Origin of the sequence: Brevibacterium sp. XM4083, assembly GCF_006489205.2 — a bacterium.
Classification (GTDB): Bacteria; Actinomycetota; Actinomycetes; order Actinomycetales; family Brevibacteriaceae; genus Brevibacterium.
In genome coordinates, this window is sequence record NZ_VFYR02000005.1 from 1 (window position 1) to 56,896 (window position 56,896).

Here is a 56,896-nt window from a genome sequence, read left to right on the forward strand (position 1 = left end):
AAGGTGTGGAGTTGACTGGTACTAATACGCCGATCACTCACATAACCCATGAACGGGTTGGTGTGTGCGGGAGTAACGATTAAGTGTTTTTGGTGTGATCACATTGTGGTGTTCGCGTTCGCTGTGCGGTTCTTGGACCATTACCACACGCAAGTAAGTAGTGTGTGGGTGGTTGGTTGGTTTTGCGGTGGTGATAGTGGTGGGGAAACGCCCGGTTAACCGTTCCGATCCCGGTAGCTAAGCCCATGTCATGCTGATGGTACTGCAACTTGGTGGTTGTGGGAGAGTAAGTGACTGCCGCAATATTCTTTGATGGTGGGGGCACTCCTTTGTGGGGTGCCCCCACTTTCTGCATTCATGCACCGGACCGGGTGTCGCGCCGGTTGGGGTGTCTGCTGTAGTCAGCTGGGGGTGTCGAGTCCGAGGAAGCGGCGGACTGCCTCGGTGCCGGTGACCTCGACCGGCTCGGGCCCGCGAATGATGTCGGCAGCCGGCAGCATCAGCTGGTGCTCCGTGTGCGCTTTGCCGTCCTGGACGACGATGCGCTTCTGCCCGTTGGGGGAGTAGCCGAGCTTCTCGGAGACCCGGCGACTCGGATCGTTGCCGTCGATATGCGCGGTATGGAAGACCTCGACGTCGAAGTGATCGGTGAACGCGGTGACGACGGCACGACGCATCTGCGTCCCGTACCCCTGACCCTGCTCGGCCCGTGCCAGCCACGATCCTGTCGTCACCGACTTCGTGGCGAGGAAGTCCTTGCCGGTGATGCCCTGCAGGCCGATGACCCGTCCATCGACGCGGACGGTGAACTCGATGGTCCACTCCTGCCGTGAGAAGTTCGCCCGAGTGGCCCACTGGAACTGAGCGATGTTCGTCGCGATCTCCTCATCGGTTCCCGAATCCCAGTCGACGAGGAATGCCGGCGCAGTGTCACGCCGGACTCCGCCACGGGCGATCTCTGCGAGTTCGGGATAATCGGACTCCCGTGTCGGCGTGAGTTCCATCGTTCCCATCGTGATGCGCAGCCCGAAGGGCGGCCAGATCGCTGCCAAATCCATGCCCCGAGTCTAGGCCTCAGCGACCCCGAAGGGGGCTCAGCGTGCCGGAAGGGGACTCCGCGTTCCGACATCGACATGTCGCGCGCCCATCGGGTGCGGAGAGGGGCGGGTCAGCGGGGGCCGATCGTGCCGTAGGCCTTGCGCCACCGCAGCAGCGGCTGCGACTTGCCGCTGTCGGCACCGGCGCCGAGGGCGATGACCTCCCCGACGACGAGACTGTGGGTGGCGACGGTGAGGATGTCGGTGAGCCGGAGCTCGAACCAGGCGATCGCGCCGTCGAGCACGGGCTGTCCCGACCGCGGGGCAGGGAAGTTCCCGATCCCGCCGAGCGCACCGTAGAGAGGCTGACCCGAAGCGCCGAGCCGTTCGGAGAGATCCCGCTGATCAGAGGCGAGGACGGAGATCGCGAAATGGTCGCTCATCTCCAAGGTCTCCATCATCCGCGACCCCGAGTAGATGCTCACCGCCATCGTCGGCGGGTCGTAGGAGACGTCGAGGAACGAGTCGACCGTGATCGCATGCGCCGCCTGCCCGCGCCTGGCCGAGACCACGGCGACAGCGGCGGCGATGTCGTCACTGAGCTCGCGGTAGCGCTCTGTGAGCGAATACTCGTGGGACCGATCCATGGTTCCCATTCTAGGGAACTACAATGGAGCCATGACCTATCCAGCTACAGGCGGTTCGGCGACGATCGAGCGCGAGCAGAGCGAGCAGCTTGTCGAACCCGGTGACCACGAACGGTACAGCCACTACGCGCCCAAGGACAAGATCATGGAGTCCATGGTCACGGGCACCCCGCTCATCGCCCTGTGCGGAAAGGTGTGGGTGCCGAGCCGGGACCCCGAGCGCTTCCCCGTCTGCCCGAAATGCAAAGAGATCTTCGAATCGATGCCTGAAGGACCCAAGGAGTAAATGGCCGCGGAACGTCTCCCAGGGACCTCCGCCGCCGAACAGCTCCCACCGGCCTTCCCCGAGCGCGCAGCGTGGGGAACGGCCGGCAAACTGCGCGCATGGCAGGCCGAGGCCCTCGACCTCTACTTCCGGGACCAGCCCAAGGACTTCCTCGCCGTGGCGACCCCGGGCGCCGGCAAGACGACGTTCGCGCTGCGCCTGGCCGCCGAACTCCTCGCCCAGCGCGTCGTCAACCGCGTCACCGTCGTCGCACCCACCGAACACCTCAAGGTCCAGTGGGCCGACTCGGCCGCGCGCGTCGGCATCAAACTCGACCCGCACTTCAAGAACTCGCAGGGCAAGCACGCCCCCGGGTACCACGGAGTCGCCCTCACCTACGCCCAGGTCGCTGCGAAGCCCGCACTCCACCACAACCGCACCGCTGCCGGGCGAACCCTCGTCATCCTCGACGAGGTCCACCACGCCGGTGACGCCCTGTCCTGGGGCGATGCCGTGCGAGAGGCCTTCGGCCCGGCGGTGCGACGCCTGTCGCTGACCGGCACCCCGTTCCGGTCGGACACCTCGCCGATCCCGTTCGTCACCTATGCCCCCGACGCCGAGGGCATCCGCACCTCCGTCGCCGACTACTCGTACGGCTACGGCCGCGCACTCAAGGACTCCGTCGTCCGCCCCGTCCTCTTCCTCGCCTACGCCGGTGCGATGTCGTGGCGGACGAAGGCCGGAGACGAGATGTCGCACGTCCTCGGCGAGGAGACGACGAAGGACATCAACTCCCAGGCCTGGCGGACCGCGCTCGATCCCGCCGGCGACTGGATCCCCGCCGTGCTCAAAGCTGCCGACATCCGGCTGACCGAGGTCCGCCGCACCGTCCCCGACGCCGGTGGCCTCGTCATCGCCACCGACCAGGACGCCGCCCGCGCCTATGCGAAGGTGCTGCGCGAGATCACGGGGGAGAGGCCCACCGTCGTCCTCTCCGACGAAGCCGGCGCCTCCGCGCGCATCGAGGAGTTCCAGAACTCGACGGACCGGTGGATGGTCGCTGTGCGCATGGTCTCCGAAGGCGTCGACGTCCCGCGTCTGTGCGTCGGCGTCTACGCGACCTCGTCGTCGACCCCGCTCTTCTTCGCACAGGCCATCGGCCGCTTCGTGCGCGCCCGCAAGCGCGGGGAGACCGCCTCGGTGTTCCTGCCCTCGGTGCCGATCCTCCTCGCCCTGGCCAACACGATGGAGGTCGAACGCGACCACGCCCTCGACCGGCCCCGCAACGAGGACGAGAACGACGTCGTCGTCTTCGACGATCAGGCCCTCGAACAGGCCAACCGCAACGAGGGCGCGTCCGACCAGCTCGGGTCGTTCGAAGCCCTCGGCGCTGAGGCGCTCTTCGACCGGGTGCTCTTCGACGGCGGTGAGTTCGGCACCGGTGGCGCGATCGGCTCCGAGGACGAACTCGACTTCATCGGCATACCCGGCCTCCTCGAACCCGAACAGGTCCATGAGCTGCTGCGCACCCAGCAGGCCAGGCAGGCGCAGCGGAAGACCGCGGCGGCACCGCCCGCGGCAGAGGTCCACACCAGCGAACTCGAGCACCGGGCGATGAAGGAGGAGCGCGACCAGCTCCAGAGCCTCGTCGGCGCGTGGTCGCGGCGGACCGGCACCCCGCACAAGAACGTCCACGTCGAACTCCGCAGAGCGTGCGGCGGCCCGGCGGTCGCCCAGGCCACCCGTGAGCAGATCCAGGCGCGGATCAAGAAGCTTCAGGGCTGGTTCATCGGCCGGAAGTGACGCGGCCTCAGTTCGCGTAGAAGACCGTGGGAATCGCCGGTTCGCCGTCCTGGAGGCGGCGGGCCGACCGCGGCAGCTCGGCCAGCGACTCGTCGTGGCGGGCGCACGCCTTCTTCACCCCGCCGGGACCGGTGTACGATTCGTCGACCTCACCGGCGACGACGAGATCGACCGACAGGTGCCGTCCGTCGTCGAGATCGGCGGGCAGGTCGGGAATGCCGACGGCCTCCTCGACCGCGATCGCCCCGTCGATGAGGCGCCTGGCCTCCTTGTGTCCGCCGCGGGAGGGCTTGCCGCTGGAGTTCTTCGCCACCGCCGTCCACGTCCCCGCTTCGTCGGCGCGGGCCACGAGCTTGTAGACGAGCCCCGCCGCCGGCGCCCCTGACCCGGTGACGACCCGGGTGCCGACACCGTACGCGTCGACGGGGGAGGCCGCGAGCGCGGCGATCGCATACTCGTCGAGGTCGCTCGTCACCGTGATCGTCGTGTCCGTGGCCCCGAGGCGGTCGAGGCCGGCCCGCACCTCGCTGGCCTGTTCGATGAGGTCACCCGAATCGATGCGGACCCCGCCGAGGCGGTCGCCGGCGAGATCGATCGCCGTCCGCAGCGCCTCCTCGACGTCGTAGGTGTCGAGGAGCAGCGTCGTGTCGGTGCCCAGCGACGACAGCTGCGCGGCGAACGCCTCGCGTTCGGAGTCGTGGAGGAGCGTGAACGAATGGGCCGAGGTGCCGATCGTCGGCAGGCCGTACTCGAGGCCCGCGGCGAGATTCGACGTCGAGGAGAACCCGCCGATGACAGCTGCGCGGGCGGCCGCGACGGCGGCATGTTCGTTCGTCCGCCTCCCGCCCATCTCCGCGCACGGACGATCGCCGGCGGCCTGCGCCATCCGGGAGGCCGCGGAGGCGACAGCGCAGTCGTAGTTGAGCGCGGAGAGGATGAGGGTCTCGAGGATGACGCCCTCGGCGAAGCTCGCCTCGATCGTCAGCAGCGGTGAGCCCGGGAAGTAGATCTCGCCTTCGGCGTACCCGCGGATCGTGCCGGTGAACCGGTAGTTCGCGAGCCAGTCGATGGTCTCCTTGTCCACGATCTGCTCACGGCTGAGGAAGCTCAGCTGCTCATCGTCGAAGCGGAAGTCCCCGAGCATCTCGAGGATCCGACCGGTGCCGGCGACGACGCCGTAGCGGCGCCCGGCGGGAAGGCTGCGGCCGAAGACCTCGAAGAGGCTGCGGCGGTGAGCAGCTCCGGATCTCAAGGCGGCCTGCACCATCGTCAATTCGTACTGATCGGTGAAGAACGCAGTGGAACCGGTGCGTGTGAGATCACTCATAGGCGCGATCTTACGTCACGACAGCCTCGGCGATCTGCCGTATTGTGGAAACGTGAGCAATCCAACGACCCCTGTTCTCGAACCCGATGTCCGGGAGCGGACCGACCAGGACAGGGCCCGACCATGGAAGACCGTCGTCTTCAACGACCCGGTCAATCTCATGAGCTACGTCAGCTACGTCTTCCAGAGCTACTTCGGCTATTCCGCGGAGAAGGCGCACACGCTCATGCTCGAAGTCCACGAGAACGGGCGCTCCGTCGTCGCCACCGGCGGACGCGAGGAGATGGAGCGCGACACCCAAGCGATGCACGAATTCGGCCTATGGGCCGCGTGCCAACCAGATACAGGATCCGACTGACGCATGGCCGCCATAGATGCTCGAGGGGACGACGTCGTCCTCAGACTCGAGGACAACGAACGTTCCCTCATGCTCACCGTCTTCACCGACCTCGCCGCGCTCCTGAGCGAGGAGACCGAGGACGGCGAGGAGGACAGCCGCCCCGATTCGGAGAACTGGGAGGCCCGCCTCGGCCTCATCGACCGGCCCCGTCCCGACGACCCGGCCCTGCTCCGTCTCTTCCCCGACGTCGACCCGCTCGACGAGGAGCGGTCCGCGGAGTTCCGTCGCCTCACCGAATTCGATCTCGCGCAGGCGAAGGCGCACAACGTGCGGATCATCCTCATGGGCCTGCGCCGCGGAGCCGCGATCACCCTGACCCGCGACGACGTCCTCGCGTGGATGAAGGGACTCAACGACCTGCGGCTCGTCCTCGCCGTGCGCCTGGGCATCGACACCGAGGAAGCTCAGGAGGAGACGTACGCCCGGCGCGGCGAGCTCGACGAATCCGAAGAGCTCACCCTCACCCTCTACGACTTCCTCACCTGGATCCAGGACCGCCTGACGACGTCCCTGCTCGCGGAGATGCAGGGGGACGAGGACGCATGAGACTCACCGCCCTCGGCACCGCCGGGTCGTTCCCCGGACCCGGATCCGCCGCCAGCTGCTACCTCGTCGAGACCGACGAGGAGTCCCCGACGAGGATCGTGCTCGACCTCGGATCCGGGGCGCTCACCCCGCTCCAGCAGGCCGTCGACCTCGACTCCGTGTCCGCGGTCGTGCTCAGCCACCTCCATCCCGACCACTGCATGGACATGATGGGGCTCTACGTCCGGCACTGCTACGACCCGCGCTTCTTCAGCGGCGACATCACCGACACCGGTACCATCCGGACCCGCACGACCGTCCTCGCCCCGGCCGGGGCGAAGGAGCGGCTGACCCGGGCCTACCAGACGCCGCCGGGCAAGTCCCCGGTCGCCGAGGGCTGCGAGGACACCGACTTCGGTCGGCCCTTCGAGTTCGTCGACCTCGACGACCGCGCCGTGATGACCATCGGGTCGCTCACCGTCGAGGCCTTCCTCGTCGCCCATCCCGTCGAGACCTACGCGCTGCGGATCACCGATGCGAACGGCCGCGTGCTCGTCTACTCCGCCGACACCGACGAATGCGACAACCTCGTCGCCGCCGCCGCAGGCGCTGACCTCTTCCTCTGCGAAGCCGCCTTCCAGGAGGGCAGGGACACCGTGCGCGGCGTCCACCTCACCGGTCGCCGCGCCGGCCGGGTCGCCGCGACCGCCGACGTCAAGTCGCTCGTGCTCACCCACATCCCGGTGTGGACGAACTGCACGATCGTCCGCGGTGAGGCCGCAGGCGAGTACCGTGGACCCATCGAACTCGCGAAGCCCGGAGCCTGGTGGACCGTGTGAGGCCGCCTCGCCGACTCCGCCGACGACCGACCAGCCACCAGCCCTGAGCCATCGAACACCGAGCCACCACCGACCAGCCACCACCCACCGAGACTGAGGACGGACGAATCATGACGCGTGCCGACGGACGACAGGCGGACGAACTCCGCGATGTGAAGATCACCCGCAACTGGATCACCACGGCCGAGGGCTCGGCGCTCATCGAGTTCGGCAACACCCGGGTGCTGTGCGCGGCCTCCCTGACCGAGGGCGTGCCCCGCTGGCTCAAGGGCCAGGGCCGTGGCTGGGTGACCGCGGAGTACGCGATGCTCCCGCGCGCCACGGACTCCCGCAGCACCCGCGAATCCGTCAAGGGCAAGCTCGGGGGCCGCACCCATGAGATCTCCCGCCTCATCGGCCGCAGCCTGCGCGCCGTCATCGACATGACGAAGCTCGGGGAGAACACGCTCGTCCTCGACTGCGATGTCCTCCAGGCCGACGGCGGCACCCGCACCGCATCGATCACCGGCGCCTACGTCGCGATGGCCGATGCCATCGAGCGCGGACGCTCGAGCGGCATCATCCCGGCCGCGAACCGTCCGCTCACCGACTCCGTCGCCGCCATCAGCGTCGGCATCGTCGAGGGCCGGCCCGTCCTCGACCTGCCCTACGTCGAGGACTCGACGGCCGAGACGGACATGAACGTCGTCATGACCGGGTCGGGCAAGTTCGTCGAGGTCCAGGGCACCGCCGAAGGCGTCCCGTTCGATCGGGACGAACTCGGTGCCCTCCTCGATCTCGCCGCGAAAGGCTGTAAGGACCTCACCGAACTCCAGGCCGAAGTGCTCGGCCGATGACGACGTTCGTCCTCGCCACCCACAACGAGAAGAAGAAGCGCGAGCTCCTGGCCATCCTCCTGCCCGTGCTCGGGGAGGACACCACGGTGCTCACCGCCGCCGAGGCGGGTCTGCCCGATGTCGCCGAGACCGGGGTGACGTTCGAGGAGAACGCGCTCATCAAGGCTCGTGCCGCGGCCCGGGCCACCGGGAAGACGGCGATCGCCGATGACTCCGGCATCGCCGTCGACGTCCTCGGCGGGGCCCCTGGCATCTTCTCCGCCCGCTGGGCCGGTCGGCACGGAGACGACGCCGCGAACCTCGAGCTCCTCCTCGCCCAGCTGTCCGACATCGCCGCCGAGCACCGCGGCGCCCAGTTCCGCTGCGCGGCCGCCGCTGTCACCCCCGACGGACGCGAATTCGTCACCGAGGGGGTCATGCCCGGGCACCTGGCGACCGCACCGGCCGGCGACGGCGGATTCGGCTACGACCCGATCTTCATCCCCAGCGGGTCGGAGATCAGTGCCGCCGAGATGACGCCGGAGGAGAAGAACGCCCGTTCGCACCGGCGCATCGCCTTCGACGCGCTCGCCGCGATCCTCGGCGCCGAATCCGGACTCTGAGACCGCCTCGGCGACGGGGTCCCTGCCGCAGGCGGCAGTCCCGTTCCAGATCAGCCGCTCACGATGTGACCCCCGCCACGTTCACGGGGCCCGGGCTCGGATACACTGACAGAGCCGATGGGCATCCCGAACTACGAGGTGAACGATGAAGACTCCGCGCGCCACACTCCTGGTCGCGGCCGCAGCCGCTGTGACCCTGTTCCTGTCAGCGTGCTCCGCGGGAGCCTCAGACCCGGGGGAGGGGCAGAACGACTCGATGGCGATCGCGTTCACCGCCGAACCGGTCAACCTCGACTTCACCTCGACCTCCGGGGTGGCGATCCCCGAGGCGCTCATGGAGAACGTCTACGAATCCCTCGTCCGCGTCGACGAACAGGGCAAGATCCAGCCCGCCCTCGCGCAGGAATGGGACGTCTCCGATGACCGGCGGACCTACACGTTCACCCTGCGCGACGGAGTGACGTTCTCCAACGGTGCGGAGCTGACGAGCGAGGACGTGAAGTACTCGTACGAACGCGTGCAGAACGAGTGGCAGAACCCGCTGAAGTCGAAGATGGACATCGTCGAGGAGATCACGACTCCCGATGACTCCACCGTGGAGATCACCCTGGCGAAGCCGTCGAACATGTGGCTGTTCAACCTCACCACCCTCGTCGGCGCGGTCTTCGACACCGCCGGCACCGACGATCTCGCGAACCAGGCGATCGGGACGGGCCCGTATGCCGTCGACTCGTTCACGCGCGGACAGTCCATCGACTTCGTCGCCCGCGACGGCTACTGGGGTGAGCAGCCCGCGGTGGCCAACGTCGAGTTCAAGTACTTCAAGGACGCGGTGTCGGCGGCGAACGCCCTGAAGTCCGGGGAGATCGACGTCGTCTCGAACCTGCAGGCCCCGGAGCTCGCCAGCGAATTCCAGAACGACGACTACCAGATCGTGTCCGGAACGACGAACGGCGAAGTCGTCCTCTCGATGAACAACGCCGAGGGCATCTTCGCCGACAGGACCGCACGCGAGGCCGTGATGTACGCCATCGACCGCCAGGCCGTCCTCGACACCGCATGGGCCGGCTACGGGGAGCTCATCGGGTCGATGGTTCCGCCCACGGACCCGTACTACGAAGACCTCACCCAGGTGTGGCCCTACGACCCGGAGAAGGCGAAGTCGCTCGTCGACGAGGCGGGGATCAGCGGCGAGGAGTTCGCCTTCACCGTGCCGAACCTGCCGTATGCGAAGGCGATCTCCGAGATCGTGTCCTCCCAGCTCGAGGCCGTCGGGCTCAAAGCGCGAATCGAGACGCAGGAGTTCCCCGCCGTGTGGCTCGACAAGACGTTCACGAAGCACGAATACGACATGTCGGTGATCAACCACGCCGAACCCCGCGACCTGCTCACGGTGTTCTCCTCCGACTACTACACCGGCTACGACGACACGAAGATCAAGGAGCTCGCGGAGAAGGCCGACACCGGCACCGAGGAGGAGTACATCTCCGGCATGAAGGACATCGCGCGCACGATCACCGAGGATGCCGCCGCCGACTTCCTCTTCCTCTTCCCCAACCTCGTCGTCGCGAAGGCCGACGTCAGCGGGATCCCGGCCAACCGCGTCTCCGACGCCTTCCGCATCGCCGATCTCAGCTGGGCGTGAGACCCGTCGCCCATGCTCGCCTACATCCTCGGTCGGTTCGTCCAGTTCCTCCTCTCCCTCTTCGTCGCCTCGGTGATCGTCTTCGCGCTGATGAGCGTCCTGCCGGGCAACGCGGCACAGGTGGCGCTGGGAACGAACGCGACACCGGAGGCCGTCGCCGCCCTCGAAGCCCGGTACGGTCTCGATGAGCCCCCGATCGTCCGCTACCTCGACTGGGTCGGCGGCATGGTCCAGGGCGACTTCGGCACTTCGTACGTCACGGGCACGCAGATCACCCCGGTCATCGTCGACAGCGTCCAGGTCACCGCGATCATCGTCGTCACCGCGATCGTCCTCGCCGTCGCCATCGCCGTGCCGCTGGGCACCTTCGCCGCCCTCGAGCAGCGCAACTGGGTGGGCGCGACGATCTCCGCACTCAGCCAGATCGGGATCGCGATCCCCAACTTCCTCGCCGCCATCCTCCTCGTCATGGTCTTCTCCCTCACCCTGGGATGGTTCCCCTCCCAGGGGTGGACGGCGCCGATCGAGGGCTTCGGCGACTTCCTCGCAGGCCTCGTCCTCCCTGTCGTGGCCCTCGCCCTCGTCCAGGCCGCGATCCTCACCCGCTACGTCCGCTCGGCGGTCCTCGACGTCATGCGGGAGGACTTCATCCGCACCGCCCGGGCGAAGGGCCTGACTCGCACCCGGGCGCTCTTCGCCCACGGTCTGCGCAATGCCGCGATCCCCGTCATCACCGTCGCCGGCGTCCAGCTCGCGACCCTCCTCGTCGGCGCCGTCGTCATCGAGCAGATCTTCGTCCTCCCCGGCATCGGCTCGGAGCTCGTGCGGGCCGTGGCCAACCGCGACCTGCTCACCGTGCAGGGCATCGTCATGGTCCTCATCGTCCTCGTCCTCATCATCAACTTCATCGTCGACCTCCTCTATCCCGTCGTCGACCCGCGTCTGAGGAATGCCGCATGAGCGAGCCCAACCCCCGCGACACCGTCGCCACCGACCCCGCCGCAGCGGCACCTGCCGTCCCCGAGCGGAGGCGACGCCGCCTCGGTGCGCCGCTGCTCATCGGGGGCGTCCTCGTCGCCCTCATCGTCGTCCTCGCGCTCGTCTCCTTCGTCTGGACGCCCTATGATCCGGGTGCCGTCGACCCCGCCGCGCGACTCGAATCCGCGAGCCCGGCGCACCCCTTCGGCACCGACCGGTTCGGCCGCGACACCCTGACGTGGATCATGGACGGGGCGCGGATCACTCTCCTGGTCGGCGTCGTCGCCGTCGGCATCGCCCTGCTCATCGGCACCCCGATCGGCATCCTCGCCGCCGTCTTCGCCCAGTACCCGTGGGGCGGGTGGATCGGCGCGGCGATCATGCGCGCCAACGACATCCTCCTCGCCTTCCCCGCCCTGCTCCTGGCGATCATCTTCGCCGCCGTCTACCAACCCGGCACCGGACCGGCGATGGCCGCCGTCGGCATCGCCTCGATCCCCGGGTTCGCCCGCGTCGCCCGCTCCGGCACACTGCAGGTGCTCGGCTCCGACTACGTGCGCGCGGCCCGCGCCGCCAACCGCAGCCCCGGCGCTATCGCCGTCGTCCACGTCCTGCCGAACATCGCCGGCATGGTCATCGTCCAGGCGTCCGTGACGTTCGCCATCGCCGTCCTCGCCGAGGCGGGGCTGTCCTTCCTCGGTCTCGGCACCCAGGCGCCGGTGCCGTCGTGGGGACGGATGCTCCAGGAGTCCCAGCAGTTCCTCACCACCCACCCCGAACTCGCGCTGTGGCCGGGCCTGTTCATCGCGCTCGCCGTCCTCGGGTTCAACCTCCTCGGCGACGGCCTGCGGGACCGCTTCGACCCGAAGATGGAGGTGCGCTGAGATGGCCGAGACCCTCCTCGACGTCGCGGGGCTGACGATCACCCCGGCCGATTCCGGCGCCCCCGTCGTCGACGGCGTGTCCCTGACGATGGCGCCGGGGGAGCGGGTCGGACTCATCGGGGAGTCCGGATCGGGGAAGTCCCTGACCGCGCTGTCGATCATGGGGCTGCTGCCCGAGGAGCTCTCCGCCGCGGGTTCCGTGACCCTGGCGGGCTTCGACGGCAACGTCCTCGAAGCGAGCGAACGGCGACTGGCCCGGATGCGCTCGGACCTCGTGTCGATGGTGTTCCAGGAGCCGATGAGCGCGCTCAACCCGCTCATGCGCGTCGGCGACCAGATCGCCGAGGTGCTCCGCCTCCACGGCGGCGTGCCACGGGCTGAGATCCCCGCGCGGGTCCGCGACCTCCTCGTCAGCGTGCACATGCCCGACCCCGACGGAGCGCGGTTCGCCTACCCGCACCAGCTCTCCGGCGGCCAACGGCAGCGGGTCATGCTCGCCATCGCACTCGCTAACTCGCCGCGCCTGCTCATCTGCGACGAGCCGACGACCGCGCTCGACGTCACCGTGCAGAAGCACATGCTCGACCTCATCTCCGAACGCGTCGACGCTGTGGGGGCGGGACTCCTCTTCATCACCCACGACCTTGCCGTCGTCGCCGGCCTCTGCGACCGCGTCATCGTCATGCACGGGGGCCGGATCGTCGAGACCGGCAGCGTCGCGGAGGTCTTCACCGACCCCCAGCACGCGTACACGCGCGGCCTCCTCGCCTCCTCCGACCTCGAGGCCACCGACGAGAACGGACGGCTCTTCACGCTGCGCACCGCAGGGGAGTACGCGGGGCCCGGCGGAACCGAGCGGTCGGACCCGCTCTCGAGATTCGCCCCGCCGCCCCCCGGTGGGGCGACGGACAGGCCGGTGACCGCCTCGGCGCGCGCCGTCGTCCGGCGGGCACAGTCGGCACCCGAGGGGGGAGACCCGGACCCGCTCAGCGACCCGGACCCGCTCATCGAGGTCGCCGGCGTCTCGAAGCTCTACCGCTCGGGCGGACTCCTCTTCCGGCGCCGCCGGCCCGTCCAGGCCCTCGAGAGCATCGACCTCAGCGTCGCCCGCGGACAGCGGCTCGGCATCGTCGGCGAATCCGGGTCGGGGAAGTCGACGCTGCTGTCCATCCTCGCGGGCCTCGACACCCCGACGACCGGGCATGTGCGCGTCGGCGACATCACCGTCGAATCGGCGTCCGCGGCAGACCTGAAGACCCTGCGCGAGCACCTGCAGATCGTCTTCCAGGATCCGTTCGCCTCCCTCGACCCGCGCATGCGCATCGCCGACATCGTCGCCGAACCGCTCATCGCCAAGGGCATCGGACGGGAGGAGCGGGAGGCCAGGGTCGAGGAGATGCTGCGCGCCGTCGACCTCGAGCCGGCCACGATGCGCCGCTACCCGCACCAGTTCTCCGGCGGGCAGCGGCAGCGGATCTCGATCGCCCGCGCCCTCGTCTCCCGCCCGCAGATCCTCGTCGCCGACGAACCGGTCTCCGCTCTCGACGTCTCCGTGCGCGCGCAGGTGCTCAACCTGCTCAGCGACCTCGTCGACGACTACGCCCTCACCCTCGTCTTCGTCTCCCACGACCTCGGCGTCGTCCGCCACCTGTGCTCGGACGTCGTCGTCATGAAGGACGGCCGCATCGTCGAGGCCGGCACGACCGAGGGCGTCTACGCACACCCGCGTGAGGAGTACACGAGAAGTCTCATCGCGGCGACGCCCAACCTCGCCGAGGCGCTCGCCGGCGCCCGCTGACCCCGAGAAGAGAGAAGGACGACGATGACCTTGGCCGACCGCTCAGCCGCGGAGATGACGGTGGGCTTCGCCGCCGGGGACTTCGATCCGTGCGACGTGTTCGCTGCCGTGGCAGAGCGGATGGACGCATGGGAGCCGGTCATCAACGCCCTCGTCCACCGCGACGATGCGCGGTCGACCGCGGCTGCCGAGGCGAGTGCCCGGCGGTGGCGGGAGAACCGACCGCTCAGTCGCCTCGACGGGGTGCCGGTGACGATCAAGGAGAACATCGCACGCCGGGGAGTGCCGATGCCCTCGGGACATGCCTGGGTCGAGGTGCCCGTCGCCGACCATGATGCGCCGATCACCGAGCGACTTCAGGAGGCCGGTGCCGTCATCGTCGGGTCGACGACGATGCCGGACTGGGGGATGCTCTCCTCCGGGGTCTCCTCCCTCCACGGGATCACCCGCTCCCCGCTCGACCCGAGCCTGACGACCGGAGGGTCGAGTGCGGGAGCCGGAGCTGCGGCCGCTGCCGGGTACGGTCCGATCCACATCGGTTCGGACATCGGCGGGTCGATCCGCCTGCCGTGCACGTGGTTGGGGCTGGCCGGACTCAAACCGAGCTTCGGACGGGTTCCCCTCGACGTCCCCTACCTCGGACGCTGCGCGGGACCGCTCGCACGGTCGATGGCCGATGTCGCAGCGGTGATGCCCGTCATCTCCGCCCCCGATGACCGCGACTACTCCCGGCTGCCGCGGTTCGCCGCCGATGCCGAGGAAGACCTCGGGACTGTCGGACTCAACCCGGATGCGGCCTTCTCGCCGCGGGGACTGCGGATCGGTCTCCACCTCGACGCCGGCTGCGGTGAGCCGGTGGATCCGGAGGTCGCGGCGGTGATCGCCGAGGCGGGGCGGACGTTCGCCGCGGCCGGTGCCGAGGTCGTCGACGTCGACCCGTTCATCGACGACGACCTGCTGCGGGACATGGATCTGTTCTGGCGGGTGCGGTCGTGGACTGACCTGCGAGCTCTGCCGGTGTCCGAGCAGGATCTCATCCTGCCCTACATCCGGCAATGGGCGCAGGGCGGAGCCGACGTGCCGGGCACGACGCTCATGGACTGCTATCACAGCGTCCAGGAGATCCGCCGGCGCACCATCGCCGCCACCGGCGGGTTCGACCTCGTGCTCTCGCCGGTCGCCCCCGGAGCGGCCTTTCCCGCCGAGTGGCCGATGCCGTATCCGGACGCGACCGAGAAGATGGGCCACATCGGCTTCACGATGCCCTTCAACATGTCCGAGCAGCCGGCGGCGACCGCCCTCGGCGGGTACACCGGGGACGGCCGGACCGTCGGCGTGCAGATTGCGGGTCGTCGGTTCGCCGACCGGCTCGTCATGGCCGCCGGCATGTGGTTCGAGGCTGCGGCAGGCATCCCCGCCCCGCAGCGAGCCGACCTCGGGTGAGGCCGCGGTTCGGCCTCCGCCGACCGTCCTCTCGTGGTCAGCGCCTGGGCGCGCAGACGCTGAGGGCCGGGACGCCGTTGCGGGCGGTCCCGGCCCTCATCATGGGTGGCCGTCAGTGGTGGCTCAGAAGTCGAAGAATTCGACCGTGAGCTTGTCGCCTTCGATCTTCACGCTGCCGGAGACCGACAGCGGGTTGTCGTTGGAGAAGTACGAGGATCCGGCGGCCTTGCCGTCGACGCTGAAGTCGAACGAGCCGTTGGTCTCTGTGAAGAACGAACCGGTGTTCGTGTCACCCATTCCGAAGGAGGCCTTGACCTGCGGCATCTTCTTCATGGTCCACTTCGCGGTGTTGTCCTTCGCGAGGTCTTCGAGCTTGTCATCGGTGCCGCCGACGGGAATCTGCGTCGGATCGAACTTGATGAACTTGCACTTGGGCTTGATGTCCTTGTTGTCGAAGCACTTGTTCAGCTCGGCCTCGACCTGCTTCTGCACTTCCTTCTCGAAGTCAGGCGTCGGGGAGAGGGCGAGGTTGAGGGTCAGAGGCGACACCTGGTCGGTGCTCGGCTGATCGCCCGGGGCGTACGCCTGCGGGAAGTTCGCCGCGGCCGTGTCGGAGGCCTCGGAGACCCACTTGCTCGCCGGGATCGAGAAGTCGTAGTTGCCCGGGTAGACGGCGAACGCGGTCGTGCCTGCCTGCGCCGTGTAGTCGGTGCCGTTGATCTTCAGACCGTCGGCTGCGGGCACGTCGAGCGAGATGACGTGGAGCGCGGGACCGGTGAGCGTCCACTTGTCGAAGAAGAGGTTCTGCTTGCCGTCCTTCTTCGCGGGCAGGTCGACGTTGTACGTGCTGCCGTCGAGCTCGTAGGTGACAGTGACCTTGCCGGTGTCCCCGTCGACCTGTGAGGTCTCGACCTTGGCGTTCTCGATCTTCGCCGAGGAGGCGTCGGTGAAGTTCTTCGACAGCAGGTCCATGTTCGTGCCCTCGGGGCGCGGGGACGGGGCGATCTTCTCCGCCGCGGCGAAGTCGCCCTTGTTGAGGGCGGCCACGTAGTCCTCGGCGACGGTGTCGGGTCCGTAGTTGTTCTTGTTCACCGAGTTGATGACGAGGAACCCGACGAGCACGAGGACGAGGACGAGGAGAACCGAGCCGAGGGCGATGAAGAGGGGCAGCTTGCCCTTCTTCTTCGTCGGACGGGCCGCGGCCCGCGAGGTGGCTGTCGTGCCGCCGGCGAATCCGGGTGCCGGAGCCGGCTGCGGCAGCGCCTGCGACGATCCGGGTCCCGACCCGGTGCGCGGACCCGACCCGGTCTGGGGGCCCGAGGCGGTCTGGGGTCCGGAGCCCGTCGGGCTCTGGTACGGGTTCGTCTGACCGTAGGGACCGTTGTCGAACGAACTGCTGCTGTACGCGTTGCCGCCCGCCTGTCCGGGCCCGGGCTGTGCCGGTCCGGGCTGGCCGGGGCCGTTCTGTGCGGGCCCGTTCTGTGCCGGGCCGAACTGGCCGGATTGAGGCTGGCCGGGGCCGGGCTGGTAGGGGCCGGGGCCGTTCTGTGCCGGACCACCCTGACCTGGACCGCCCTGACCTGAACCGTTCTGCGCAGGACCGTTCTGCGCTGGGCCGTTCGGACGCGCGGAGCTCGCGCCGAACAGGCCGCCGGCCGCGGCGGCACCGAAGGGAGCCGCGCCACTGCCCTGACGCTCACCCTGCTGGGGACCACCGGCCTGGGGACCGCCGTTGGGGCGGCCGTCGCCCTGCGGGCTGTTGCCCTGTGGAGCGTTCCCGGGGGAACCGTGACCTGAGGCGCTGCGGTTCTGTGCGCCGAACTGCGGGGCGGACGGCTGCGCAGCGGCAGGACCGCTGGTGCCGGGGCGCTCGCCCGGTCCGGATGCCCCCTGATCCCGGGGGCCGGACTGGCCGCCGGGCGTCTGCAGCGGCGGGGCGCTGTCGCCGAAGGACGGTTCGCTGCGATCGACCGACTCCGGTCGGTTCGCGGACTCGGAACGATCGCCGGAGAAGGGGGCGGGCATCGCCACGGTGTCATCGCTCGGCGCCGGGGCCTCTGCGGGCTTCTCCGCGCCGTCTGACGTGACCGCGCTGCCGGGCTTCTCCGCGCCGTCCGACATCTTCGCATCGTCGGACGTGCCAGCGTCGGGCTTGTCAGCGGGGGCCTTGCCACCGTCGGATCTGCCGGCGTCGGGCTTGCCGACGTCACGACCGACCGACCGGCCGCCGTCCGCACCGGATTCGGCGCCCTTGGCTGACCCTGCCGGCGTGCTCGTCGCGGATTCGGCGGGGCTGCCTGCCGAGGTCGCATCTGACTTCGAGCCTGCGTTCACCGCATCTCTGTCGGCAGGTGTCGATGGGTCCTTGCTGTCTCCGGCGCCGTTGCGACCCGGGGGCTGATTGGGTGGTGGCGGAACGTTCTGTTCGTCATTCCCATTGCTCATCGCTCGCTGCTTCCTTAACTTCCGACACGCGCGTTCTGGCGCAATTGTACGTCCCTGAGATGAGTTTCGCGCGGTCAATACCGGGAAGTCGACTGTCGGTCAGCGAAAATGGAAACGATGCACACTTCTCCACATCAGAGCACCACCCGCCATCCCGTCCTCCTCGGACTGGTCGAGGCCTTCCGCCTCGACCTCATCGTCATCCCGTCGGCGTTCGTCGTCGCGACGGTCTTCTGGATCGTCGGGCTGGGCGCTCAGCTCGACTACTCGATCATTCCCGAATGGGCGTTCGCGCTGTGGGCGGTCGTCCACGGGCTGAGCGTCTCGACGATCGGGTTCGACTTCTCGCTTGCGCCCGGGCTCGTCACCCTCGGCGTGTGGCTTCTCCTCGCCGCCGGAGCGTCTCGGCTCGTCTCGACGCTCTCGGACGCCGATCCGATCCGCTCCGACGACGGAGAGGAGACTCCGTGGTGGGCGATGTGCGCGATGGCGCTCGCCGGATTCGCGCTCGCCTACGCAGGTCCGCTCGTGGCACTGTCCCTCATCGTCGGTGAGGCGACGATGACCCCGCTCGGGTTCGTCCGGCTTCTCGTGCTGCTCGTCACCGCCTTCGCCGTCGGGTATGTCCGGGCCCGCGGCGTCGTCGACATCCCGTGGTTCTCCGACCTCGATCCCGCACTGTGGCAGTCGGCCGTCGCTGTCGCCCGGCGCGTTCTCTGGGGTGCGGCATCCCTCGCCGTCGTCGTCATCGGCGCCGCCCTCGTCCTGCGCTGGTCCGACCTCGCCGAGGCGATGGGATCCTACAGCTCGCCTCTGTCGGCGGGCATCGGACTCACCGTCCTCCAGCTGCTCTTCGCCCCCGGTGCCCTGTTCGGCGCCCTGTCGTGGATCGCGGGGACCGGGGTAAGCATCGGCGCCGGCGGCGTGAGCTCCGTGTTCAGCACGGTGACCGGCCCGGTTCCGCCGGTGCCCGTCCTCGAGCTGCTCGTCGGCGAGTACCCGGTGTGGACGAAGGCCGCACCGGCTCTGCTCGTCCTCCTCGGCGTCGGCAGCGTCGTCATCGGCCGCACCCACGCACGGGCCGTTCACGCGGCGTCGTGGACGGGACTGGCGATCGCGGTCGGGATCCTCTTCGTCATCGCCGAGACCATCGCCCTGTTCTCCCGTGGAGCGATCGGACCGCTCGGCCTGGCGGCCTTCGGACCCTCACCGCTGACTGCGGCGCTCGCCGTGTGCGGATGGATCGGGGTGGGGCTCAGCCTCGGACTCGTGCTCACGAAGCTCTCGCACATGCAGTTCGACGACGCCGTCGAGACCGCGGACGCCGAGGAGTCCTGAGGCTCAGCGGCTCAGTTGGAGCCGGGAAGGTCGAGCTCCTGCCCGGTGATCTGCTGGAACCAGTCGCCGAGTCCGGTCTCGTAGTCGCTCGCGCACGTCAGCTCCGCCTGCTGGGTGATCGCATCCCGGACGCACTCCTCGTACGCGGTCTGGACGGGCCAGAGGACGACGGAGGACATCGTGGAGAAGATGAGGTAGATGCTCAGCAGGCCGCCGAGTACGCCGAGTGAGATGCTGCGACGCTGCTTCGCCCTGACCACGGCGATGATGTAGCGGATCGACCACACGATCGCGGCGATCGCGAAGCCGGCCGCGGCGAGCTTGAACGGCAGCGGGTACGTGAACGTCAGCACGGCGGCGAGGACGAGGAGGACGAGGATGAGTCCGTGCCGCGCGGGCGCTGCCTGCCTCTCCTCTTCGGGAGTGGGGGCGTTCTTCTCTTCGGTGCTGTTCGGTGACGTCACCCCCACATTTTGTCACAGTCGACTGGCAAACGCCTCGGCGCGAAGCAGTGCACCCGGGACGGGCACGGGCCGACGCGTGGATAGAATGGATCCGTGCGCATCGTTCTCCTGGCTTCCGGTTCAGGCACCCTCACCCAGGCCGTCATCGACGCCTTCGCCGGGCCCGCCCGCGCCGAGGCGGGTGTCGAGATCGTCGGCATCGGCTCCGATGCGGCAACCGCCGGTGTCCTCGCCCGCGCCGAGGCGGCGGGCATCCCGACCTTCGTCGTCCGCCCCCGGGACAGCGCGACCCGGGAGGACTGGAACCGGACGCTGCGCGACACCGTCGCGGACTTCGCCCCGGACTGGGTCGTGTCCGCGGGATTCATGCGCATCCTCGGCGAGGAATTCATCTCCGCCTTCCCCAACCGCATCATCAACACCCACCCGGCACTGCTGCCCGCATTCCCCGGCGCCCACGGCGTCCGGGACGCGCTCGCGCACGGGGTCAAGGTCACCGGGGGGACCATCCACCTCGTTGACGCCGGAGTCGACACCGGGCCGATCATCACGCAGTTCGCCGTCCCTGTCCACGACGGCGACACCGAGGAGACCGTGCACGAACGCATCAAGACCCGCGAACGCGAGGAAGTCGTCCGACTGCTGGCGTTCCTCACCGCCAACGACCTCGACATCGACGGTCGCCGAGTGCGGGGCTACCGCGCATGACCGTCCGACCCGACTCCACCCACACCGCACCCCAAGGAGGATCAGTGACAGGAACCCGCGCGATCAGGAGAGCGCTCATCAGCGTCTACGACAAGACCGGTCTCGAGGAGCTCGCCCGCGGGCTCGCCGCGGCCGGGGTCGAGATCGTCTCCACAGGATCGACGGCGGCGCGCATCGCCGACGCCGGGGTCGACGTCACGAAGGTCGAGGAGCTCACCGGCTTCCCCGAGACCCTCGAAGGCCGGGTCAAGACGCTCCACCCGCGCGTCCACGCCGGGATCCTCGCCGACTCGCGCAAACCCGATCACCTCGAGCAGCTCGACGAACTCGAGATCGCACCGTTCGACCTCGTCGTCGTCAACCTCTACCCGTTCGCCGACACCGTGGCCAGCGGCGCCGGCTTCGACGACTGCATCGAGCAGATCGACATCGGCGGACCCTCGATGGTCAGGGCGGCGGCGAAGAACCATCCCACCGTCACCGTCGTCACCGACCCGGCCGACTACTCAGCGGTCGTTGACGCGGCATCCGCCGAGGGCTTCGACGAGGGAGCCCGACGGGCCTTCGCCGCCCGCGCCTTCGCCCACACCGCGGCCTACGACTCCCAGGTCGCCGCCTGGTTCGCCGGGGAACTCGCCGCCGAGGGCGCACAGCCGGACTTCGCGGGACTGACCGGCGTCAAGCTCGCCGACCTCCGCTACGGTGAGAACCCCCATCAGGGGGCAGCCGTCTACACCGACGGCACCCGGGGGATCGCCGGTGCGAGACTGCTCGGCGGCAAGGCGATGTCGTACAACAACTACACGGACACGGATGCCGCGATCCGCGCCGCCTTCGACTTCGAGCGTCCCGCCGTGGCGATCATCAAGCACGCGAACCCGTGCGGCATCGCCGTCGCCGACACCCCCGCCGAGGCGCACCGGGCCGCGCACGCCTCCGACCCGCTCTCGGCGTACGGCGGAGTCATCGCCGTCAACCGCGAGGTCGACGCCGCGCTCGCCGAATCGATCAAGCCGATCTTCACCGAGTGCCTCGCCGCACCGTCGTTCTCGCCCGAGGCCCTCGAGATCCTCGCCGCGAAGAAGAACCTCCGCCTCATCGAACTCGGCGACGTCGACTTCCCGGCCCGCGAGTTCACGCAGATCACCGGCGGTTTCCTCGTCCAGGACCGTGACGTCTTCCAGGCCGCCGGTGACTCCGCGGAGGCGTGGACGCTGGCGGCCGGACCGGCGGCGACGCCCGAGGTCCTCGCCGACCTCGAATTCGCGTGGAAGGCCTGCCGGGCGGTGAAGTCCAATGCGATCCTGCTCGCGAAGGACGGGGCCTCGGTCGGCGTCGGCATGGGGCAGGTCAACCGCGTCGATTCCGCGAAGCTCGCCGTCGACCGCGCCGGCGCCGAACGCGCCGCCGGGTCCGTTGCCGCCTCCGACGCGTTCTTCCCGTTCGCCGACGGCCTGGAGATCCTCCTCGACGCCGGTGTCACCGCCGTCGTCCAGCCGGGCGGATCGATCCGCGACGACGAGGTCATCGCCGCCGCCGAGGCCGCGGGTGTCTCCCTCTACCTCACGGGGAGCCGCCATTTCTTCCACTGAGCGCACGCGCACCTCTCCCCGCCATGCCCGGCGGGGGAGAGGAGCGGTCGCCAAGCGCTGGATCTACTGGAAGCGCCGGTACGCCCACCCGGTGTCGAAGGACTGGGTGCTTCTGGCGTGCCTCGTCGCCATCGTCATCGCCGCGGCCTCAGCGTTCATCGACTTCCGCCTGGCGGCCATCGTGCTCGCCGCCGTCCCGGCAGGACTCGCGATGCTGCGGGCGATGCCGGCACCCTGGGGCGAGTTCTGGGTCAACAGGTCGAAGACCGTCGACATCCTCACGTGCCTGATCTTCGCCGTCCTCCTCGTCGGCCTCGCGTTCGTCGTTCCCCAGACGCGCTGATGCCGGCCGCGCGCCGTTGATGGCGAGGCCGTACAGCGCTCTGACCTCTGCCGATGCCGGGCAGTCGCCCTCCGACCGGTCAAGCTACTGTAGTTGAGATCACCGTCACTTTGTGAGGTGGCTGTGAAATCTGCCTCCCCATCTTGTCTCGGGCGCGGGAAGTGGCATCGTGGACTGCGTCAGGAGGTCCGAGAGGGCCTCTTCCGATGAAAGGAGACAGCATGGGATTTGATGACCTCACCAACAAAGCCAAGGACGCCTTGAATAGCGATAAGGGTGAAGAACTCAGCGACCAGGGCCTGGACAAGGGCGCTGACGCAGCCAACAACCTTTCCGGCGGCAAGTTCGAGGACCAGATCAACCAGGGCCGCGACGGCGCCGACGGTGCGATTGGCAACGAATGATCTTCAATCCATAGCCGCGTCCGGCATGGATGAGCGCCGAGGTGAAAGCGATTTCACCTCGGCGCTTCTTCGTGTCCGCACATCGGTGTCGCGCCCGGATGCCGCGCGCCCGGATGCCGGAGGAGTCGGCTCAGCCGAGCTTCTCGACCGGCGCGTACCGCAGCAGGAGGCGCTTCGTGCCGAGCGAGCCGAAGTCGACGACGGCAACGGTCTTGTCGCCGACGCCGTTGACCTCGGTGACGGTGCCGAGGCCGAACGATTCGTGGGAGACCTTCTCACCCACGGACACGGAGATGACTTCGCGATTGGGGCGGATGCGGTTGGGGAAGCCGCCGCCCGCCGCCGACGAGGACGACCGGCTGCTGCGCGAGGATCCGGTGCCGCGGGTCGACCCGCCGCCGTAGCTGCTGCCCGAGCTGTAGCCGCTGGAGCCGACGCCGCGTGATCCTGAGCCGAAGCCCCCGCCGCTGCCGAGCGGCGAGGAGAAGCTGCCGGTGCTCTCCCACTCGATGAGGTTCTCCGGGATCTCCGTGAGGAACCGGCTCGGCGGGTTGTACTGCGGCTGGCCCCACATGCTGCGGGTCTCGGCCCGCGTGACGATGAGCCGCTGGCGGGCCCGGGTGAGGCCGACGTAGGCGAGGCGACGCTCTTCGGAGAGCTCGCTGGGATTCTCGAAGGACCGGGCGTGCGGGAAGCCGCCGTCCTCGAGACCGGTGAGGAAGACGACGGGGAACTCGAGTCCCTTCGCCGTGTGCAGGGTCATCAGCGTGACCTGACCGAGTTCGGCGTCGGGGATCTGGTCGGTGTCCGAGGCGAGGGCGACCTGCTCGAGGAAGGCGTCGATCGAGGAGGTGCCGGCCGCCTCGGCGGGGGACTCGACGTCCGCGGACTGTGCATCGGCAGCGGATTCGGCGATCGCCTCGGCGGGGGCATCCTCCGGCCCGGGTGAAGCACTCGTGTCGTCGGCGTCGGTCGCCTCCACGGCTGCGGAGGGAACGGCGTCGGATTCCGCAGCCTCCTCGTCATCGGCGGCGGCGATCGTGCGCGTGGCGGCGAAGTCCTCGGCCACGGCGACGAGTTCGGCGAGGTTGTCGACCCGGGACTCGTCCTGCGGGTCCGTGCTCTTCTGGAGGGATTCGAGGTACCCGGACTGCTCGAGGATCGCCTCGATGACACGGGACACGGGAGCCGCCTCGGCGGTCGCGGAGAGGTCTCTCAGCAGGTCGTAGAACTTCTGCACCGCGGTCTGCGCACGCGAGGGCAGGTGGGGGATCTCCGCGAGGCGACCGAGGGCCGCGTAGAAGCTGATGCCCTCCCGGTCGGCGAAGTCGGCGATGATGCCCTCGGTGCGGTCGCCGATCGAGCGCTTGGGCACGTTGAGGATGCGCCGGAGGTTGACGTCGTCGTCGGGGTTGGCGATGACGCGGAGGTAGGCGAGGGCGTCCTTGATCTCCCGGCGCTCGTAGAAGCGCGTGCCGCCGACGACCTTGTACGGGATGCCCGAGCGGACGAGAGCGTCCTCGATCGCCCGGGACTGGGCGTTCGTGCGGTAGAAGACGGCGAAGTCGCCGTACGTGTACGTCTCGTCGTCGATGAGCTCGTCGATGCGGTCGACGACGAACCGCGCTTCGGCCTGTTCGTTCTCCGCGACCCAGCCGACGATCGGCTTGCCCCCGCCCTCGGAGGTCCACAGGCGCTTCTCCTTGCGGTCCTGATTGTTGGCGATGACGGCGTTCGCGGCGTCGAGGATGTTCTGCGTCGACCGGTAGTTCTGCTCGAGGAGGACCACCTCGGCGGCGGGGAAGTCCTTCTCGAACTCGACGATGTTGCGCACCGTCGCCCCGCGGAACGCGTAGATCGACTGGTCGGCGTCGCCGACGACGGTGAGCTCGGCACCGCCGGAGCCTCCGGCGCCGTCACCGGCCAGAGCGCGGATGAGCGCGTACTGGGCGGGGTTCGTGTCCTGGTACTCGTCGACGAGGATGTGCCGGAACCGCCGGCGGTAGTAGTCGGCGACCTCGGGGAAGGCGCCGAAGAGGTGGACGGTCTCGGCGATGAGGTCGTCGAAGTCGAAGGCGTTGGCGAGCTTGAGGCGCGCGGTGTAGCGGCGGAAGACGTCGGCGAGCACCTCGTCGGCCGGATTGTTGGGGCGGGGGACGAAGTCCTCGGCCGTCTGGAGCTCGTTCTTGAGGTTCGAGATCCGGTGGAGGATCGCCCGCGGGGCGTACTTCTTCGAATCGAGACCGAGCTCCTTGAGGATCTGCGCGACGAGGCGCTGCGCGTCCTGGGCGTCGTAGATCGTGAAGTTCGACTTCATGCCCAGCGTCTTCGCCTCGCGCCGGAGGATCCGCACGCAGGAGGAGTGGAAGGTCGAGACCCACATCGACCGCGAGGCGGGTCCGACGATCGCCGAGACGCGCTCGGCCATCTCCTTCGCGGCCTTGTTCGTGAACGTGATCGCGAGGACCTCGCCCGGGTGTGCGCGCCCGGTGGCCAGCGCGTAGGCGATGCGCCTCGTGAGCACCGTCGTCTTGCCGGAACCGGCGCCGGCGACGATGAGCAGGGGAGAGCCCGTGTGGACGACGGCTTCGCGCTGGCGGGGGTTGAGTCCCGACAGCAGTTCGTCGGCGGGCGAGGCGGCCGTGATGGAGGAGTTCTCAGTCATGTCGGAGTCCACGATACCGGTCGCCGCTGACGCGAGGGGACGCGCTCACCCTCGGCCGCTCTTCGGGCGCTGGGCAACTCGGCGCCGACTGGCTGAGCGGCTGAGCGCCCCGAAGGGGGCTGAGGACGCGGGTCAGCCGACGAAGACCGCGACGAGGACGTTGATGATCGCGAACGCGAACGTGAGATGTGCCATCGTCGCCGAGGGGTTCTTCGTCGCCACGGCTGCCCCGCCGGCACCGGATCCGGTCGTGCCGCCGGCAGCGAGTCCGCCGTTGTCGAGTCCCGCGGCGTACCGCTTCTGCTGCCGGTTGCCGATGAAGGCGAAGACCGTGACGAGGATCGCGACGACGAGCTTGATGCCGATCTTCATGTGGTTGACCTGGCCGTCACCCATCTCCGCGAGCCCGACGAGGAGGAGTCCGGTGACGAGCTGGAGGTACGAGGCATGGAGCATTCCGGGCAGCACGCGAGGGGCGCGGATGACCGTGAAATAGCCTCCCACGATGATCGCCATGCCGATAAGATGAAGGGTGAGCAGTACCTCGCGCAGAATTTCCATACCGTTCATCGTAATGGCATGATGGTGTCTCGTGAGCGCGGGCCCTGATTGACTGGCGCACGCTGTTCCGCCCTGGTGTAATGGCAGCACGCCGGCCTTTGGAGCCGTGCAGTATAGGTTCGAATCCTATGGGCGGAGCTGGCCCCATCCGACTTGCGAAGGATTCTTTTCAATGCCGCAGACCCGACCCGTAGCCGTCATCGTCCTGGCCGCCGGCCAGGGCACCCGGATGAAGTCGGCGCTGCCGAAGGTCATGCACCCCATCGGCGGTCGGTCCCTCCTCCACCACGCGATCGCCGCGGCGGCGGGGACCTCTCCCGACCACCTCGTCGTCGTCGTCCGCCACGAACGCGATCAGCTCGTCGCCCACCTCGAGGACCTCTCGATCACCTCGACGCGAACCGTCCTCGTCGCCGACCAGGATGAGGTGCCCGGCACCGGACGCGCCACCGAATGCGCGCTGACCCAGCTGCCCGCCGACCTCGACGGCACTGTCGTCGTCACCTACGGCGACGTGCCGCTGTTGACGACGGAGACGATCACCGGCCTCGTCGAGGTCCACGAAGGTGAGCGCAACGCCGTCACCGTCCTCTCCGCCGAGGTGGGCGACCCCACCGGCTACGGACGCATCGTCCGCGACGGCGCCGGCAACCTCCTGCGCATCGTCGAGCAGAAGGACGCGACCGAGGCCGAGCGCGCCATCCACGAGATCAACTCCGGCATCTACGCCTTCGACGCCGCCGCCCTGCGGACGGGCCTGTCGTCCCTGACGACCGACAACGCCCAGGGCGAGAAGTACCTCACCGACGTCGTCGCCGTCTCCCACGACGCCGGCCTGCCCGTCGCCGCGACCGCGACCGACGACCTCTGGCAGGTCGAGGGCGCGAACGACCGCGTCCAGCTCGCGCAGCTGGGCAAGGAGCTCAATCGCCGCACCTGCGAGAAGTGGATGCGCGCGGGCGTGTCGATCATCGACCCGGACACGACGTGGATCGACGTCGACGTCTCCCTCGGCCAGGACGTCACGCTCCTGCCCGGAGTCCAGCTCCTCGGCGCCACCGACATCGGGGACGGCGCAGTCGTCGGACCGGATTCGACGCTCAAGGACACCGAGGTGGGGGCCGGCGCCCAGGTCGTGCGCACGCATTCGGAACTCGCGATCGTCGGCCCCGGAGCCAGCGTCGGACCGTTCGCCTACCTGCGTCCGGGGACCAACCTCGGCGCTGACGGCAAGATCGGCACGTTCGTCGAGACGAAGAACGCGGAGATCGGACCCGGGGCGAAGGTGCCCCACCTCTCCTACGTCGGCGATGCGGAGATCGGGGAGGGCACGAACATCGGCGCCGCCTCGGTGTTCGTCAACTACGACGGCGTCGCCAAGCACCGCACGACGGTCGGCAAGCATGCACGGATGGGCTCGGACAACATGTACGTCGCCCCTGTGACGGTGGGCGACGGCGCCTACTCGGGTGCCGGCACCGTCGTGCGCAAGGATGTCCCTGCAGGGGCGCTCGCCATCAACGTGGCACCGCAGCGCAACCTGGAGGGCTGGGTTGAAGCCAATCGCCCCGGCACGCCCGCAGCGCGGGCCGCCGAGGCCGCATCCGAGGGGGAGCGGATCAGTGAATGAGATAACGACGGCGGGCGACAAGAAGCTCGTTCTGGTCAGCGGACGGGCGAACCCCGAACTCGCTGAGCAGGTCGCGGAGAACCTGGGGACGGAACTGCTCCCCACCGACATCTACAACTTCGCCAACGGCGAGATCTACGTCCGGTTCTCCGAGTCGGTGCGCGGCTGCGACGTCTTCGTCCTCCAGTCGCACAGCGCTCCCATCAACGAATGGCTGATGGAGCAGCTCATCATGGTCGACGCCCTCAAGCGCGCCTCGGCGAAGCGGATCACGGTCATCGCGCCGTTCTTCCCCTACGCCCGCCAGGACAAGAAGCACCGCGGCCGTGAGCCGATCTCCGCCCGCCTCGTCGCTGACCTCTACAAGACGGCCGGTGCGGATCGCATCATCACCGTCGACCTCCACACCGCGCAGATCCAGGGCTACTTCGACGGTCCTGTCGACCATCTCATCGCGATGCCGATCCTCGCCGGCTACGTCAAGGACAAGTACCCCGGCGACCTCGCCGTCGTCTCACCCGACGCCGGCCGCATCAAGGTCGCGGAGAACTGGTCGAACGCGCTCGGCGGGGTGCCGCTGGCCTTCATCCACAAGACCCGTGACATCACCCGGCCGAACGAGACGAAGGCCAACCGCGTCGTCGGTGAGGTCGAAGGCCGCACGTGCGTGCTCGTCGACGACATGATCGACACCGGCGGCACGATCGTCCAGGCCGCCGACGCCTGCATGGCCGCCGGTGCGAAGAACGTCATCGTCGTCTCCACCCACGCCGTCTTCTCCGGTCCCGCCGTCGAGCGCCTCGAGAACTCCGTCGCCGAGGAGGTCATCGTCACGAACACGCTGCCGCTGACCGAGGACAAGATGTTCGACAAGCTCACGGTGCTCTCGATCGCCCCGCTCATCGCCCGCGCCGTCCACGAGGTCTTCGAGGACGGGTCGGTGACGAGCCTCTTCGAGGTCTGAGCTCCCGCACCTCCGAACGCACCCCCGCCGCCGGTGGGGGTGCGTTCGCATTCACTGCCCGGTTGCTGTGGTCGGCGGGCTGCCGACGGCGCGCTGCGGTCGGCACACTGAGCTCGGCAGTGCGAGGTCGGAACAGCTGAGCGGCCGACGGTGCGCTCCGGCGTTCTACACTGAGGAGTGAGCCGAGGAAGGGAGCCGTGACGATGTCGACCCACGACTACAACCGCTACCGGGTGGATGTCGCCGGAGGCCAGCTCTCCGTCGGCGTCTGGGAGCCGATCTCCGCCGAGCCCGGGCCCGTGCCCACCGTCTGCGTCATCCACGGGATCACCTCGAACCACCTCTTCTTCGCCGGTCTCGTCCCGCTCCTGTCCGGTGTCCGCATCATCGGTCCCGACCTGCGCGGACGGGCCGACTCCCGGCTCCTCGGGGCTCCCTTCGGAATGGTCGCGCACGCCGAGGACGTGCTCGCCGCGATCACCACGTTCTCCGATTCGAGTGCCGTCACCCTCGTCGGGCATTCGATGGGAGGCTTCGTCGCGATGACCCTGGCCGGTCTGCCGGCCGCCCTGGACAGCGATGGCCGGGAGGCCGCCGAGGCGACCGTCCGCTTCCGCGGCCCCGTCCTCATCGACGGGGGACTTCCCCTCCCGCTCGCGCTGCCGGGTGCGGGGACGAGCGCGGGGTCCGCCGCTGGCTCCGACCGCGACAGCGACGACGGGCTCAACGCCGCGCTCGACACCGACGATCTCATCGCCGCGGTGCTCGGCCCGGCCGCCGAGCGGCTGTCGATGAGCTTCGACACCGTCGAGGAGTACCTCGCGTTCTTCGCCGCCCACCCCGCCTTCGCCGACGGACTCGACACGGTCGCGACGGAGAGCTTCGTCTACGACCTCGCGGCGAAGGACGACGACACGTTCCAGCCCTCGACGTCGGTCGAGGCGATGCAGGCCGACTCCGCGGACATGTACGCAGGCACGGCGTACCCCGCGGCCCTCGCGGCGGTGATGGGCGATGACGAACGTCAGGCCGACGTGACGTTCCTCTGTGCGGAACGCGACCTCGTCGCCGCCGAGCCCGGACTCTATCCGCCCGCGGTCGTCGCGAACTTCGCCGAGGAGTGGCCGCGGATGCGGATCGTCGAGGTGCCGGGCACGAACCACTACGACATCCTGCTCACCCCCGAGGGCATCGAGGCGTGTGTGAGCGCGGTGACCTCACGACTTGGAACAGCCACGGAGGGTGCCGTAGAATAGTCGGGTTGCCTCGGCGAGGGAAGCGGCTGCGCTTCCGTGATCGACGCGGTCCTGACCCACTCCTGCGGTGCCCGGCACCCGAGTGCGGCTGGCTGTTTCGCCGTGGTGCATGAGCAATCACCACGAAGGAGAGAAAATGGCTGACTTCACACTCATCGCCGAACCCCGTGACGAATTCGGCAAGGGCGCAGCACGGCGCATCCGCCGCGCCGGTCGCATCCCCGCGGTCGTCTACGGCCACGGCGGCGATCCCGTCCACGTCTCGCTCGACGGCCACGCCACGATGATGGCCCTCAAGCACGCCAACGCGCTGCTCGAGATCAAGAGCACCGACGGATCGAAGAACGTCCTCGCGATCGCCCGCGACGTCCAGATCGAGCCCGTCCGCCGCGACATCGAGCACGTCGACCTCATCATCGTCAAGCGCGGCGAGAAGATCGAGGTCGACGTTCCCGTCCACGTCATCGGCGAAGCCGCGCCCGGCACCATGGTCTCGCAGGTCGAGTCGACGCTCGCCGTCCTCGCCGACGCGACCAAGCTGCCCGAGCTCTTCGAGGTCAACGTCGAAGGCCGCCCGGCCGGTGAGCACATCCTCGCCGAGCAGGTCGAGCTGCCCGCCGGCGTCGAGCTCGTCGCCGACCCCGAGCTGCTCATCGTCAACGTCTCCGAAGAGGTCGAGATGGACACCGAGTCCGACGCCGACGAGACCACCGACGAGGAGACCACGGACGAGGAGTCGACCGACGAGGCTGCCTCCGAGGAGGAGTCCTCCGACGAGGAGTGACCCCACTGGTCTGACCGGCCGGTCTGACCGCGCTGGTCTGAGACGGACCACCGTCCCGTGAGTCGCTGATTCGGCGGGCCGCCACCGTGGCGGCCCGCCGAACTGCATAGTGTGGGACGTGTCGAGGAGAGCGGCGACGACTCCACCGTTGTGTTGACGTGAGCGCAGCTGCCGGCGCCCGGTTCGCCGAGGCGGCGGAAACGTATGAGGAGAGGACTGCGATGAGCAGCGAACCATGGCTGGTCTTCGGACTCGGCAACCCGGGGCCGGAGTACGCGGCGACCCGGCACAACATCGGTCAGATGGTCGTCGCCGACCTCGCCCGGCGGTGCGGGATCACCCTCAAGCGGACGAAGATGGCCGCGAACGCAGGCACCGGGCGGCTGCCGCACGGACGCGTGCCCGGCGTCCCCGGCCCGCGCGTCGTGCTGGCCACCTCGACGGGGTACATGAACAACTCCGGCGGCCCGGTCCGCCAGCTCGCCGACTTCTACTGCATCGACCCCGACCACATCATCGCCGTCCATGACGACGTCGACCTGCCCTTCGACACGATCAAGGCGAAGATCGGCGGGGGAGAGGGCGGCCACAACGGCCTGCGGTCGATGACCTCGGCGCTGGGCACGAAGGACTACGTGCGCATCCGCGCGGGCGTCGGCCGCCCGCCCGGACGCCAGGACACCGCCGACTACGTGCTCCGTCCCTTCTCGAAGGACGAACGCACCACGCTGCCGATCTTCGTCTCCGATGTCGCTGACGCCGTCGAGATGCTCATCATCGACGGTCTGCTGCCCGTCCAGGAGAAGTTCCACGCCCGCAGCTGAACCGGGGCTGCGCAACGGACGGACCGCCTCGGCGAGGTCGGTTCGGGTCCGCGCAGACGCCGCGCTCACGTCTCCTCGACTGCTCATGCCAGCCGGACCGTTCACGCCAGTCGGACCGCTCATGCCGTCGTGCGCGAGCCCTGCCTGCGGTGGATGAGCCACGCGGCGAGGACGCCGCCGATGAAGCCGAAGAGATGACCCTGCCAGGAGACGCCGTTGGCCTGCGGGAGCATGCCGAAGACGAGGGAGGCCCCGTAGGTGATGAAGATGAAGAACCCGATCGTGAAGTAGATGATCTTGCGGAGGACGTCGTCGGTGAACCACGTCCGCACCGCGAGGTAGCCGAAGTAGCCGAAGACGATCCCCGAGGCGCCGACGATGTACGTCCCCGGTGTCGTCGTCAGCCACGCCCCGACCCCGGCGACGACCGCGGTGATCGCGGTGACGAGCCAGAAGCGGCGGGCGCCCTCGGCAGCGATGAAGAGGCCGAGGACGAGGAACGGGAACGTGTTGGCGAGCAGATGACCGAACCCGGCGTGGAGGAGCGGGGAGGTGATGACGCCGTAGAGCGAGATCGGATTCCAGGCCTGGAGACCGAGGAGGTCGAGGTCGGCGGGCAGGATCGCATCGACGATCTCGATGATCCACATGAGCGCGAGGAGGACGAAGACCGGGGCGAATCGCGAGAGTCCGCCGCCTCGGCCGACCGCCGATCTCATGCGGTCGCGCAGGGACGGCTGGGCTCCCGCCCGGGGCTGGCCGGGGGTGGGTGAGTCGGTGCCGAAGAGGAGGCGGGACTCCTCGGCGGTGAAGCGGGGGGATTCGTCGGAGCTCATGACCCGATTATCCAAGACGAAGTTTGGAGAACACCCAGAGACACCCGTGTGCGCAGGCAATCGTGACCGTTCCGTCACTGACCGTCCAGGGTCCGGCGGCGAGGTCAGCGCCTGACCTCGCCGAGGCGGTTCGCCGGGAGCAGTGACCCTGACCTGGGCGCGGAGTGCGAGCCCGGGGTCCGACCGGCGGTGCCGCTGTGCGCCGCCGGCGAACAGCAGGGTCCCGTGTCCGTCCCGTGGCCTAGAATTGTGGGGTGCTCACCGGACTCGATCTCACGCTGCAGAACCCCGCCGTCACAGAACTCGTCGAAGCCATGGGCGACCCGGCGACGACGCACGGCACCATCGACGCGATCCGCGGACTGTGGCCCTCGATCCTGCGCCGGACGGTGACCGCGGGTGAGGCCACCTCCCCGCAGCTCATCGTCACCGCCACGACGCGTGAAGCCGAGGACCTCGCGCGGTCCCTGGCCGACTGGGTGCCCGCGGAGTCGATCGCCGTCTTCCCCAGCTGGGAGACGCTGCCGCATGAGAAGCTCTCACCCCGGTCGGACACCGTGGGCCAGCGCCTCGAGATCCTCCGCCGCCTCGCCCACCCGAAGCCCGGCCGCGGTCTCACCTTCGTCATCGCCCCCGTGCGCGCGTTCCTCCAGCCCCTGGCCAAGGGCCTCGGCGAGATCCCGCCGATCGAGGTCGCCGTCGGCGACGAGACCGACATCGAGGAGCTCTCCGCCCGCCTCACCGAACTCGCATACACGCGCGTCGACATGGTCTCCCGGCGCGGCGAATACGCGGTGCGCGGCGGCATCGTCGACATCTTCCCGCCGACGGCCGATCATGCCCTGCGCATCGAGTTCTTCGGCGACGAGGTCGATGAGATCCGCGAGTTCGCCGTCACCGATCAGCGGTCGATCCCCGCCGAGGCCGACGCCGAACCCCTGCGCCTCTCGGCACCCCCGGTTCGCGAACTCCTCCTCACCGACTCCGTGCGGGCACGGGCGGCCGAACTCGCCCCGACCCTGCCGGCGGCTGCCGACATGCTCGAGAAGATCGCCGCCGGCATCGCCGTCGAGGGCATGGAATCGCTCACCGCGGTCCTCGCCGACGGCATGGAGCCGCTCATCGCGCTCCTGCCGGCGGGCACGAAGATCATCATCGCCGAACCCGAGCGCGTGCAGGCGCGCGCCGCCGACCTCGTCGTGACGACGAATGAGTTCCTCGAAGCCGCGTGGTCGGGGGCAGCCGGCGGCGGCGAGACGCCCATCGACCTCTCCGCGGCGACGTTCCGCACGGTCGACGAGATGCGCGAGGGCGCCGCACTCATCGGACTCGCGTGGTGGGAGATCGGGGGCTTCGCCGCCGACGCCGAGATCGCGGCGCCGGGTGACAACATCTTCTCCCTCCCGGCCCGGCCCCCGAAGGGCTACGCCGGGGACGTCGAGGCGATCCTCGCCGATGTCAGGGGACTCATCCACGACCAGTGGCGGATCCTCGTCCTCACCGAGGGCCAGGGACCGGGCAAGCGCATGGTCGAGGTGTTCTCCGAGGCCGGCATCCCCGCGACCTTCGTCGACGACCCCACCGACGTGCCCCCGGCGCTGGTGACCGTGACGACGGCAGCGCCCTTCGGCGGCTTCGTCTTCGACGACCTCAAGCTCGCCGTCCTCACCGAGGCCGACGTCCTCGGGCGCGCCGCCGCCACCTCGACGCGGGACATGCGCCGGCTGCCGACCCGCCGCAAGCGCAACCAGGTCGACCCGCTCAACCTCGCACCCGGCGACTTCGTCGTCCACGAACAGCACGGGGTCGGGAAGTTCGTCGAGATGACCCAGCGGACGACGGGCAAGGGCGCGGCGAAGCACACCCGCGAATACCTCATCATCGAATACGCACCCGCTAAACGCGGGCAGCCCGGTGACCGCCTCTTCGTCCCCAGCGATGCCCTCGACCAGGTCAGCCGCTACGTCGGCGGGGAGAACCCGAGCCTGAACAAGATGGGCGGCGCCGACTGGCAGACGACGAAGGCGAAGGCGCGCAAGGCCGTCAAGGAGATCGCCGGAGAGCTCGTGCGCCTCTACTCGGCGCGCCAGGCCACCGTCGGCCACGCGTACGGGCCCGACACCCCGTGGCAGCGCGAACTCGAGGACGCCTTCCACTACGTCGAGACCGGCGATCAGCTCACGACGATCGACGAGGTCAAGGCCGACATGGAGAAGTCCATGCCGATGGACCGCCTGATCTGCGGCGACGTCGGCTACGGCAAGACGGAGATCGCCGTGCGCGCAGCCTTCAAGGCGATCCAGGACGGCAAGCAGGTCGCCGTCCTCGTCCCGACGACCCTGCTCGTCCAACAGCACTTCGAGACCTTCGCCGAGCGCTATGCAGGATTCCCCGTCACCGTCGGGGCGCTCTCCCGCTTCCAGACGAAGGCGGAATCGGAGAAGGTCGTGTCCGACCTCGCCGACGGCAAGCTCGACCTCGTCATCGGCACCCACCGCCTGCTCAGCGGCGAGGTGCGGTTCAAGAACCTCGGTCTCGTCATCATCGACGAGGAGCAGCGCTTCGGCGTCGAGCACAAGGAGACTCTCAAGGCGATGCGGACCAACGTCGACGTCCTCGCGATGTCGGCGACCCCGATCCCGCGCACCCTGGAGATGGCGGTCACCGGCATCCGGGAGATGTCGACGCTTGCGACCCCGCCGGAGGAGCGCCACCCCGTCCTCACCTATGTCGGGAAGTACGAGGACCAGCAGGTCAAAGCCGCGATCCGCCGTGAGCTCATGCGCGAGGGCCAGGTCTTCTTCATCCACAACCGGGTCAAGGACATCGAGGCCGTCGCCGCGCACCTCGCCGAACTCGTGCCCGAGGCTCGCATCGCGATCGCCCACGGCAAGATGAACGAGCACCGGCTCGAGCAGGTCATCGTCGACTTCTGGGAGAAGAAGTACGACGTCCTCGTGTGCACGACGATCGTCGAGACCGGCATCGACATCGCGAACGCGAACACGCTCATCATCGACCACGCCGACCGGTTCGGCCTCTCCCAGCTCCATCAGCTGCGCGGACGGGTCGGCCGCGGCCGCGAACGCGCGTACGCGTACTTCCTCTACCCGCCCGACACGCAGCTCACCGAGACCGCGCTCGACCGCCTCACGACACTGGCCGCGCACACCGAGCTCGGTGCGGGCATGCAGGTGGCGATGAAGGACCTCGAGATCCGCGGAGCCGGCAACCTCCTCGGCGGTCAGCAGTCAGGCCACATCGAAGGGGTCGGCTTCGACCTCTACGTCCGCCTCGTCGGGGAGGCCGTCGCGAACTTCCGCGGCGAGGACACCGAACCGGAAGCGGACATGCGCATCGAACTGCCCGTCGACGCGCACCTGCCGGCCGACTACGTCGACCACGAACGGCTGCGCCTCGAGGCGTACCGGAAGCTCGCGGCCGCGGCGAACGAGGACGAGCTCCAGGAGGTCCTCGACGAACTCGTCGACCGCTACGGTCCCTACCCCGAGGCGGTCGGCGTGCTCGCCGACGTCGCCCGACTGCGCATCCGCGCCCGGGCCTCCGGGGTCAGCGACATCGTCGTCCAGGGCAACTTCGTCCGCTTCGGGCCCGTCGAACTCGAGGACTCCCAGCTCGTGCGGCTCAAGCGCCTCTACCCGAAGTCCCTGCTCAAACCCGCCATCCGCTCGGTCCTCGTGCCCAAGCCGATGGCCGGCGACGGGTTCGGGGCCAAGGAGATGACGGACTCGGACATCCTCCGCTGGGCCCACCAGTTCCTCGACGCGATCGTGCCCGCCGCACCCGCCGAGGTGGTCCCCTCCGTCGTCGTCGACGCGGGGGTGTGAGGCGGCCGTGGACGAGAACGCGAGTGTCATGGCCGAGCGCTTGGAGGGGGCCGTCGAGGCGATGGCGGTGCTGCGCGCGCGGTGCCCGTGGTCGTCCGAGCAGGACCATCGGAGCCTCATCCGGTATGCCCGCGAGGAGACCGAGGAGCTCATCGACGCCCTCGAGGAGCTCACCGCCGACCCCTCGCCGGGCAACCGCGACCACGTCGTCGAGGAGCTCGGCGACGTCCTCTACCAGGTCCTCTTCCACGCAGCCCTCCTCGATGAGAGCGGCGGATCGGAGTACGGGACGACACTCGGGCAGGTCATCGACGCGCTCGAGGCCAAACTCATCCGTCGCCATCCGCTCGCCTTCGACGGACACGGGCGTGAGGGGCCGATGCCGTCACTGGCCGACGTCGAGAGGGAGTACCGTCGGATCAAGGCCGCAGAGCGCGCGCAGAGAGCCGCCGAGCGCGCACAGACCGGGACATCCGCGGAAGCGGCACCAGCAGAGAGGGACGCAGAGTGAGCTTGGACAGGATCGACATCGAGGGCACGTTCAACTTCCGCGACCTCGGCGGGGCCCCGGTGACCGGGGGAGCAGCCACAGGCGGGACGGCCGACGCATCGTCGGTGGCGACCGGTCGGGTGTTCCGCGCCGACGGTCTCGCCCAGCTCACCGACCGGTCCCGGGAGGAGCTCGCCCGGCTGGGGATCACGGCGGTGGTCGACCTCCGCGACATCGGCGAGCGGGACAAGCACCCCGATGCGCTCGAGGGCCTCGACATCGACTACATCGCCCTGCCGATCTTCGAGGACAAGTTCTTCCCAGCCGCCCCGCTGTCGCAGGAGGAGATGATCGAATTCGCCGAGACCACGGGAATCGACCTCAGCGACCGGTCCCTGCGCCGCATCTACGACTACCTCATCGCCCACTTCGGCCCTCGGCTCGCCCTCGCCGTCGACACCGTCGCCGACCGCTGCGAGACCGGCGTCGTCTTCCACTGCTCAGCCGGCAAGGATCGCACCGGGCTCGTCGCGGCCTTCGTCCTCGCCCTCCTCGGGGTCGACCGGGACGACATCCTCGACGACTACACGGTCACGGAGGACCACCTCGGCGGATCCTTCCTCGAGAGCATCCGGCGCAACTATTCCGATGCCGGCATCTCCGGCAACCTCGCCGAGGCGGCGACCTCGGCCCCGCGCGAACTGCTGGCGGGAATACTCACCTCCCTCGATCGGACGTACGGCAACGATGCGGTGGAGAAGTACCTGCTCGAGAACGGGATGGACCCGCAGACTCCGGCGCGGCTGCGTGAACGGCTCCTGCAGGTCAGCGACGGGCAGGCGGCGTAGCCCGGGTTCCGCGCATCGAGCGGGGCCGGGCGGTGCCCGGTTGTGCACTAAGCTTGCGGGCAGGCACATGTTTCCCATGTGACACCGACTGCTAAGGAGTAATCAGTGGCTGAGATCGTTGCCGCAAACGCCCGTGAAATCTTGGATTCCCGGGGCAACCCCACCGTCGAGGTGGAAGTGCTCTTGGCCGACGAGTCCGTCGGTCGCGCGGGAGTGCCCTCCGGCGCCTCCACCGGTGAGTTCGAGGCCGTCGAGCTGCGTGACGGCGATCCCGAGCGTTACCTCGGCAAGGGTGTGACGAACGCCGTCGAAGCCGTCATCGATGAGATCCACGAGGCCATCGTCGGCCTCGAGAGCGATGATCAGCGCCTCGTCGACCAGGCCCTCATCGACCTCGATGGGACGGAGAACAAGTCCCGCCTGGGCGCGAATGCGATCCTCGGAACCTCGCTGGCCGTCGCCCGCGCGGCAGCGGTGTCGGCCGATCTCCCGCTCTACCGCTACCTCGGCGGCCCGAACGCCCACGTCATGCCGGTGCCGATGATGAACATCCTCAACGGCGGATCGCATGCCGACTCGAACGTCGACATCCAGGAATTCATGATCGCCCCGATCGGTGCGGCGAGCTTCCATGAAGCGCTGCAGTGGAGCGTCGAGGTCTACCACGCGCTCAAGGGCGTGCTCAAGGAGCGCGGCCTCTCCACCGGTCTCGGCGACGAGGGCGGGTTCGCGCCGAACCTCGAGTCGAACGCCGCGGCCCTCGACCTCATCCTCGAAGCCATTGAGATCGCCGGTCACCGTCCCGGCCGTGACATCGCGCTCGCCCTCGACGTCGCGTCCTCGGAGTTCTTCAAGGACGGCGCCTACGAGTTCGAAGGCGAGAAGAAGTCGGCCGAGGACATGGCCGCCTACTATGAGGACCTGCTGAGCAAGTACCCGCTCGTCTCGATTGAGGATCCGCTCGACGAGAACGACTGGGAGGGCTGGGCGAAGCTCACCGCCGCGATCGGGTCGAAGGTCCAGCTCGTCGGCGACGACCTCTTCGTCACCAACCCCGAGCGCCTCGAGCGCGGCATCGACAACGACACCGCGAACTCGCTGCTCGTCAAGGTCAACCAGATCGGCACGCTCACCGAGACCCTGGACGCCGTCGAGCTCGCGCAGACGCACGGCTACACGACGATGATCTCGCACCGGTCCGGGGAGACCGAGGACACGACGATCGCCGACCTCGCCGTGGCGACCAACGCCGGCCAGATCAAGGCGGGCGCGCCCGCCCGCTCCGAGCGCGTCGCGAAGTACAACCAGCTGCTGCGCATCGAAGAGCAGCTCGGCGATGCCGCCCGCTACGCCGGCAAGCGCGCATTCCCGCGCTTCGAAGCCTGAGCGACTGAGCTGGCAGGTCCCTGTCGGCTGATTCCCGGCGGCGGATTTCCGCAGGCAGGACCCCACCTACACCGAGGCGGGGGTCGAGTGATCGTTCGCGGTCACCCGTCCCCCGCCTCGGCGCTCGCGCAGCCACTGCTCGCGGCGGCGCTCCCCGCCTGTGGATAACTCTGGGGATGGAGTGTGGGCGGCTGTGGACAACGACGGTGGGCGATGTCGGTGCGTGAATCGCGGCGTCCGCGATGCCTGCGGAATCGCCGACACCGAACACGCCACGGCGTGGAAATCCCGGCACGCCCCGACCCGACCAGGCAGACTTATCTGTGTTGCGGCTGCCTTCCCAATCCCCGGCCGCAGAGGAAGAGTCATGGTTCCGAGCAAACCGAGAAGAACTGCCCCGAAGACGGCTCCCGGCAAAGCCGCTCCTCGGCGACGCCCGAAACCCGTCGTCGAGGCGACCGCGAGCCGTGATGCGCGCGGGCGCCGGATGTCCTGGCAGGCCGGAGTGTTCCTCGCTGTCATCGCCATCGTGCTCGTGACGTTCCTGCCCTCGATCAACTCCGCACTCAAGCAGGCGCAGCAGATCGCGGCGCTCAACAATGAGATCGATTCCACCCGCTCCGAGGTCGAGGCGCTGCGGGAGAAGAACGAGAATCTCAAGGACCCGACCTACGTCGCCCGCAAGGCGAGGGAAGACCAGTACTACGTCGAAAAGGGCAAGAACGCTGTCATCGTCACCAACCAGGACTCGGAAGACGATGACGATTCGGACACAACGCGCCCACAGCGCAGCCAAGCCTGGTACCTTGAGTTGCTGGAGTCGATCGAGGAGGTCGGCAATTCGAGCAACACGACGGGAACGGACTGATGATCACAGAGTGCACCGAGGCGGACTTCGCAACGCTGAAGGAGCAGCTCGGACGCATTCCCCGCGGGGTCGTCGGCATCGCCGCCCGCAGCACCACCGGTGAGCCCCTCGTCGTCGCGACCGCTCCGCGCCTCGAGGACGGCACCCCCTTCCCGACGACGTTCTACCTCACCCACCCGGCCTACGTCGCCGAGTCCTCCCGCCTCGAAGCCGCGGGGATCATGGCCGAATGGACCGCGGAGCTCGGCACCGACGACGAGCTCGCCGCCGCCTATGCCCGAGCCCATGACTCCTATCTCGCCGTCCGCTCCGAGATCGGCTGCGCCGCCGGCATCGCCGAGGTCGAGGAGATCGCGGACTTCTCCGCCGGCGGCATGCCGACTCGGGTCAAATGCCTCCACGCCCTCGTCGGCCACGCCCTGGCCGCCGGGCCCGGAGCCAACCCGATCGGCGACCGTGCGATCGCCCTGATGACCGACGTTCCCACCCCTGCCGTCACCCCCGCCGAGGCGACAGCGGAGTCGACCCCGGGTGCGGACTCCGAGACAGGGCAGGGGTCCCCGGCCGCCGCGTCATCACCCGACGCCGCCTCGCAGACGACGGACTAGGAGAGAACCATGCGCGTTGCCGCCTTCGACTGCGGAACCAATTCGCTGCGCCTGCTCGTCGCCGACATCGATGAGTCCGGCCGGATGACCGAACTCCTCCGTCAGACCCGCATCGTCCGCCTCGGCCAGGGAGTCGACGCCACGGGGGAGTTCGCCCCCGAAGCCCTTGAACGGACCTTCGCCGTGACCCAGGAGTACGCCGACGCCGCCGCGGAGTTCGCGCCGGAGAAGATCCGCTTCGTCGCCACCTCGGCGAGCCGGGATGTGAAGAACCGGGACGAGTTCTTCGCCGGGATCTTCGCGATCCTCGGTGTCGTCCCCGATGTCATCACCGGGGATGAGGAGGCTCACCTGTCCTTCCTCGGCGCCACCGCCGGCCGTAGCGGGTCCGAGGGCCCGTTCCTCGTCATGGACCTCGGCGGGGGATCGACGGAACTCGTCCTCGGCACCGAGGCGGTCGAGTCCGCGGTGAGCATGGACATCGGATCGGTGCGCCTGACCGAGCGCCACATGAGCACCGATCAGCCCGACGACGCCCAGGTCCGCGCCGCCGTGACCGATATCGACGAGCACCTCGATCGCGCCGCCGAGGTCGTCGATCTGTCCGCGGCCCGCACCTTCATCGGCGTCGCCGGGACCGTGACGACCCTGACCGCAGGCATCCTCGAGCTCGACAGCTACCAGCGTGAGCGCATCCATGGGGCCGAGCTCACCGTCGCCGACGTCGAACGCCAGGCCGAGGCGCTCCTCCGGATGGACCGCGAGGCCCGTGCCGCACTGCCGTACATGCACCCCGGACGCGTCGACGTCATCGCCGCCGGCGGTCTGATCTTCGCCCGCGTCGTCGCCCGTGTCGCCGATGCCGTGCGCGCTGCGGGCGGCGAGCTCACCATCACCGTCTCCGAGACGGACATCCTCGACGGCATCGCCCTCGACCTCGCGTCATGATCGGAAGCAGCGCACCGCCGACGACGCGCACCGGGCGCCGCCCCCGTGCGCTGACGAAGCTTGCGCTCATCGGCGTCGTCCTCGGACTCGTCGTCGGCACCGCGCAGCCGGCCCTCGCCGCCCCGAAGCCGGGGCCCGGTCAGTGGTTCATCGGCGACTACGGCATCGAAGAGCTGTGGAAGACGACGACGGGCAAGGGCGTCAAGGTCGCCGTCATCGACTCCGGCGTCAACAAGGACCACGAGGACCTCAAGGACGTCGTGACGGCCGCGAAGGACTTCAGCGGCCTCGGCAAGGACGGCACGACACCGATCGGCGGCAAGGACACGATCCACCACGGCACCGCCGTGGCCGGCGTCATCGCCGGTCAGGGCGAGGGCGCCGGGCCGATCGGGGTGGCCCCCGACGCGGAGATCCTCTCCGCCTCGATGTGGCTCGGCCCCGACCGTCCCAAGGAATCGGGATCGACGCGTGAGCAGGCGGCGGAGGCGATCCGCTGGTCCGTCGACAACGGTGCGAAGATCATCAACATGTCCCTGGGCTGGGACGACCCCGCGTGGCCGTCGAGCTGGGACGAGGCATTCAAATACGCCTACGAGAAGGACGTCCTCGTCGTCGCCTGCGTCGGCAACGCTTCCCAGGGCGCGACCCAGGCGTGGTCGCCGTCGACGGTGCCCGGGGTCATCGGCGTCGGCGGACTCGGGAAGAACGGCCGGGTGCTCGACGCCTCGACGGCACCGGGGACCGCGGTCGACCTCATGGGCCCCGCCGCCGACATCCCCATCCCGTTCTACTCCGGCGGATACGCCGAAGGCCAGGGCTGCTCGTTTGCCGCGCCCGTCGTCTCCGGGGTCGCCGCCCTGATCCGCGCGGACAATCCCGACCTCAGCGCCGACGAGGTGGCCGCGAAGCTGCTCTCGACCGCGAAGCCCGTGACCGGGCACAAGGGTCAGAGCACGGCCGACAAACCCGACCCGACCGTCGGCTGGGGGCGGCTCGACCCGCAGGCGGCGATGGACTCCGATGTGCCGAAGACCGTGCCGAGTGCCGCCGACGATCTCGCCTCCTGGGTGACGATGCACCGGCGTGCCGAAGGCAGCGGCGGACAGACCGAGACCGCGGCGCCCGCCGAGGGCGACCAGCCGAAGGCCGTGGCACCGAAGGACGTCGTCGCCACCCAGTCGACGCCGACGCTCGGGTACGCCGCGCTCGGCGTCGGCGGCGCCATCGGACTCATCCTCCTTGCCGCGGCAGCGATCGTCTCCGCCCGCCGGAAGCGGATGCGGAGGCGACTCGGCGAGCCGTGATACGCGTCTCATCTGGGACGTCGATGATGATTAGTGAAAGTTTTCACAAGGGCCTAGGATGGGGTCATGGCTCTCATCAGAAACTCGAAACTGCGTCCACGCATCCTCGTCGTCGGCGGCGGATACCTCGGTCTCGTCACGGCCCAGAATCTGCTGAAGAATCTCGGCCGCGGTGAAGCCACCGTGACCGTCATCGACCCCAACCCGTACATGACGTACCAGCCGTTCCTCCCCGAGGTGGCTGCCGGCTCGATCGAGCCGCGTCATGCCGTCGTGCCGCTGCGCCGCAATCTGCCCGGCGCCGAGGTCATCACCGGCAAGGTCACGTCGATCAATCACGCCGACAAGTTCGTCGTCGTCGAACCTGAGAACGATGAGCCGTTCGAACTCGACTACGACCACATCGTCATGGCTGCCGGCTCCGTCGCCCGCACTCTGCCGATCCCCGGCCTCAAGGAGAACGCGATCGGCCTCAAGCGGATCGAGGAAGCCGTCGCCCTGCGCGATCACCTCCTCTCCCGCCTCGCCGACGCCGCCCTCATGGAGGACGACGACGAGCGTCGCAAAGCTCTCACCTTCGTCTTCGTCGGCGGCGGGTTCGCCGGCATCGAGCTCCTCGCCGAGCTCGAGGACGTCGTGCGCTCCGCGATCGCGCAGTACGAGACCCTCACCGAGGCCGACGTCCGCTTCGTCCTCGTCGAGGCCCTCGGCCGCGTCATGCCCGAGGTCGGCGAGGCGCAGGCCCGCTGGGTCGTCGAGCACCTGCGCGAGCGCGGCATCGACGTCTACCTCGAGACGTTCCTCCAGGACTGCACCGACAAGCGCGTCAAGCTCTCGAACGGCGAGGAGTTCGACGCCGACACCATCGTGTGGTCGGCCGGCGTCAAGGCCAACCCGGTCCTCATCGACTCCGACCTGCCGATCGACGAGCGCGGCCGCGTGACTGTGCGCGCCGACCTCCGCGTCGAAGGCGAAGACGGCGTCGTCGAGGGCGCGTGGGCCGCTGGTGACAATGCCGCGGTGCCCGATCTCTCCGGTGGCGGTGTGGGCGGCTACTGCGTGCCCAACGCCCAGCATGCCGTGCGTCAGGCGCCCGTGCTCGCCGCCAACGTGCTCGCCGCCCTGCGCGGAGAGACCGAGTTCAAGCAGTACTTCCACAAGACCATCGGATCGGTCGCCGGTCTCGGCCTCTACAAGGGCGTCTCGCAGATGGGCGACTTCGAAGCCCGCGGTCTCCTTGCGTGGCTCATGCACCGCGCCTACCACGGCTACGCGATCCCGAGCATCGACCGCAAGGTCAAGGTCTTCGGCAACTGGATCCTCAACTTCGTCCTCGGCCGCGACACCACGGAGCTCGTCGACCTCGACGTGCCCCGCAAGAGCTTCGTCGAGGCCGCGGAGTCGAAGCCGGTTCCCAAGAAGGAAGAGCCCGTCAAGGCCTGATGCTGACCACGTCTGACGGATAGAGTCCGCAGACGAGACCGACGCCCCGGGAGTGCGACCGCACTCCCGGGGCGTCGTCGTTGACAGGTGTCGGCGCGACCGCAGTCGAGCCCCACCTCGGCGACGGAGGCCGGTGACCCTGCCCCCACCGACGACGAGACGCTCGTCGAGGAGGACTCCCTCCCAGAGGGCCACTGCGGGACTGCTCCCGGGTCGATGACCGGCCTCGCGGTCTATCAGGGGACGAAGGAGACCGACTGCGACCAGGCGAGGACGGCTCCGGGGGCCTTGGACCGCGGCGTCGTGTGCACCAACGGCGCGATCTCCTCACAGGACTATTCGCTCAGCCGACGGTCAGAGGTCAGTTGACCTCGGAGTTCGCGACGGTGAAGCGGGCGTCGACATGCTGCGGGTCCTCGACGTCGTCGATGAGGGCGACGGCGAAGTCCTCGGCGGAGATCCGCTCACCGGCGGGTGCGTCGGTTCCCACGGCGTAGTAACCGGTGCGTTCGCCCGGGGCGATCTCCGGGGCGGGGGAGAGCATCGTCCACGGTGAGTAGTCGCCCGCCCGGAGCAACTCGAGGGCGCGGGTGCCCGTCTCCGCCTCGGCCTTGTAGACGGAGGGGAATCCGGGAGTGTCCTTGAGCATCGTCTCGCCGTCGACGAGCAGGGAACCGGCTCCGCCGACGACATAGAGCGGGGTGTCGCCGCTCGCCTCAGCGAGGATCTGCAGCGCCTGCAGCCATTCGCCGTGGTCGCCGCCGGTGCGGCTGGGGCCGGTGGCGGAGATGATGACGTCGTGGTCGGCGGCGACCTGCGCGTCGAGGGCGGCATCGGCCATGTCGCCGGTGAGGTTGTGGGCGACTCCGGGGACGTCGGTGCCCGTGCGGGTGATCGCCGTGACCTCGAGTCCGCGGCCGGCGGCTTCGGCCGCCACGCGCGAGCCGACCATTCCCGATGCGCCGAAGAGTGCGATTCTCATGATGAGTCCTTCCGTGGTGTGCGGTGCCTGATGCTGTGACGATATACTGAGGATAGAAGGTACCTCAAAGATACTATTGGAGTTCTCGCACAATGTTCGACTGGGAAGGCGACGCGTTCGACCCCGACTGTCCGACGCGCATCGTCCTCGACCGCATCGGCGACAAATGGACGGTGCTCATCATCGAGACCCTCGAGGCGGGGCCGCGCCGCTTCAACGAGATCCGGCTCGCCGTCGGCGGCATCACCCCGAAGGTGCTCACCTCGACGCTGCGATCCCTCGTCGCTGACGGGCTCATCGCGCGGGAGGCCTTCGCCGAGGTTCCCCCGCGCGTCGAGTACCGCCTCACCGACCTCGGTCGCTCCCTGCTCGAACCCGTCGCGGCGCTGCGCCGCTGGGCCGAGCTCAACGTCGCACGGATCGAGCACAACCGGGAGGCCGCCGAGGTGGCCGCTGAGACGGCGCTCCTGAGCTGAGGGGGCGCGCCGGCTCAGGTGTCGGCGATGCGGGCGAGCACCTCGGCGAGATCCCGCAGCTCACCGGCGATCCGGTACTGCCGGGGGTGGCCGGAGCGGACCCAGTTGTTCGTGATCATCGACGCGCTCGCGCCGTTCGTCATCGCCTTGAACTCGTCGACGTCGAGGGGCGCGGTGCGATCGGCGAGGAGCCGGGTCCGAAGTGCGGGGGAGAGGTTCTCCCAATGGTCGGCGGCCTCGTAGCCGATGACGTGCCAGTCCCGGCCGGCCTCACGGTAGGCCAGCGGGCGCTCCGGAACGGACACGGTGGGTGCTGGCGCTGTCGCCTCGGGAGCTGTCGCTTCCGGATCCGCCGCGGACCCGGACGGGCGTCCGGCATGCGGGTCGAGCCGACCTGCCGGTATGCGGTCATCGAAGAGCACGGCCGGTCCGGGGGCGGCGACCGTCATCGGGTCGTCGAGGCCGGTGACGGCCTGCGGGGGAGTGCCGGGGATGATGAGCGCTGAAGTCATAGGACGATCATGCCGGACTTCGCGGTCTCCGGCGACACGGTCCCCCCACTGGGACTCGAACCCAGACTGAATCGATTTTAAGTCGACTGCCTCTGCCGATTGGGCTACAGGGGGTGACGGCGCCGTGCCCGCAGTGGCCCTGCGCCGGCAGCGTGCTCATCGCCAGCATCACTATATCGTCCCCGCCTGGGGCCGCGATCTGAGACACGGCCGCGTCCGCGCTGACCAGGGACTAGCCTCACCCCATGACGATGCCCGCGCCCAGCCGACAGGCCTGGGTCATCCTCGTCGTCGGAGTGCTCGCACAGATGGCGGCGACCGTGGCGATCACCGGTCCCGCATTCCTCATCCCGTACCTCCACACCGAGCTCGGCTACTCGCTCACGCGCGCCGGGACCGTCGGGGTCGCCCCGAGCTTCGGACTCATCCTCACGCTCATCGCCTGGGGTGCGTTCGCCGACCGGTTCGGTGAGCGGCTCGCGATGACGCTCGGTCTCGGACTCACCGCGCTCGCTTCCGCCGCGGCCGTCCCGCTCTCCGCGTCGCCGGCCTGGCTCATCGTCACCGTTGCCCTCGCCGGGGCCGCGGCGGCCTCGGTGAACTCGGCGAGCGGACGCGTCGTCATCGGCTGGTTTCCCCGGCATCGGCGCGGCCTCGCCATGGGCATCCGCCAGATGTCACAGCCCTTGGGCACGAGCGTCGCCGCCCTCGCCGTCCCGCCGCTCGCCGCGGCCGGCGGCATCACGGCCTACCTCTGGTTCACCGCCGCCGTCACCGCGGTGCTGACGATCGTCACCGTCGTCCTCGTCCGGAACCCTCCCCGCGCCGAGGCGGCCCGTCCACCCAGCGCACCGGAGCACGGAGACCCAGGCACCGCCTCGGCGATGAATCCCTATCGCTCCGACGGGTTCCTCTGGCGCATCCACACGGTCTCCGCCCTCCTCGTCGTCCCGCAGTTCGCGTTCTCGACCTACGGGCTCATCTGGCTCATCGCCAACCAGGGAGTGCCTGCCGCGGTCGCCGGCGGGATCGTCGCGGCCGCGCAGATCATCGGCGCGCTCGGTCGCCTCATCATCGGCGCCGCCTCCGACGCCCTCGGCTCTCGGGTCGCGCTCATCCGCCTCGTCGCCGTCGCCGCCTGCGTCCTCACTCTCGCCGTCGCCCTCATCTCGCTCACCCCGCTGCCCCTCGTCGCCGCGCTCGTCTTCGTCCTCGCCTCGTCGGTATCGGTGGCCGACAACGGACTCGCCTTCGCCTCGGTGGCCGAGGCCGCGGGGCCGCGCTGGTCGGGGAAAGCGCTCGGGGCGCAGAACACGGGGCAGTTCGCGGTCTCGGCGCTCGTCGGACCCGGACTCGGGGCGCTCATCACCGCCTTCGGGTACCCGTGGGCCTTCGTCATCGTCGCCGCCGCACCGCTGATCGGCGCGGCCCTGGTTCCGAAACACGACGTCGATCGCATAACCTGATGTTCACCTCGCACCAGTACCGTCCGAGACGCCGGGGTCGTGACCGGGTCACGACACCTTCCCCCACACCGGCAGCTGAGCAGTGAAGGAGTCTTCGTGTCCATCCTCCCGAACGAGAACCTGCGTGAGTACATCGACAAGCTCAGGGTCGAAGGCTACACGGTCGCCGACAGCCACACGACCGACCCGCAGCTCATCGACCCGATGGGACGGGCGGTCGAGACGTGGCGCGAGGGCTACCCGTATCCGGAGCTGATGAACCGGGAGGAATACGAACTCGAGAAGTACCGGCTCCAGGTCGAACTGCTGAAGTTCCAGTACTGGGGCCAGGACACTGGAGCGAAGCACGTCATCGTCTTCGAAGGCCGCGACGCCGCCGGCAAGGGCGGGACGATCAAGCGCTTCACTGAACACCTCAACCCGCGTGCGGCCCGCGTCGTCGCCCTCAACAAGCCCTCCGACCGGGAGGCCGGGCAGTGGTACTTCCAGCGCTACATCAGCCATCTGCCGACGAACGGCGAGATCGTCATGTTCGACCGGTCGTGGTACAACCGGGCCAATGTCGAACGCGTCATGGACTTCTGCACAGACGACGAGTACGAGCGGTTCATGGAGCAGGCTCCCGTGTTCGAGAAGATGCTCATCGACTCCGGCGTCCACGTCACGAAGTTCTGGTTCTCCGTCACCCAGCGCGAGCAGCGCACCCGCTTCGCGATCCGCCAGATCGATCCGGTCCGGCGGTGGAAGCTCTCGCCGATGGACCTCGAATCACTGGGACGCTGGGACGACTACACGTTCGCGAAGGAGGAGACCTTCCGCCGCACGGACACCGACCACGCCCCGTGGATCACGATCAAGAGCAATGACAAGAAGCGCGCCCGCCTCAACGCGATGCGCTACTTCCTCAACCAGTTCGACTACGCGGGCAAGGACACCTCGATCGTCTACGAACCGGATCCGCTCATCGTCCGCCGCGGTCGCGACGCCGTCGACGACTGAGCACAGTCGGCCCCCGTGCGCTGCACGGGGGCCGGTGTCGTTCTCAGGCGGGCATCTCAGGAGGTCCGTCGTCGGAGGATTCGCCGGTGAGGACCTCATCGACGTCGACGAGGCCGTCGTCATCGGCCGTGCTGTCAGGTGCGTCGGCGCGGTGCTCGCCCGTCGTGCCGTCGGTGCCCGCTGCGCTGCCGCGCACGGTGTTGCCGTCCTCGTCGGTCGACACCTGCGGTGCCTTCGTCACCGCAGCCGCAGGCTCCGAGCTCTTGTCGGGGCTTGTGTCGGGGCTTGAGGTCTCATCGGGCGGGGTGGTCTCGGAGCTCATGAGCATGTCCTTTCTGCAGAGGTGCGGTGAGCGCGGTGCTCACCGCTGGGGTCCAGGGTGCCTCGGCGGTCACGGGGTCGGCTGGCCGCCGTTGACGTTGAGGGTCTCACCGACGACGTAGCTCGACTCCGGGGACGTGAGGAACACGTAGGCGGGCGCCACCTCGGTGGGCTGACCGGCCCGCCCGAGAGCGGTGTCCTTGCCGAACTCGGGCAGCGCGTCCTTCGGCTGTCCGTCGGAGACCTGCAGCGGGGTCCAGAACGGTCCCGGAGCGACGGCGTTGACCCGGATGCCGCGGGGTGCGAGCTGCTGGGCGAGGCCTTTCGAGAAGTTGTTGATCGCGGCCTTCGTCGATGCATAGTCGAGGAGGTGGGCCGAGGGGCTGTACGCCTGCACCGAGGTGGTGTTGACGATCGTCGATCCCGGGGCCAGCACCTCGGCGGAGGCCTTGCTGATGTGGAAGATCGCAGCGATGTTCGTCTGGAACGTCTTCGCCCACTGCTCGTCGGTGAGATCGGCGATCGCCTCGACGGAGATCTGCCGGCCTGCGTTGTTGACAACGGCATCAAGCCCGCCGAGGGCGTCGGCGGCGTCTCTGACGAGGTGCGCGCAGAACTGCGGGTCGGTGAGATCGCCGGGGAAGAGGTGGACCGCGCGTCCGGTCGCCTCGATGACGCGCTTGACCTCGTCGGCGTCAGGCTGCTCCTCGGACAGGTAGTTGAGCGCGACATCAGCCCCCTCGCGGGCGAAGGCGATCGCGATCGCCGCCCCGAGGCCGGAGTCGCCTCCCGTGATGAGAGCTCTGCGTCCCTCGAGCCGACCCGTTCCGCGATACGAGTCCTCACCGCGATCGGTCTGGGGTTCGAGGTCGCGATCGAGGCCGGGCTCGGGCTGGTCCTGCCGGGGAGGGGTGATGCTGGGATAGCGGGTGACGGGGTTCTGGAACGTCAGCTGATCGGTATCATTCGCCATGGTCGAGGCTCCTTCGATCGGTGCCGGGTTTCAGGCATGGTGCCTTGTCATCGACGTTACTCAGACCAGACCGCCCGTGCAAGCGGGAGGGGAGGTTCGCCGGGGACTCACACCTGATGCCCACGGCGCGATGCGGAACGGCGCGGATCAGCCGCCTCGGCGAGGTGGGGAGGAGGAGAAAGTGCGCGGCCGGGTGGAAGGGGAAAGACCACCCGGCCGGAACCGTGGAGCGCGTGCGCGCAGAGAGCCGCTGACTCAGATGCGGTCGGCGGACTCGCGCTGGGCCTTCTTCGCGGCCTTGCGCTTCTTGTGACCGGCGAAGCTGAAGAGGAAGAGGATGATGGTGAGGAGGAGGAAGATCCCGCCCGCGCCGATGCCAGCGTCCACCCAGAACTGGGGCGGGAAGAGGCGGATGAGGGAGTCGTCGGCGTAGAACTCCCACGTCCCGTCGGCGAAGAAGACGCGGTGGAAACCGCGGAAGAAGCTCTCCCAGCCCAGCAGCGCGACGACGGCGAGGCCGGCCATCGCGATGAAGCTGAAGATCGCGCCGAGGCGGAACCCGATGCGCATGCCCATCCCGTTCCTGCGCGAGAGGTAGAGGGAGAAGAGGACCGTGCCGATGAAGCCGACGATCGCGATGAGGTAGAGGAGGGAGATGAGGCCTTTGACGTCGGCCATGTGGTCGAGCTCGGAGGAGATGAAGACGGGTTCGCCGTTGGGCATGACGACATCGGCGAGGTAGCGGCGAGAGTCGAGGTTGTGAAGGTAGTCGATGACGTACGTGCCGTAGTGCTCGCGGTCGGCGGAGCCGAAGCCGAACTGATCGGCCGGGAAGCCGGGGCGGAAGTACTCGAACTTGAGGAACATCCCCGAGGCGATCGCGCGCACGGAGAGCGCGAGGAGCATGAACGGCACGGACAGGGCGATCCAGATCGTGCCGATGATGTCGAGGGGGTTCCGGCGGCGTTCGGGGTACTCCGGTTCGTGCGTGTCGGTTGACGTCGCGGCCTTCGTCACCGCCGCCCAGTCCTCCTCGCTCATCACCGAGGGGCGGGAAGCGCTCCCCGGGGCCGTCGCGGCCGCACCGTTGGCGGGGACCTCGCGGGTGCGGGCGGTCTCCTGCGGCGCATTCGAGTGCGCGGGTGCCACACGCACCGGACCGGTCGACGGGCGGGGCTCCTCCTTGAGGATGGGATCCTTGATCGGATCGAACGCCTCGGTGTCGGTCGACGGGTCGTTCGCGGCCTCGAGCGGTGCCGAGGACTTATCGGCAGCACTCGTCGACCCTGAGCTCATGCGCCTGCTCAGGAGGTCTTCGGTCTCGTTCTTCTCGTCTCCAGCCACGCTCCCATTGTCAGTGACAGGGTGCGCCGAGCCCGGGAGGACACGCCACGGACCCCGATATCGCCGAGGCGGCCGGCCCTCACCCGAGGAGGGCGCGCTTCACCCGAGGAGGGCGGCGACGATGACGAGGGCCGGCACGGCAAGGACCGTGGTGATGAAGACGGCGTCGCGCATGAGCGCCTCGGACTGGCGGTACTGCATCGCGTAGATGTAGACGTTCTGCGCGGTCGGCAGGGCGGAGGTGACGACGATGGCGAACAGGTCGATGCCCGTATAGCCCAGCAGGGGTCCGCCGATCGCCCACGCGATGACCGGCTGGGCGACGAGTTTGCCGACGGTGATGTAGCTCAGCTGCGAACGCGTGCCCTTGACCGGCAGCGCCCACCCGTCCTTGAGCGAGATGCCGAACGCGAGCAGCGCACCGGGCACCGCCGTCGCCCCGATCATGTCGATCGGCTCGAAGACGAATCGCGGAAGCTCGAAGCCCGTCGCCGAGGCGGCCACGCCTGCCGCCGCTCCGAGCAGGATCGGGTTCTTCGCGACCTGGAGGATCGTCGAGTACCAATGGGTGTCGTGTTTCTTCTTGCCCGCTCCGTCGAGGACGGTCATGCCGATCGGGGCGAGGACGATGAGCTGGAAGAGCAGGACGGGCGCGACATAGCCGACGTCGTGGAGGACGTAGGCGGCGATCGGGATCCCGAGGTTGCCGATGTTGACGTAGCTGACCGCCCACGCGGAGAACATCGCCTCGCCGGTGCTGCGCTTGCGCACCCAGCGGGTCAGGGCGAAGAGGAGGAACCCGACGATGATCGCCGACCCGCCGGTGGCGAGCAGCGCCGTGTTGAAGATCAGCCCGAGGTCGGTCTGGGAGACCGTGACGTAGAGCAGCGTCGGGGTGCCCGCGTAGAAGACGAGCTTCGCAATGACCTGCTGTCCGCTGGGCCCGAGGACTCCGGAGCGCCCGAGGAGGAACCCGACGAGGATGACCCCCGCGATGACGGCGAAGCCTTCGAATACGGCCAGCATGGGCTACCGGTGATCCTCGTTTCGGTGAGTCGTCGGGTCAGTCCTTCGCCGGGGCCGCATCGACGGCGAAGTGGGCGGCTGCGGCACTCGCGGCGGTCACGGTGAAGACGGCAGGCCAGGCCCCGATCTTCTTCGCCAGGGGGTGCGAGAGGCCGAACCCGCCGAGGTAGGCGAGGCTGAGGGCAGTCGCCGTGGGCCAGCCGCGCTTGACGTACCACGTGCGCGCGGCATACGCGCCGGCGGCGGCGAGGACGACCCCGCCGAGGGGGCGGATCCCGGTCTCGCGGGCGGTGAGGAACCCGCCGATGAGGCCGAGGCCGACGAGTGGGGCAGTGGAGACTTCCTGGGCATCCTTCATGCCCCCAGTCTAGGGAGGCCCGTCCTGACTCGGGACGGCGGTCTCACGACGAGGAACGTCGAGGTCGGAGCGGCGGAGGAGGTCGGCGGAGCGGAGAGGTCCGGATCGCCGCGACCGAATGGAGGCGAACCGGGATCCCTCAGCCGAAGGTCAGCTCGATCACCGAGGCGATGCCGAGGGCGGCGATGAGACAGACGGAGACGGTGATGGAGATGACCGCCCACGGTGTCGGCTGACCGCGTTCGGCGCGGATCGATCCGGCACCGATGCGATAGCGGTCGGCCTGCATGGCGATCGCCGCGATGGCGAGTCCGAGGCAGAGGACGAAGACGGAGACGGAGACGACGGGGAAGATCGTGATCCAGCGGATGAAGAGGAGGCTGACGACGGTCATCGTCAGGCTCGTCCGCAGCCACGACTGGGTCGTCCGCTCCGGCTGCAGACCCGGATCCTCGTGCGGCATATACCGCGTGGACTTCGACGGGGTCACAGCACCCCGGAGAAGACGAGGACGAGGAGACCGGCACCGAGCGCCGAGGCGAGACTGACGATGGGGATGATGAGCGGCAGCGGCAGCGACTCCTTGCGCCGCATCGCCGACTCGATGCGGAACCAGCGGAACGCGGCGCCGGCGGCGAGGACGAATCCGATGGCCATGAGCACGATCGACAGCGTCGCGCGCAGCCCGGGGGAGAAGATCGCCCCGGTGAACGCCTCGACGGCGATGCCGCCGCCGATGAACGCCAGCGACGTGCGGATCCAGGAGAGGAACGTCCGCTCGTTCGCGAGCGTGAACCGCGGGTCGGGGTCCTCCCCATCGGGGAACATCCGCTGGGCGAGCCTGCTGCGCGTGTCGTCGTGTGCCACGTCTTTGAGAATACATGCGCGCCGCGCTGCCGGGCCGTCACCGTTCACACTGTGATTCGCCGGTGACCACCGTCGGCGGTCGCAGGCGGTGGTCACCGTTCTGTGTCAGTGGCGCCGGATACGCTCCCCACATGACGGACAACCAGCAGTTGGACGAGCGGATCGGGCGCATCACCCGCACGCCATTCCGCTCGCGCTTCCACCTCCGCGACTCCGAAGTCGACTACATCGCCGCACGCGACATGGACACGATGAAGCGGCACGCAGAGGACTTCATCGCCGCCCGCCTGGCCCCGCGCAACCCGCCGCGCGACGGCAAGCAGACCCCGTGGAAGGGCCACCCCGTATTCCTCGCCCAGCACGCCACGGCGACGTGCTGCCGCACCTGTCTGCAGTCCACCCACGGCATCACCGCCGGACATGCGCTCACCGCCGCCGAGCAGTCCGAGGTCGTCGCCGTCATCTGCCGGTGGATCGAACTCGAGCTCGCCGCTGCCCCCGCCCGACGGTCTGCGCCGGCACCGCCGACCGCAGTGCCGAGGAGATCGCGGAGGGCGGTGATGCAACCCGCTCTCTTCTGATCCGTCACCTGAAGTCTCTGCACCTGTGTCCCATCCTGTGAGGCGGCGTGCGGAGGAGTGCGCGGGCTGTCGTAGCATGAACGCAGACCCTGCCGACCGAACCGGTGACGTTCGTGTCGGCAGCGCCGGAGACGACGAAGGAGACGTATGACCGACGGATCGAGCCAACCGCCAGCACCGCCGCAGGACTCCGGTCACGGCACCGTCGGTGAGGCCGAGGGCAGACCGAAGTGGAAGGTCATCGGCCCGGGCCTCGTCGTTGCCGCCACCGGTGTCGGCGCCGCCGACATGGTCGCTACGCTCGTCGCCGGCAGTCGGTACGGCTATGCGCTGCTGTGGGCCGTCATCGTCGGCGTCCTCCTCAAGATCATCCTCGTCGAAGGCGCCGGACGCTACACCCTGGCCACCGGCAAGACGATCTTCGAGGGCTGGCGGTCACTGGGCCGGTGGACGACCTGGTACTTCGGCCCCTACATCATCATCTGGGGCTTCGTCTACGGTGCGACGGCGATGAGCTCGGCGGCCCTGCCGCTGGCCGCGCTCTTCCCCATGGTGCCGCTGACGGTGTGGGCCGTCCTCATGGGGCTCGCCGGCTTCACGATGGTGTGGCTGGGCAGGTACACGGTGTTCGAGAGGATCACCGCGGTCCTTGTCGGGATCATGTTCGTCACCGTCGTCGGCCTCGCCGTCATCGCCGTGCCCAATGTGCCGGAGATGCTGCGCGGCCTCATCCCGCTCATCCCCGACGGCGGGGTCGTCTACACGCTCGCGCTCGCCGGTGGCGTCGGCGGCACGATCACCCTGGCCGCCTACGGGTACTGGCTGCGGGAGAAGGGGTGGATCACGCCGAAGTGGATGCGCGTGATGCGCATCGACAACACGATGGCCTACGTCATGACTGGCATCTTCGTCATCGCGATGCTCATCGTCGGCGCCGAGGTGGTCCGCTCCGCCGGTGTCGCCCTCTCCGCCGGAGACGAGGGACTCCTCGACCTCACCGATGTCCTCAAAGCCCGCTACGGCGACGTCGTCGGCGTCGGCTTCCTCATCGGATTCTGGGCGGCGTCGTTCTCCTCGATCATCGGAGTGTGGAACGGCGTCTCGCTGATGTTCGCCGACTTCTGGGGCCACATGCGCAAGAAGCCCGCCGGGCACCCGGACACACTGACCGGCGGCAAGTACTTCAAGTTCTACCTCCTGTGGCTGACGTTCCCGCCGATGATCCTCTTCCTCCTCGACCGGCCGATCGGGCTCATTCTCACCTACGGCGTGCTCGGGGCGCTGTTCATGCCGTTCCTCGCTCTCACCCTCCTCGGCCTCCTCAACGGCAAGCGCGTGCCGAAGGAATGGGCGAACCGGTGGCACACGAACCTCGCGCTCGGGATCACCGCACTTCTCTTCCTCATCCTCGGCGTCCAACAGCTCATCGATGCCCTCTCCCCGCTGTGGAGCTGAGATGCGGTTGTGAGGTGCGGCTGCGCTGACGCGGCCGGCCCGGTCGATCACCGGCTGCGCTGAGGGAGGATCGGCGGACGATAAGCTGGGAGGTGAGATGGCAGACGAGAACTCGGCAGCACCCGAGCAGCAGAACACCTCCCGGACCGACGAGCGCCGGACCGATGAGCGCACTCCCGGCGAGCGCCGGACCGATGAGCGCACTCCCGGCGAGCGGTCCCGCGGCAGAAGAGGATCCCGCCGAGGCGGCTCAGCGAAGCGCCGCGGCCGCCGGGGAATGACCGGAGCCGAGCACCGTGAGCGCCGTGCCCGCCTGCGGGAGGCGCGGGCCGCCCACTCCGTGGCGGTGACGTACCCGGAGGAACTGCCGGTCAGCGCCGCGAAGGATGAGATCGCCGCGGCGATCCGCGACAACCAGGTCGTCATCATCGCCGGTGAGACCGGGTCGGGCAAGACGACGCAGCTGCCGAAGATCTGCCTCGACCTCGGCCTCGGAATCGAGGGCATGATCGGCCACACCCAGCCGCGGCGCATTGCCGCGCGCACCGTGGCCGAACGCATCGCCGAAGAACTGGGCGAGGACCTCGGGGGCACCGTCGGCTATCAGGTGCGGTTCACCGCGCAGGTCGCCGACGAGACCCGGATCAAGGTGATGACCGACGGCATCCTCCTCTCCGAGCTCTCCCGCGACAAGCTGCTGCGTGACTACGAGGTCATCATCATCGACGAGGCGCACGAACGCAGCCTCAACATCGACTTCCTCCTCGGCTACCTCAAAGAGGTGCGCCGGCAGCGGCCCGATCTCAAGATCATCATCACCTCGGCGACGATCGACCCCGAATCCTTCTCGAAGCACTTCGACGACGCCCCGATCATCGAGGTCGAAGGCCGGACGTATCCGGTCGAGGTCCGCTACCGGCCGCTGACCGACGACACCGCCGACGATGACGTCGATGGCCCCGGCGAATCCGGGGACTACGAGACCGGGGTCGAGGACCAGATCGACGGCATCATCGCCGCGGTCGATGAGCTGGGCGCCGAAGAGCCGGGAGACATCCTCGTGTTCCTCTCCGGAGAGCGCGAGATCCGCGACACCGCCGACGCCCTCGAGGCGCACGTGCGGAAGAACCCGAGGATGCGCCAGTGGGAGGTCATCCCGCTCTTCGCCCGGCTCTCGGCCGGTGAGCAGCAGAAGGTCTTCCGCCCGCATTCGCGTCCCCGCATCGTCCTCGCCACGAACGTCGCCGAGACCTCTCTGACGGTACCGGGCATCAAGTACGTCATCGACGTCGGCACCGCCCGCATCTCCCGCTACTCCAACCGGACCCGCGTCCAGCGGCTGCCGATCGAGCGGATCTCGCAGGCCAGCGCGAACCAGCGCAAGGGCCGCTCCGGGCGGACGAGCGAGGGCATCACGATCCGTCTCTACTCGGAGGCCGATTTCGAGTCGCGGCCGGAGTTCACCGACCCTGAGATCCTGCGGACCAACTTAGCCAGCGTCATCCTCCAGATGGCCGACCTCGGGTTCGCCTCGTCCGACGAGGAGATCCTCGGCTTCCCGTTCCTCACCCCGCCCGACGCCAAGGCGGTCCGTGACGGGCGCACGCTCCTCGCCGAACTCGGGGCGCTGACGAGTGACAAGTCGGGCGCCATCACGGTGACCCCGACCGGCAGGAAGCTCTCCGTCCTCCCCATCGACCCGAGGCTCGCGCGGATGGTCATCGCCGGTGCGGAGGCCGGGGTCGGGGGAGAGGTCCTCGTCATCGTCGCGGCCCTGTCGATCCAGGATCCGCGCGAGCGCCCCACCGAGGTGCGGGCCGCCGCCGATGAGAAGCACGCTCGGTTCGTCCACCGCGGCAGCGACTTCCTCTCCTACCTCAACCTGTGGAACTACCTCGAGGACGCGCAGGCGTCGATGTCGTCGTCGAAGTTCCGCCGGCAGATGAA

55 protein-coding genes, 2 tRNA genes and 1 rRNA gene (1 of these 58 cut by a window edge) are annotated in these 56,896 nt (G+C 68.8%); 40 read left to right on the top strand and 18 right to left on the bottom strand.

Going from position 1 to position 56,896, the window contains the following annotated elements:
- Positions 1-183: 183 nt before the first annotated feature.
- Positions 184-303 (top strand): 5S ribosomal RNA (gene rrf, locus FJ887_RS15210).
- A 98-nt stretch (positions 304-401) separates the two neighbouring features.
- Here rrf and FJ887_RS15215 read toward each other — a convergent pair.
- Both FJ887_RS15215 and FJ887_RS15220 read right to left on the bottom strand, forming a co-directional pair.
- On the bottom strand, positions 402-1,058 hold the full coding sequence (locus FJ887_RS15215; protein WP_137826858.1) for a GNAT family N-acetyltransferase: 657 nt from the start codon (positions 1,056-1,058) through the stop codon (positions 402-404).
- A gap of 110 nt (positions 1,059-1,168) precedes the next feature.
- On the bottom strand, positions 1,169-1,684 hold the full coding sequence (locus FJ887_RS15220) for a flavin reductase family protein (RefSeq protein WP_137826859.1): 516 nt from the start codon (positions 1,682-1,684) through the stop codon (positions 1,169-1,171).
- 31 nt (positions 1,685-1,715) lie between these two features.
- On the opposite strand from FJ887_RS15220, the gene FJ887_RS15225 reads away from it, so the two are divergent.
- Together FJ887_RS15225 and FJ887_RS15230 are read left to right on the top strand one after the other, a co-directional pair.
- Positions 1,716-1,970 carry a DUF3039 domain-containing protein gene (locus FJ887_RS15225; RefSeq protein ID WP_137826860.1) on the top strand — a complete coding sequence of 85 codons (255 nt, stop codon included), beginning with the start codon at positions 1,716-1,718 and terminating at the stop codon, positions 1,968-1,970.
- Positions 1,971-3,752, top strand: coding sequence for a DEAD/DEAH box helicase (locus FJ887_RS15230; RefSeq protein WP_140955564.1), 1,782 nt, complete (start codon positions 1,971-1,973; stop codon positions 3,750-3,752).
- A 7-nt stretch (positions 3,753-3,759) separates the two neighbouring features.
- On the opposite strand, the gene FJ887_RS15235 is transcribed toward FJ887_RS15230, so the two are convergent.
- A complete protein-coding gene (locus FJ887_RS15235; RefSeq protein WP_140955565.1) occupies positions 3,760-5,079 on the bottom strand; it encodes a nicotinate phosphoribosyltransferase in 1,320 nt (439 codons plus the stop codon).
- A gap of 52 nt (positions 5,080-5,131) precedes the next feature.
- Between FJ887_RS15235 and clpS the strand changes: the two genes are divergently transcribed.
- The 10 genes from clpS (at position 5,132) to FJ887_RS15285 (ending at position 15,029) form a co-directional block, all read left to right on the top strand.
- Positions 5,132-5,437, top strand: a complete 306-nt coding sequence (gene clpS, locus FJ887_RS15240) for an ATP-dependent Clp protease adapter ClpS (protein ID WP_140955566.1) — start codon at positions 5,132-5,134, stop codon at positions 5,435-5,437.
- 3 nt (positions 5,438-5,440) lie between these two features.
- Complete coding sequence (locus tag FJ887_RS15245) at positions 5,441-6,025, top strand: DUF2017 family protein (RefSeq protein WP_140955567.1); 585 nt, start codon at positions 5,441-5,443, stop codon at positions 6,023-6,025.
- A complete protein-coding gene (locus FJ887_RS15250; protein ID WP_137826865.1) occupies positions 6,022-6,843 on the top strand; it encodes an MBL fold metallo-hydrolase in 822 nt (273 codons plus the stop codon). Before FJ887_RS15245 ends, FJ887_RS15250 begins: the two co-directional genes overlap by 4 nt.
- Before the next feature lie 110 nt (positions 6,844-6,953).
- Positions 6,954-7,679 carry a ribonuclease PH gene (gene rph / locus FJ887_RS15255; protein WP_140955568.1) on the top strand — a complete coding sequence of 242 codons (726 nt, stop codon included), beginning with the start codon at positions 6,954-6,956 and terminating at the stop codon, positions 7,677-7,679.
- Positions 7,676-8,281 carry an RdgB/HAM1 family non-canonical purine NTP pyrophosphatase gene (gene rdgB, locus FJ887_RS15260; protein WP_137826867.1) on the top strand — a complete coding sequence of 202 codons (606 nt, stop codon included), beginning with the start codon at positions 7,676-7,678 and terminating at the stop codon, positions 8,279-8,281. The genes rph and rdgB overlap by 4 nt, the downstream gene beginning before the upstream one ends.
- A 145-nt stretch (positions 8,282-8,426) precedes the next feature.
- A complete protein-coding gene (locus tag FJ887_RS15265; protein ID WP_140955569.1) occupies positions 8,427-9,926 on the top strand; it encodes an ABC transporter substrate-binding protein in 1,500 nt (499 codons plus the stop codon).
- Between the two features lie 12 nt (positions 9,927-9,938).
- The gene (locus FJ887_RS15270; RefSeq protein ID WP_137826869.1) at positions 9,939-10,886 is read left to right on the top strand and encodes an ABC transporter permease; all 948 of its coding nucleotides are present in this window, start codon (positions 9,939-9,941) and stop codon (positions 10,884-10,886) included.
- Positions 10,883-11,788: an ABC transporter permease gene (locus tag FJ887_RS15275; protein ID WP_181365665.1), complete on the top strand. Its 906-nt coding sequence runs from the start codon at positions 10,883-10,885 to the stop codon at positions 11,786-11,788. The genes FJ887_RS15270 and FJ887_RS15275 overlap by 4 nt, the downstream gene beginning before the upstream one ends.
- A gap of 1 nt (position 11,789) precedes the next feature.
- Positions 11,790-13,586, top strand: a complete 1,797-nt coding sequence (locus FJ887_RS15280; RefSeq protein WP_140955570.1) for a dipeptide ABC transporter ATP-binding protein — start codon at positions 11,790-11,792, stop codon at positions 13,584-13,586.
- A 24-nt stretch (positions 13,587-13,610) separates the two neighbouring features.
- Positions 13,611-15,029: an amidase gene (locus FJ887_RS15285; RefSeq protein WP_140955571.1), complete on the top strand. Its 1,419-nt coding sequence runs from the start codon at positions 13,611-13,613 to the stop codon at positions 15,027-15,029.
- A 123-nt stretch (positions 15,030-15,152) separates the two neighbouring features.
- Here FJ887_RS15285 and FJ887_RS15290 read toward each other — a convergent pair whose 3' ends face one another.
- Positions 15,153-17,363 (bottom strand): hypothetical protein, encoded by a 2,211-nt coding sequence (locus tag FJ887_RS15290; RefSeq protein ID WP_250786262.1) that lies wholly within the window; start codon positions 17,361-17,363, stop codon positions 15,153-15,155.
- Between the two features lie 228 nt (positions 17,364-17,591).
- On the opposite strand from FJ887_RS15290, the gene FJ887_RS15295 reads away from it, so the two are divergent.
- Positions 17,592-18,812, top strand: coding sequence for a cell division protein PerM (locus FJ887_RS15295; RefSeq protein ID WP_140955573.1), 1,221 nt, complete (start codon positions 17,592-17,594; stop codon positions 18,810-18,812).
- An 11-nt stretch (positions 18,813-18,823) separates the two neighbouring features.
- Here the strand turns inward: FJ887_RS15295 and FJ887_RS15300 are convergent, their stop codons facing one another.
- Positions 18,824-19,276: a hypothetical protein gene (locus FJ887_RS15300; protein ID WP_137826783.1), complete on the bottom strand. Its 453-nt coding sequence runs from the start codon at positions 19,274-19,276 to the stop codon at positions 18,824-18,826.
- 93 nt (positions 19,277-19,369) lie between these two features.
- Between FJ887_RS15300 and purN the strand changes: the two genes are divergently transcribed.
- From purN to FJ887_RS15320, 4 genes are all read left to right on the top strand, one after another.
- Positions 19,370-19,984, top strand: coding sequence for a phosphoribosylglycinamide formyltransferase (gene purN / locus FJ887_RS15305; RefSeq protein WP_137826784.1), 615 nt, complete (start codon positions 19,370-19,372; stop codon positions 19,982-19,984).
- A 44-nt stretch (positions 19,985-20,028) separates the two neighbouring features.
- Positions 20,029-21,576: a bifunctional phosphoribosylaminoimidazolecarboxamide formyltransferase/IMP cyclohydrolase gene (gene purH, locus FJ887_RS15310; RefSeq protein WP_181365666.1), complete on the top strand. Its 1,548-nt coding sequence runs from the start codon at positions 20,029-20,031 to the stop codon at positions 21,574-21,576.
- A gap of 91 nt (positions 21,577-21,667) precedes the next feature.
- A complete protein-coding gene (locus tag FJ887_RS15315) occupies positions 21,668-21,919 on the top strand; it encodes a hypothetical protein (RefSeq protein WP_250786263.1) in 252 nt (83 codons plus the stop codon).
- 221 nt (positions 21,920-22,140) lie between these two features.
- Positions 22,141-22,323, top strand: a complete 183-nt coding sequence (locus FJ887_RS15320; protein WP_137826786.1) for an antitoxin — start codon at positions 22,141-22,143, stop codon at positions 22,321-22,323.
- 130 nt (positions 22,324-22,453) lie between these two features.
- On the opposite strand, the gene FJ887_RS15325 is transcribed toward FJ887_RS15320, so the two are convergent.
- Positions 22,454-24,988 (bottom strand): UvrD-helicase domain-containing protein, encoded by a 2,535-nt coding sequence (locus FJ887_RS15325; RefSeq protein WP_181365667.1) that lies wholly within the window; start codon positions 24,986-24,988, stop codon positions 22,454-22,456.
- 132 nt (positions 24,989-25,120) lie between these two features.
- Positions 25,121-25,549, bottom strand: coding sequence for a hypothetical protein (locus tag FJ887_RS15330; protein ID WP_137826787.1), 429 nt, complete (start codon positions 25,547-25,549; stop codon positions 25,121-25,123).
- A 66-nt stretch (positions 25,550-25,615) separates the two neighbouring features.
- Between FJ887_RS15330 and FJ887_RS15335 the strand changes: the two genes are divergently transcribed.
- The 6 genes from FJ887_RS15335 (at position 25,616) to pth (ending at position 31,007) form a co-directional block, all read left to right on the top strand.
- Positions 25,616-25,687 (top strand) — tRNA-Gln (locus tag FJ887_RS15335).
- 34 nt (positions 25,688-25,721) lie between these two features.
- Positions 25,722-27,179 carry a bifunctional UDP-N-acetylglucosamine diphosphorylase/glucosamine-1-phosphate N-acetyltransferase GlmU gene (gene glmU, locus FJ887_RS15340; RefSeq protein ID WP_137826788.1) on the top strand — a complete coding sequence of 486 codons (1,458 nt, stop codon included), beginning with the start codon at positions 25,722-25,724 and terminating at the stop codon, positions 27,177-27,179.
- Complete coding sequence (locus tag FJ887_RS15345; RefSeq protein ID WP_137826789.1) at positions 27,172-28,143, top strand: ribose-phosphate diphosphokinase; 972 nt, start codon at positions 27,172-27,174, stop codon at positions 28,141-28,143. The genes glmU and FJ887_RS15345 overlap by 8 nt, the downstream gene beginning before the upstream one ends.
- A 203-nt stretch (positions 28,144-28,346) precedes the next feature.
- Complete coding sequence (locus FJ887_RS15350; protein ID WP_137826794.1) at positions 28,347-29,399, top strand: alpha/beta fold hydrolase; 1,053 nt, start codon at positions 28,347-28,349, stop codon at positions 29,397-29,399.
- A gap of 136 nt (positions 29,400-29,535) precedes the next feature.
- Positions 29,536-30,183, top strand: a complete 648-nt coding sequence (locus tag FJ887_RS15355; RefSeq protein WP_137826790.1) for a 50S ribosomal protein L25/general stress protein Ctc — start codon at positions 29,536-29,538, stop codon at positions 30,181-30,183.
- Positions 30,184-30,404: 221 nt separating this feature from the next.
- Positions 30,405-31,007 carry an aminoacyl-tRNA hydrolase gene (gene pth, locus FJ887_RS15360; RefSeq protein ID WP_137826795.1) on the top strand — a complete coding sequence of 201 codons (603 nt, stop codon included), beginning with the start codon at positions 30,405-30,407 and terminating at the stop codon, positions 31,005-31,007.
- Between the two features lie 119 nt (positions 31,008-31,126).
- Here the strand turns inward: pth and FJ887_RS15365 are convergent, their stop codons facing one another.
- Positions 31,127-31,843 carry a rhomboid family intramembrane serine protease gene (locus FJ887_RS15365; RefSeq protein WP_137826791.1) on the bottom strand — a complete coding sequence of 239 codons (717 nt, stop codon included), beginning with the start codon at positions 31,841-31,843 and terminating at the stop codon, positions 31,127-31,129.
- 314 nt (positions 31,844-32,157) lie between these two features.
- On the opposite strand from FJ887_RS15365, the gene mfd reads away from it, so the two are divergent.
- From mfd to FJ887_RS15415, 10 genes are all read left to right on the top strand, one after another.
- On the top strand, positions 32,158-35,691 hold the full coding sequence (gene mfd / locus FJ887_RS15370) for a transcription-repair coupling factor (protein WP_250786273.1): 3,534 nt from the start codon (positions 32,158-32,160) through the stop codon (positions 35,689-35,691).
- Positions 35,692-35,698: 7 nt separating this feature from the next.
- Positions 35,699-36,202, top strand: coding sequence for a MazG nucleotide pyrophosphohydrolase domain-containing protein (locus FJ887_RS15375; protein ID WP_250786264.1), 504 nt, complete (start codon positions 35,699-35,701; stop codon positions 36,200-36,202).
- On the top strand, positions 36,199-37,029 hold the full coding sequence (locus tag FJ887_RS15380; protein ID WP_137824268.1) for a tyrosine-protein phosphatase: 831 nt from the start codon (positions 36,199-36,201) through the stop codon (positions 37,027-37,029). Before FJ887_RS15375 ends, FJ887_RS15380 begins: the two co-directional genes overlap by 4 nt.
- Positions 37,030-37,134: 105 nt before the next feature.
- Positions 37,135-38,415, top strand: coding sequence for a phosphopyruvate hydratase (eno, locus tag FJ887_RS15385; protein ID WP_137824267.1), 1,281 nt, complete (start codon positions 37,135-37,137; stop codon positions 38,413-38,415).
- A gap of 367 nt (positions 38,416-38,782) precedes the next feature.
- Positions 38,783-39,283, top strand: coding sequence for an FtsB family cell division protein (locus tag FJ887_RS15390; protein ID WP_171006944.1), 501 nt, complete (start codon positions 38,783-38,785; stop codon positions 39,281-39,283).
- Positions 39,283-39,891, top strand: coding sequence for a DUF501 domain-containing protein (locus tag FJ887_RS15395; RefSeq protein ID WP_249356418.1), 609 nt, complete (start codon positions 39,283-39,285; stop codon positions 39,889-39,891). The genes FJ887_RS15390 and FJ887_RS15395 overlap by 1 nt, the downstream gene beginning before the upstream one ends.
- A 9-nt stretch (positions 39,892-39,900) precedes the next feature.
- Positions 39,901-40,839 carry a Ppx/GppA phosphatase family protein gene (locus tag FJ887_RS15400; RefSeq protein WP_137824266.1) on the top strand — a complete coding sequence of 313 codons (939 nt, stop codon included), beginning with the start codon at positions 39,901-39,903 and terminating at the stop codon, positions 40,837-40,839.
- The gene (locus FJ887_RS15405) at positions 40,836-42,146 is read left to right on the top strand and encodes a S8 family peptidase (RefSeq protein WP_137824265.1); all 1,311 of its coding nucleotides are present in this window, start codon (positions 40,836-40,838) and stop codon (positions 42,144-42,146) included. Before FJ887_RS15400 ends, FJ887_RS15405 begins: the two co-directional genes overlap by 4 nt.
- A gap of 66 nt (positions 42,147-42,212) precedes the next feature.
- Entirely contained in the window at positions 42,213-43,589 is a 1,377-nt protein-coding gene (locus FJ887_RS15410) for an NAD(P)/FAD-dependent oxidoreductase (protein WP_137824264.1), read from the top strand.
- Between the two features lie 87 nt (positions 43,590-43,676).
- On the top strand, positions 43,677-43,958 hold the full coding sequence (locus FJ887_RS15415; protein ID WP_137824263.1) for a hypothetical protein: 282 nt from the start codon (positions 43,677-43,679) through the stop codon (positions 43,956-43,958).
- On the opposite strand, the gene FJ887_RS15420 is transcribed toward FJ887_RS15415, so the two are convergent.
- Positions 43,951-44,571, bottom strand: a complete 621-nt coding sequence (locus FJ887_RS15420) for an NAD(P)-dependent oxidoreductase (RefSeq protein ID WP_137824262.1) — start codon at positions 44,569-44,571, stop codon at positions 43,951-43,953. The two genes, FJ887_RS15415 and FJ887_RS15420, sit on opposite strands and share 8 nt — an antisense overlap.
- Before the next feature lie 92 nt (positions 44,572-44,663).
- Between FJ887_RS15420 and FJ887_RS15425 the strand changes: the two genes are divergently transcribed.
- Positions 44,664-45,047 carry a winged helix-turn-helix transcriptional regulator gene (locus FJ887_RS15425; protein ID WP_137824261.1) on the top strand — a complete coding sequence of 128 codons (384 nt, stop codon included), beginning with the start codon at positions 44,664-44,666 and terminating at the stop codon, positions 45,045-45,047.
- 14 nt (positions 45,048-45,061) lie between these two features.
- Here FJ887_RS15425 and FJ887_RS15430 read toward each other — a convergent pair whose 3' ends face one another.
- Together FJ887_RS15430 and FJ887_RS15435 are read right to left on the bottom strand one after the other, a co-directional pair.
- A complete protein-coding gene (locus tag FJ887_RS15430) occupies positions 45,062-45,559 on the bottom strand; it encodes a hypothetical protein (RefSeq protein ID WP_137824260.1) in 498 nt (165 codons plus the stop codon).
- Positions 45,560-45,599: 40 nt separating this feature from the next.
- Positions 45,600-45,673 (bottom strand) — tRNA-Leu (locus FJ887_RS15435).
- Positions 45,674-45,804: 131 nt separating this feature from the next.
- Between FJ887_RS15435 and FJ887_RS15440 the strand changes: the two genes are divergently transcribed.
- Positions 45,805-47,025: an MFS transporter gene (locus tag FJ887_RS15440; protein ID WP_140955576.1), complete on the top strand. Its 1,221-nt coding sequence runs from the start codon at positions 45,805-45,807 to the stop codon at positions 47,023-47,025.
- A gap of 96 nt (positions 47,026-47,121) precedes the next feature.
- A complete protein-coding gene (ppk2, locus tag FJ887_RS15445) occupies positions 47,122-48,024 on the top strand; it encodes a polyphosphate kinase 2 (protein ID WP_137824258.1) in 903 nt (300 codons plus the stop codon).
- 43 nt (positions 48,025-48,067) lie between these two features.
- Here ppk2 and FJ887_RS15450 read toward each other — a convergent pair whose 3' ends face one another.
- The 7 genes from FJ887_RS15450 to FJ887_RS15480 form a co-directional block, all read right to left on the bottom strand.
- A complete protein-coding gene (locus FJ887_RS15450; RefSeq protein ID WP_140955577.1) occupies positions 48,068-48,346 on the bottom strand; it encodes a hypothetical protein in 279 nt (92 codons plus the stop codon).
- 69 nt (positions 48,347-48,415) lie between these two features.
- Positions 48,416-49,318 carry an SDR family oxidoreductase gene (locus tag FJ887_RS15455; protein ID WP_137824256.1) on the bottom strand — a complete coding sequence of 301 codons (903 nt, stop codon included), beginning with the start codon at positions 49,316-49,318 and terminating at the stop codon, positions 48,416-48,418.
- 255 nt (positions 49,319-49,573) lie between these two features.
- Positions 49,574-50,662: a TIGR01906 family membrane protein gene (locus tag FJ887_RS15460; RefSeq protein WP_249356416.1), complete on the bottom strand. Its 1,089-nt coding sequence runs from the start codon at positions 50,660-50,662 to the stop codon at positions 49,574-49,576.
- A gap of 99 nt (positions 50,663-50,761) precedes the next feature.
- A complete protein-coding gene (locus FJ887_RS15465; RefSeq protein ID WP_137824255.1) occupies positions 50,762-51,688 on the bottom strand; it encodes an AEC family transporter in 927 nt (308 codons plus the stop codon).
- 37 nt (positions 51,689-51,725) lie between these two features.
- Positions 51,726-52,046 (bottom strand): hypothetical protein, encoded by a 321-nt coding sequence (locus tag FJ887_RS15470; RefSeq protein WP_140955578.1) that lies wholly within the window; start codon positions 52,044-52,046, stop codon positions 51,726-51,728.
- 139 nt (positions 52,047-52,185) lie between these two features.
- Positions 52,186-52,509, bottom strand: coding sequence for a DUF202 domain-containing protein (locus FJ887_RS15475; protein ID WP_137824253.1), 324 nt, complete (start codon positions 52,507-52,509; stop codon positions 52,186-52,188).
- Between the two features lie 23 nt (positions 52,510-52,532).
- On the bottom strand, positions 52,533-52,913 hold the full coding sequence (locus tag FJ887_RS15480; protein WP_137824252.1) for a YidH family protein: 381 nt from the start codon (positions 52,911-52,913) through the stop codon (positions 52,533-52,535).
- Positions 52,914-53,044: 131 nt separating this feature from the next.
- Between FJ887_RS15480 and FJ887_RS15485 the strand changes: the two genes are divergently transcribed.
- The 3 genes from FJ887_RS15485 to hrpA form a co-directional block, all read left to right on the top strand.
- Entirely contained in the window at positions 53,045-53,494 is a 450-nt protein-coding gene (locus FJ887_RS15485) for a DUF4186 domain-containing protein (protein WP_137824251.1), read from the top strand.
- A gap of 147 nt (positions 53,495-53,641) precedes the next feature.
- Positions 53,642-54,949 (top strand): Nramp family divalent metal transporter, encoded by a 1,308-nt coding sequence (locus FJ887_RS15490; RefSeq protein ID WP_140955579.1) that lies wholly within the window; start codon positions 53,642-53,644, stop codon positions 54,947-54,949.
- A gap of 97 nt (positions 54,950-55,046) precedes the next feature.
- A protein-coding gene (gene hrpA / locus FJ887_RS15495) for an ATP-dependent RNA helicase HrpA (RefSeq protein WP_140955580.1) crosses the window boundary here: on the top strand, positions 55,047-56,896 show its start. Its footprint extends 2,470 nt past the window's final position; only the first 1,850 of its 4,320 coding nucleotides appear in the window; its start codon is at positions 55,047-55,049; its stop codon lies beyond the right edge, outside the window.

Coding starts and splice junctions, on each gene's coding strand:
- FJ887_RS15215 (WP_137826858.1), bottom strand. CDS start 1,058: ATGGATTTGGCAGCGATCTGGCCGCCCTTCGGGCTGCGCATCACGATG.
- FJ887_RS15220 (WP_137826859.1), bottom strand. CDS start 1,684: ATGGATCGGTCCCACGAGTATTCGCTCACAGAGCGCTACCGCGAGCTC.
- FJ887_RS15225 (WP_137826860.1), top strand. CDS start 1,716: ATGACCTATCCAGCTACAGGCGGTTCGGCGACGATCGAGCGCGAGCAG.
- FJ887_RS15230 (WP_140955564.1), top strand. CDS start 1,971: ATGGCCGCGGAACGTCTCCCAGGGACCTCCGCCGCCGAACAGCTCCCA.
- FJ887_RS15235 (WP_140955565.1), bottom strand. CDS start 5,079: ATGAGTGATCTCACACGCACCGGTTCCACTGCGTTCTTCACCGATCAG.
- FJ887_RS15245 (WP_140955567.1), top strand. CDS start 5,441: ATGGCCGCCATAGATGCTCGAGGGGACGACGTCGTCCTCAGACTCGAG.
- FJ887_RS15250 (WP_137826865.1), top strand. CDS start 6,022: ATGAGACTCACCGCCCTCGGCACCGCCGGGTCGTTCCCCGGACCCGGA.
- rph (WP_140955568.1), top strand. CDS start 6,954: ATGACGCGTGCCGACGGACGACAGGCGGACGAACTCCGCGATGTGAAG.
- rdgB (WP_137826867.1), top strand. CDS start 7,676: ATGACGACGTTCGTCCTCGCCACCCACAACGAGAAGAAGAAGCGCGAG.
- FJ887_RS15265 (WP_140955569.1), top strand. CDS start 8,427: ATGAAGACTCCGCGCGCCACACTCCTGGTCGCGGCCGCAGCCGCTGTG.
- FJ887_RS15270 (WP_137826869.1), top strand. CDS start 9,939: ATGCTCGCCTACATCCTCGGTCGGTTCGTCCAGTTCCTCCTCTCCCTC.
- FJ887_RS15275 (WP_181365665.1), top strand. CDS start 10,883: ATGAGCGAGCCCAACCCCCGCGACACCGTCGCCACCGACCCCGCCGCA.
- FJ887_RS15280 (WP_140955570.1), top strand. CDS start 11,790: ATGGCCGAGACCCTCCTCGACGTCGCGGGGCTGACGATCACCCCGGCC.
- FJ887_RS15285 (WP_140955571.1), top strand. CDS start 13,611: ATGACCTTGGCCGACCGCTCAGCCGCGGAGATGACGGTGGGCTTCGCC.
- FJ887_RS15295 (WP_140955573.1), top strand. CDS start 17,592: ATGCACACTTCTCCACATCAGAGCACCACCCGCCATCCCGTCCTCCTC.
- FJ887_RS15320 (WP_137826786.1), top strand. CDS start 22,141: ATGGGATTTGATGACCTCACCAACAAAGCCAAGGACGCCTTGAATAGC.
- FJ887_RS15325 (WP_181365667.1), bottom strand. CDS start 24,988: ATGACTGAGAACTCCTCCATCACGGCCGCCTCGCCCGCCGACGAACTG.
- FJ887_RS15330 (WP_137826787.1), bottom strand. CDS start 25,549: ATGGAAATTCTGCGCGAGGTACTGCTCACCCTTCATCTTATCGGCATG.
- glmU (WP_137826788.1), top strand. CDS start 25,722: ATGCCGCAGACCCGACCCGTAGCCGTCATCGTCCTGGCCGCCGGCCAG.
- FJ887_RS15350 (WP_137826794.1), top strand. CDS start 28,347: ATGTCGACCCACGACTACAACCGCTACCGGGTGGATGTCGCCGGAGGC.
- FJ887_RS15355 (WP_137826790.1), top strand. CDS start 29,536: ATGGCTGACTTCACACTCATCGCCGAACCCCGTGACGAATTCGGCAAG.
- pth (WP_137826795.1), top strand. CDS start 30,405: ATGAGCAGCGAACCATGGCTGGTCTTCGGACTCGGCAACCCGGGGCCG.
- FJ887_RS15365 (WP_137826791.1), bottom strand. CDS start 31,843: ATGAGCTCCGACGAATCCCCCCGCTTCACCGCCGAGGAGTCCCGCCTC.
- mfd (WP_250786273.1), top strand. CDS start 32,158: ATGGGCGACCCGGCGACGACGCACGGCACCATCGACGCGATCCGCGGA.
- FJ887_RS15390 (WP_171006944.1), top strand. CDS start 38,783: ATGGTTCCGAGCAAACCGAGAAGAACTGCCCCGAAGACGGCTCCCGGC.
- FJ887_RS15395 (WP_249356418.1), top strand. CDS start 39,283: ATGATCACAGAGTGCACCGAGGCGGACTTCGCAACGCTGAAGGAGCAG.
- FJ887_RS15400 (WP_137824266.1), top strand. CDS start 39,901: ATGCGCGTTGCCGCCTTCGACTGCGGAACCAATTCGCTGCGCCTGCTC.
- FJ887_RS15405 (WP_137824265.1), top strand. CDS start 40,836: ATGATCGGAAGCAGCGCACCGCCGACGACGCGCACCGGGCGCCGCCCC.
- FJ887_RS15410 (WP_137824264.1), top strand. CDS start 42,213: ATGGCTCTCATCAGAAACTCGAAACTGCGTCCACGCATCCTCGTCGTC.
- FJ887_RS15420 (WP_137824262.1), bottom strand. CDS start 44,571: ATGAGAATCGCACTCTTCGGCGCATCGGGAATGGTCGGCTCGCGCGTG.
- FJ887_RS15425 (WP_137824261.1), top strand. CDS start 44,664: ATGTTCGACTGGGAAGGCGACGCGTTCGACCCCGACTGTCCGACGCGC.
- FJ887_RS15430 (WP_137824260.1), bottom strand. CDS start 45,559: ATGACTTCAGCGCTCATCATCCCCGGCACTCCCCCGCAGGCCGTCACC.
- FJ887_RS15440 (WP_140955576.1), top strand. CDS start 45,805: ATGACGATGCCCGCGCCCAGCCGACAGGCCTGGGTCATCCTCGTCGTC.
- FJ887_RS15450 (WP_140955577.1), bottom strand. CDS start 48,346: ATGAGCTCCGAGACCACCCCGCCCGATGAGACCTCAAGCCCCGACACA.
- FJ887_RS15455 (WP_137824256.1), bottom strand. CDS start 49,318: ATGGCGAATGATACCGATCAGCTGACGTTCCAGAACCCCGTCACCCGC.
- FJ887_RS15465 (WP_137824255.1), bottom strand. CDS start 51,688: ATGCTGGCCGTATTCGAAGGCTTCGCCGTCATCGCGGGGGTCATCCTC.
- FJ887_RS15470 (WP_140955578.1), bottom strand. CDS start 52,046: ATGAAGGATGCCCAGGAAGTCTCCACTGCCCCACTCGTCGGCCTCGGC.
- FJ887_RS15475 (WP_137824253.1), bottom strand. CDS start 52,509: ATGCCGCACGAGGATCCGGGTCTGCAGCCGGAGCGGACGACCCAGTCG.
- FJ887_RS15485 (WP_137824251.1), top strand. CDS start 53,045: ATGACGGACAACCAGCAGTTGGACGAGCGGATCGGGCGCATCACCCGC.
- FJ887_RS15490 (WP_140955579.1), top strand. CDS start 53,642: ATGACCGACGGATCGAGCCAACCGCCAGCACCGCCGCAGGACTCCGGT.